Here is a 57,671-nt window from a genome sequence, read left to right on the forward strand (position 1 = left end):
CGGGATCGGCCCGGGCATGGATGACGAGCGCGACGGCGCGAGCCTTGAGTTCGTCGGTGTATTTCACTGGCACGAGAGAATCTCCTTCTTCCAATCTCCCTGCCTCTATTATTCCCGGGGCGATTCAGTTGGCTGCTGTGGTGGGTCCGCCTGCTGTGGGGTTTTCGTGGTTGAAGGGTTCGATGTGGTCGAGGTCGCAGGTTTGGGCTGGTCGGGTGCAGCCGGGGGCTGTGCACCAGGCCCATTTGTTTTGCAGGGTGGTGCGCAGGGCTGTGGGGATGTGGTAGCTGCGGGCTTGTTCGTCGAGCACGGCCCCGGTTGCCGGGTCGGTGAGGAGGCGGCGTAGTGAGGGTGCTTGTGAGGCGAGGTGGCAGGCGATGTCGGCGGGGATGGGGGCTTTGCCTGCGAGTTGTCCGGGGAGTGGTTCGTCGCCGGAGAGGGTGAGGAAGGGGACTGTGGTGGAGACCTGGGCTTGGGAGGCGAGCCAGGAGTCGTTGGTGGGGATGGTCACGGTGATCTGCTGGGTGCTGGTGGGTTCGGCTGTGTCGTGGGCATCTTCGTCATTGCCGTTGTCTGCAAGGGTCTGACTGGTTGTGGGGTGTTCGGTGACGGTGATGTCGAGGCTTGCGGGTGTGTTGGCGAGGATGTCGAACATGAGTTGGCCGAGGTTCCGGTCGTCGGTGATGGTGTGGTTGCCGGCGTTTTTGAGGAGGATGGGGTCGGCGGCGCGGATGGCTTTGGCGAAGGCTTTGAGTCTGGCGTCGAGGGCGGTGAGGGTGTGGATGGGTCCGGTGAGTTCGAGGATGCCGAGTCCGTTGCCCAGGTCGGTCAGGTGGGTGCTGCGTTCTTCGAAGGCGTGTTCCGCCGAGTGTTCGGGGGTTTTGAGCAGTGTGATGGCGGCTGTGAGGGTGGCGCGGTAGTGGGTGGCGTCCGTGGTGGGTGCGAGCAGGGTGAGTGCTTGGTCGAGGTAGTCGTAGGAGCCGGCTTCGATGTCTTGGGCGCGGGAGGTTGTGTGGTCGTAGAGGTCGAAGGATAGATTCCCGGATTGCATGGCTGTGGTGAGGCGGGGGAGGAGGAACCGGCCTTTGAGGATGCGGGTGGCCAGCGCGCGGGTCTGTCCGCGAGTTTTCCCAAGGGTGGTGGCCAGTTCCATCCAGGTGGTGGCGGGTACGGCGGTGAGTAGGTCTTTGAGGGCTTCGATGATGGCCTGTGGGTTGCGGGCGTTCGGGGCATCATCGGAGTTACCGGCGTGTTCGATTTCCTCCATGGTGGTGCCGGTGGCGGTGAGGAGGTAGTCGATGATGGTGGTCCAGCGGGTGGACTGGGTGTGTTGGTAGTCGTCTTGGACCGCGCGGAGACTGGGGAGAGTAGACATTCCGAGTCTCCTTTCGCGCATGGGGTGAAGGTGGTGCTCATGGTTGTTTGGGTCCCACTAGATCGACGCTGACTGTGTGGTTCCTTTTGTGCCTATATTCTATTATTCAATTCCTCCTTTGACTAGTGTTTTTCGAAGAAAAGTACTGATATTTCTTTTATCCACAGGCTGGTGACGCACGGTCGCATTCGCGGTAGTTCCTGTGGATTAAGTCTGTGTAAATGTGGATAACGTGCAGTCCTGCTGCTTGCACAGGGTGCTTACCGTGGGGCTTTGTCCGACATATCGGACAATCGGCATCGCGGGCGAGCCTCCGTGTCAGTGCCGTAAGACACACTTGAAACATGAGAACCTTGGTGACCGATATCGGCGAGCTCGTGACCAACGACCCCGCCCGCCCCGGGCTGCTGGGCACGGTGGCCGATGCGGCATTCCTGATAGACGACGGCCGGGTAGCTTGGGTGGGCTCCTCGGCCGACCGGAACCTCGGCGATCAATCCAACCCGGACCTCGGCCCCGCGGACCAGATCGTGTCAGCCCGCGGGGCGGCTGTCATCCCCGGCTTCGTCGACAGCCACAACCATCTGCTGTTCGCCGGCGAACGCTCCGCTGAGTTCGCCGCCAGGATGGCCGGCGAGTCCTACTCCGCGGGCGGAATCGCCACCACTGTTGCCGCGACCCGGGCGGCGAGCGACGCCGAACTGGAGGCGAACCTGCGGGCCCTGCTAGCCCAGGCCCTGCATTCGGGCACGACGACGGTGGAGATCAAGTCCGGCTACGGGCTCACCGTCGCAGACGAACTGCGGGCACTGCGGATCGCCGCGCGCCACACCTCGGAGACGACTCTGATGGCGGCCCATGTCCTGCCGCCGGAATACCGGGACAATCCCGACGCCTATGTCGACCTGGTGATCGAGGAGATGATCCCCGCCGTGGCCGCGCAGAGTCTGGCCCGCTGGGTCGACGTGTTCTGCGAAGAGGGTGCTTTCACAGAAGCGCAGACGGAACGGATTGTGACGGCCGCCGGAGCGGCGGGCCTGCTCACGCGGATCCACGCCAATCAGCTCACTGCCGGCGGGGCGCTGCGCCTGGCCGCGCGGCTGGGATGTGCCAGTGCCGACCATGCGACCTTCGCCTCGGCCGAGGACCTGCGCGCTCTGGCCGCTGCCGGCACCGTGGCGACCCTGCTGCCGGCCATCGAGTTCTCCACTCGGCAGCCATACCCGGACGCGCGCCGGTATTACGCGGCCGGGGTGGACGTGGCGATCGCCAGCGACACCAATCCTGGTTCGGGGTTCTCCAACTCGATCCCGTTCTCCATTGCCCTGGCGGTGCGGGATATGCGCTTCACCGTCGAGCAGGCCATCCACGCCGCCACGGCCGGTGGTGCCAAGGCACTGCGGCGAACCGATGTGGGCGGTATCTTCCCCGGTCAGCGGGCAGATTTCAGTATTCTGGACGCGCCAGGCTACCGTTATCTGGCCTACCGGCCGGGGGTCGCTCAGATCGCCAGGGTCTATCGCGGCGGTGAGCAGGTGGCAGAGAACCCGGCGCCGTATTACTTCGACCGCACTGCCGACCGGCGCGACCGCACAGACCACGCACCGCAGAACCATGAGGAGACCCGATGACCGTTGAACTCGACCCACAGACCCTGACTTTCGCCCAGGTCATCGCCGTCGCCAGACACGATGAACCCGTGACGCTGCCCGCGCATGTGCGCGAACAGGTCATCGCCGCGCGTCGGAGCGTTGAACGGCTGGCCACCTCCGAAAAGCCGGTCTACGGCGTGTCCACGGGATTCGGCGCGCTGGCCCAGCGGCACATTCCGGCGGAGTCCCGGGCACAGCTGCAGAAGTCGCTCATCCGTTCCCACGCCGCGGGGGTGGGTGAACCCGTGGAGCGCGAGGTCGTGCGCGCCCTCATGCTGCTGCGTGCGCGGACCCTGGCAACCGGCCGGACCGGGGTGAAGCCGGAGACCCTGGACGCCTATATCGCCCTGCTCAATGCCGGCATCACCCCGTGGGTCCACGAATTCGGCTCCCTGGGCTGCTCGGGCGATCTGGCGCCACTGTCCGCCTGCGCCCTGGTGGTGATGGGGGAGGGACTGGTCCACGACCCTGCAGTCGCCGCAGGCGCTGCACCCCGCGCGGTGGACGCCGCCGAGGTCCTGACAGCCGCCGGCATCACGCCGGTCGCGCTGGAGGAGAAAGAGGGACTGGCGCTGGTCAACGGCACCGACGGAATGCTGGGCCAGCTCATCATGGCTCTGTTCGACCTCGAGAAACTGCTGAGCACGGCCGATCTGTCCGCAGCCATGAGCGTGGAGTCCCAGTTGGGTACGGATACGGTGTTCCAGCCCGAACTGCACTATCCGCTGCGCCCCTTCGACGGGCAGGCACTGTCGGCTGCGAATATGGCGACGGCACTGCGGGGCTCGGCGATCGTGGCCGGGCACAAGGACTCGACCCATCTGGTGCAGGATGCCTACTCCCTGCGCTGCACCCCGCAGGTCACCGGTGCGGCCCGCGACGCCCTGGCCTATGCGGCGAACGTGGCTGCCCGTGAACTGCGGGCGGCTATCGACAATCCGGTGGTGTTGGACAGCGGAATGGTGTCGAGCAACGGCAACTTCCACGGCGCCCCGCTGGCGCACGCCATGGACTTCCTGGCGATCGTCGTGGCGGATGCGGCCTCGATCGCGGAACGTCGCACTGACCGGGCGATGGATCCCGCCCGCAATCAGGGGCTGCACGCCTTCCTGGCCGATGATCCCGGAGTGGACTCCGGTCTGATGATCGCGCACTACACGCAGGCGGCACTGGTATCGGAGACCAAGCGCCTGGCGGCACCTGCCAGCGTGGACTCGATTCCCTCGTCGGCGATGCAGGAGGACCACGTGTCCATGGGCTGGCACGCCGCCCGGAAGCTGCGCAAGGCCGTCGATAATCTGACCTCCGTGTTGGGGATCGAGCTCTACGCCGCAGCGCGGGCGACCGAGTTGCGCGATGCCGCGCCCGCGCCGGTGACCGGGGCGGTTATTGCGGGGCTGCGCGAACTGGTCCCCGGCTGCGGGCCGGACCGGTTCATGAGCCCGGAGTTGGCAGCGACGATCGAGTATGTGCGTTCCGGGAGTGCGCTGACCGCGGCTGAGGCGGCTACCGGCCCGGCGCGGGCCGGCGTGTCTGCAGACGGTGCGGGGGAGCAGTCCGGCGTGGTCGGCGGAAGTAAGGCCGGCGGGCTGGGGCACACCCTGACCGATACAGACGGAACGGTGCTCAGCGGCGTGGGGGCGCACACGGTATGAAGCTGTGGTTCGAACGGGCCTACCTCGCCGGCGCGGCGGGAGCGACCGTCGGTCGGGAGGACGGCGTTCGTTCCGGCGTCGAGGTGACGGTCGGCGCAGACGGCCGTGTCGCCTCGGTCTCGGTGGATGTCGCCGAACCGCGTGATCCTGCGGTGCGGTGTTATGCCGGCCTGGCCCTGCCGGGAGCGCAGAATGCGCATTCGCATGCCTTCCACCGCCTGCTGCGCGGGCGCACGCACGGTGACGGCGGCTCGTTCTGGACCTGGCGGGACGTGATGTACCGGGCGGCCGCACAGCTGACCCCGGAGAACTACTTCGACCTGGCGTGCGCTGTGTTCGCCGAGATGGTGGCGGCGGGCTACACCGCGGTGGGCGAATTCCACTATGTGCACCACCGGCCCGATGGAACCCCCTACCCGGATCACGATATGGAGCTGGCCCTGGCGCAGGCTGCAGCCGCAGTCGGGATCCGGCTGACCCTGTTGGATACCTGCTATCTGGCAGGCGGGATCGCCCCGGACGGAACGTATCTACCGCTGGGTGGTGAGCAGGCCAGGTTCTCCGACGGCTCGATCGAGGGATTCCTGGACCGACACTCCCGACTGGCGCTCGCCCTGGACTCCCTGGCCAGGTCCCAGCCGGCGGTTGGCCAACTGGTCACTCTGGGCACCGCCATCCATTCGGTGCGGGCCGTTCCACGTGAAACGCTGCCCGCATTCAGGGAGCTGCCCGGTCCGCTGCACGTGCACCTGTCCGAACAGCCTGCGGAGAACGAGGCTTGTCTGGCCGCCCACGGCATGAGCCCCACCGAACTGCTGGCCGAGGCCGGTCTGCTGTCCCCGCGTCTGTCCGCCGTGCACGCGACACATCTGAGCGCCCACGACATTGAACTGCTGTCCGGCGCCGGTGTGCACATCGTCATGTGCCCCACCACGGAGGCGGACCTGGCCGATGGCATCGGACCCGCCCGTGCCCTGGCCCATGCCGGAGCTGTAGTGGCTCTGGGCTCGGACCAGCATGTGGTGCTGGATCCGCTGTTGGAGGCCCGCGGCTTGGAGGCCGGGGAGCGCCTGGCCTCGGGGCTGGGCGCTGTGGGTTTCGACGCGGCAGGTTCTGGCTTGGCCGGGCAGCGCGGTCGCTTCTCACCCGAAGAACTCGTGGCCGCGCTGAGCGAGGGCGGGGCAGGGTCCCTGCGGCCGGGCGCCGTTACCGATAGCGCGCTGGTGGACGCAGCCCCCGGCCTTGTACTCGGTGGGTCGGGGTTCGCGCCCGGTGCGCTTGCGGACTATTTAGTGCTCGATACTGGGTCGGTGCGGACCATCGGCTCGCTGGGCGTGCAGGCAGTGCTGGCTGCGACCTCGGCCGATGTGAGGCATGTGCTGGTGGGTGGCCGGGAAGTGGCCAGGGGCGGCGTGCACGCTCGACTGGGCTCGGTTGCCGAGCTGTATCGCGAGGCGCTCGCGCACTTTGAGCTGTAAGCGGCAGCACATCATTGGGTCGTTTGTCTCAGATGTGGCTGTTTGAACGGTCCAATCTGAAACAGATGGCCCAATGATGTGGGCGCGCCAGGGTGCCGGCGCGTAACAGGCGTGAAAAGCCGGGTGCATAAGGTGATGCCATGACCTCGGACTCGCCGGCGCTGCGCCGTGCCATTGCGATCCTGCGCCACCTGGCCTCCGGCAACCGGCCGATCAGCGCAGGCGCGCTGAGTCGCAGCCTCGACATCCCGCGCTCCTCGACCTATGAACTGTTGGCCGTGCTGGACGAACAGGGGCTCGTCGCCAAGGCCGAAACGGGCTACATGCTGGGCGCGGGCGTCGCGGAATTGGGCAGTGCGTACTCGCGGGCGAACCCCCTGCAACGACTGGCCCAGCCGATGCTGGTGAAACTGGCGGAGGCGACCTCCGGGACCGCGCAGCTGGCCGTGTTGCGCGGCTGGGAGACGATCTACATCGCCAAGGAACAGGCGGTCAGTTCCGTCGCGATCATCACCGCGACCGGGGTGCGGATGCCGGCCTACCTGACGGCCACGGGCCGGGCCATGATGGCCGGGCTGTCCAGGCGCGAGGTCCTGGCCCTGTTGTCGGGCGAATCCTCCTTCGTCAACCGCACGGGTGTGGGCCCGCGCAATGTCCGCGAGCTCAATGCAGAGCTGGCGGCATCGCGGACCCGCGGGTTCGCCCTGGAACGCGGGGAGATCACGCCGGGGGTGGTGACGGTGGCGGCCGCGGTGCTCGACGCCGTGGACCGTCCGGTGGCCGCAGTGGGCCTGAGTGTGCAGGAACGGGACGTGCGGGACCTCGGCGCCGGGCAGGGGCGAGATGTGCGGAAACCGGGCGGCGGCCTCGGCCCGGGAGCGGCGGAGGAGGCTCTGGAATCCCTGGGCACGCGGGTACAGGATGTGGCCCGCCGGCTCAGCCGCCGGCTGCGCTAGGGGATGGGCTCACATCTGTAGGCCTACATGTGTGGGTAGGCTTCCGGAAAGAACCCCACGCCCCGGGAATCGTCCGCACACCCCGCTCCTGTCCGAAATACCGGACGCAATATGGTCCAGGGCACCTGCCTGCCATCAACCGAGCGGGCACGATGGAGGGCAGGAGAAGAAGCCGCCGCCACCTCGGCGCACAGCGGCCCCAACGCGAAGGAGCCCGCCATGGCCCAGCCCGACCCGAAGACCTATACCCGCCACGATCCCAGCCGCACCGTGCGTGCGCCGCGCGGCACGCAGATCACCGCCAAGTCCTGGCAGACCGAAGCGCCCAAGCGCATGCTGATGAACAACCTCGACCCCGAGGTCGCCGAACGTCCCGAGGACCTGGTCGTCTACGGCGGCACCGGGCGGGCGGCCCGATCCTGGGAGGCCTTCGACGCGATCGTGCGCACCCTCGACGATCTGGAGGATGACGAGACCCTGCTCGTGCAGTCCGGCAAACCCGTGGGTGTGCTCAGGACGCACGAGTGGGCGCCGCGCGTGCTCATCGCCAACTCGAACCTGGTGGGCGACTGGGCGAACTGGGAACACTTCCGCGAGCTGGAGGCAGAGGGCCTCATGATGTACGGCCAGATGACCGCCGGGTCCTGGATCTACATCGCCACGCAGGGCATCCTGCAGGGCACCTTCGAAACCTTCGCCGAGGTCGCCCGCAAGCGCTTCGACGGCACCCTGGCCGGCACCCTGACCGTGACCGCCGGCTGTGGCGGAATGGGCGGGGCACAGCCGCTGGCCGTGACCCTCAACGGCGGTGCGGTGCTCATCGTCGACGTCGACAAGACGCGCCTGGACCGGCGTGCCGACAAGCGCTACCTGGACGAGGTCTGCACGGACCTCGACGATGCGCTGGCACGCGTGCTGACGGCCAAGGCCGAGAAGCGCGCACTGTCCGTCGGCCTGGTCGGCAACGCCGCCGAGGTCCTGCCCGAACTGCTGGAACGCGGCGTGGCCGTCGACATCGTGACCGACCAGACCAGCGCCCACGACCCACTGTCCTACCTGCCGCTGGGTGTGTCGCTGGAGGACTGGGCGGCCGAAGCCGAAGAGGACGCGGAGAAATTCACCCTGCGCTCGCAGGAGTCCATGGCCAAGCACGTGGCCGCGATGGTGGGCTTCATGGACCGTGGAGCCGAGGTCTTCGACTACGGCAATTCGATCCGCGACGAAGCGCGCAAGGCCGGCTTCGACCGCGCTTTCGCCTTCCCCGGCTTCGTTCCCGCCTATATCCGCCCGCTGTTCTGCGAGGGCAACGGGCCGTTCCGCTGGGTCGCGCTGTCCGGTGATCCGGCGGATATCAAGGTCACCGACGATGCCCTGCGCGAGCTGTTCCCCGAACACGAACACCTGCACCGCTGGTTGGACGCGGCCGAGGAGTACGTCGAGTTTGAGGGCCTGCCCGCCCGCATCTGCTGGCTGGGCTACCGCGAGCGTGCCAAGGCCGCGGTGAAGTTCAACGAGTTGGTGGCTGAGGGCAAAGTGAGTGCCCCCATCGTGATCGGCCGCGACCACCTGGACTCCGGTTCGGTGGCCAGCCCCTACCGGGAGACCGAGGGGATGGCCGATGGCACCGATGCGGTGGCCGACTGGCCGCTGCTCAACGCGCTGGTGAACACGTCCTCGGGAGCGACCTGGGTGTCGATCCACCACGGTGGCGGCGTGGGCATGGGCCGGTCGGTCCACGCCGGCCAGGTGTCCGTGGCCGACGGTACCGAGCTGGCGGCCAAGAAGTTGGAGCGCCTGCTGACGAACGATCCGGGCATGGGCGTGCTGCGCCATGTGGACGCGGGCTACGAACGAGCCGAGGAAGTCGCGGCCGAACGCCAGATCCGCGTACCGATGGACCCGGACCTGGACAAGCGCTCGACCCTGGATTGAGAGGGTCTCCTGGGGCCAGGACCCCTATGGCACCCTGGTCACAGGACGAATGAGGAGCTGGGATTATGCGCATCGCGGTGATCGGCGCCGGCATCGGCGGTTTGGTGGCGGCGGCCGGCTTGCAGCGTCAGGGCCACGAGGTCCACGTCTTCGAACGCCGGGCCGAACCCGGCGCTGTGGGTGCGGGCATCACGTTGGGTGGCAATGCCTTCGCAGCCCTCGACGACATCGGGTTGGGCGATGTGGTCAGAGGAGTTAGCGGATCGGCACTGGGCAGTATGCGCTCGGGCCAGCGACAACCGTCGGGCCGCTGGCTGGTCTCCCTGCCCCCGTCCGAGACCTCACCCATGCGCAGTATGCACCGGGTCGAACTGCACCACGCGCTGCTGGCCGAACTGGCCGCCGGCAGCGTCCACGCGGACAGCCGCGCGCACGTGGCGCCGGACGGCGAACCCGAAATCGAAGTGACCGTTGGCGCGGAGAGTCCGGAATGCCCGGGCAACCCGTCAGCTGGCACTACGCGCCGGGAGCGCTTCGACCTGGTGATCGCCGCCGACGGACTGCGCAGTGCGGCCCGCAGCGCCTGGGGACTGGATCCCGGAGTGCGCTTCGCCGGATACACGGCCTGGCGCGGGGTCACGGAATCCGCCGGCCACCTGGCCGACGAGGTCGGGGAGACCTGGGGCCGCGGCGCCCGATTCGGGATCGTCCGGCTGCCCGACGACCGGGTCTACTGGTTCGCCGCACTATCGACTCCCGCCGGTGCGGTGTTCGCCGATGACCGCGCGGCCGCCCGCGACATCTTCGGGGGCTGGCACGAGCCGATCGCCGAGCTGATCGAGGCGACCCCGCGCGCCGCGATCTTGCGCCACGACATCTACGACCTGGCGCGGTTCCCGCATTCCTTCGTCGTGCGCCGCGGTGTGCTGCTGGGCGATGCCGCGCACGCCATGACCCCGGATCTGGGGCAGGGTGCCGGGCAGGCGATCGAGGACGCCGCGACCTTGGTGCTCCTGCTGGGCGGGGCCTCGGCCGAGGCTGTGGTGGGTGCGGGCCTGGACGCCGTGGTGCAGCGGTACTCGCGGCTGCGCCGGGCCCGGACCCGGCCACTGTGGCGCGGTTCGCACGCCATGGGCCGGATCGCCCAAGCCCGCGGGTCAATCGTCTCCCGGGTGCGCGACGCCGCGCTGCGCAGCATCCCCGGTCCGCTCGTGGCCCGTGCTGCCGCGACCGCCGGAACCCCCGGCTGGCCTCGGCCCTGAGGGGCAGACCGTTTGTGTGGGCCACGATCTAAGCTCCCTTGCTTGTGAAAGTGTTTCGTCGCTTTGACAAGCCAGGATCGCTTTAGTGGCGGGGCAATGAGTGTCATCAGGCTGATGAAATCTCCCATTGACAATGTGTGAGATCGGTATCACACTTGAGTGAACTGATAACGATCTCACACAAGAGCAATGGAACACTCCGGGGGGACTCATGGCAAAGACAGTTCAAGGTCGAGGCGTAGTCGGCATGCAAGAGACGGTCATCGATGACGTGGCAGAGGTGGCCAGTGGTGAGACCCTGGCGGCGGTCAAGGCTTTCGTGGCGCAGGCGGTGCGCCCCACCACGAAGGTCATCTATCTGCTGGGCTGCGGTGGTTCGCACTACATGTTCGGCGTCTTGAAGTATCTGTTGGCGGCATCTCCCATCCCCGCGGTCGATCTGAATTCCGCGGAGTTCACCGCAACTCCGCCTGCGGCGCTGGGAGCGGATTCCATCGTCATCGCCTCGTCCACCCACGGGACGACTATGGAGACGGCAGAGGCGATCACGGTAGCCAGGAAGGCAGGTGCTCCTGTCCTATTGGTATCGCAGACCAGTGACAATCCCTGCGGTGAAGCCGCGGAGTACATCGTCAACCACAATGGTGTCGAGGCCAAGCAGGTACTGCTGGCAGCATTGGCTCACGAACTCCTGATGGCGCAGGATGCGGTGCCGGCCGGCCTTCCATCCGCGCAGGACCTGGTGGGGATCGGCGAAGTGTTCCCCGAATCGAACCGCGTGTGGGATGAAAAGCTCAACGATATCGCAGCAGCGGTCGCACAGGCACCGGTCACATTCATCGCGGGCTCCGGCCCTAACGACGGTGCCGCCGACACCCTAGCCGCCTGTTACCTGATGGAGATGCAGAACCTGATCGCCGTTGCCTCGGGCGCCAACGACTTCCTCCACGGAACTCATGAGATGGTGACGGAATCGACCAACCTCGTCGTATTCCTCGGGGAGGACGGTTCCCGGAGCGTCGCCCAGCGGACGGTGGACTTCGGGAACCGGTTCAGCGATAACTGCCACGTGCTCGACACCGAAGAGCTGCCGATGACCGGAGTAGCCCCGGAACACCGTGGCGCGGTGTCGGCGATCCTCTTTGCCAGCTCGATCATTGCCTTGCTGGCCAAGCACGTGGAGGCGAAGACCAACGAGCCATTGATCAGCCGAAAATACATGTGGAAGGTCGAGTACTGATGCCCATCGCGGTCGTCGGGGACAACATTGTGGATGTGCTCTCCGGTGCTGGTGCGGATACCCTCGCATCGGTGGGCGGAAATTGCCTGAACGTGGCGGTCAACCTGCATCGGCTGGGTGCCCGGGTCCAGTACATCGGCAGTGTCGGTGACGATGCGGCGGGCGTCGCGGTGATTGCGCAGCTGGACGCCGAGGGCCTGGCGGCTGACAGAATCGTCAGGATATCGGGGGCGGCCACCGGCTTCGCTACTATCTACCACGTGGAGGGGGACCGGCGTTTCGGGGCCTTCGACCGAGGGGCGAGCGAGGCTCCGCTGGCCCCCGAGCAATGGTCCGCTCTGTCCGGAGCACAGCTCATTCATACGAGCTATTCGTCCGCGTTGGAAGCTCAGGTCGAACAACTGGCGTCCATCGCTCCGGTGTCATTCGACTTCGATGAACACTTCGACGACGCTTATGTCGATTCGCTGATCCCCTTCGTCAGCCACGCCTTCTTTTCGGCCGCGGCCAGGGACGATGACGAGATCCGTGCCTATGCGCGGCGTCTGTTGCAGATTGGGGTACAGACGGTCACGGTAACCCGCGCCGAACGCAGTGCCATGCACTTTCGCGTCGAGGGCGAGTGGCACCAGCCCAGTCTGCCCATCGAAGCCGTTGACACTCTGGGAGCCGGAGATGCATTCATCGCGGGAATGATCGCAGGCATAGTCGGCGGCGCCGACCCCCAGAGTACTTTGATCCGAGCGGCCGAGATCGCGGCCCGGACCTGTTCGGAACAGGGGTCGGTCGGCCTCTTCATCGACCCCGACTTGGTCGGGGGATACAGAACATCGCACAAGGGACCACGAATCTCACATCGATAGGGAAGTGATTGCTATGAAACGTCTGATCGCATTCGCCGCCATTGCCTGCGTCGGCCTGCTGACGGCCTGTGGTGGAGGAGACACCGGGAGTTCGGAACAAGCGGGCTCCGGCAGTGCGCCTGCAACCGTCGCCAAAGACGACGCGGTTGCCGACAAAGTCCCCGACAAGTTCAATGACGGAGTCAATGTCGCGGTGTACAGCGACTGGGCTCCGGAGGAATATGTGGAGAACGGGGAATTCAAAGGCTGGTCGGTGGAACTGGCCAAAATCTGGTCCCAGAAGATGGGAACGGATTTCAAGCTCAACGCCAGTGGCTTCGACTCCATCGTCCCCGGTATGGAGAACGGACGCTACGATATGGCGGTCGCCAGTCTGGGAGTGACGGATGAACGCATCAAGACGCTCGACTTCGTCCCCATGCAGAAGGAGGGCACCTCGTTCGCCTGGGCGAAGACCAAGCCGGACAACAAGGTGACCAAGGTCGAAGAGGCCTGCGGGAAATCGGTCGCAGTGCTGACTGGCGCCTGGGAGTACGACTATCTCACGAAGAACATGAAGAAGCTGTGCGCGACGTCTCCGATGGACATCCAGCAGTTCAAAGATCAACCATCTGCCGAGCTGGCGGTCACTTCCGGGCGTGTCGATCTGGTTGCTGCAGGCTCGGGCAAGTTAGGTTACGCCGCCCAGCAGTCCGGCAGCCTGGACGTGGGTGACTTCATCGTCAATGCCGTGTACAACGGTGTGGGGGTGCCCAAGGGCAGTGAACTGGGTCCGGTGCTACGCGACGCCATGCAATCTGCGATCGACGACGGCAGCTATGAGAAGTTGCGCCGGTCCTACGGAGCCTCGGAAGCAGGCGACTTGAAGAAGGCCGTCCTGCTGACGGAAGACCAGCCGAACGGGTGAGGTGCCATGTCTTCTTCAACATCGTCTCGCGACCGCAAACCGCAGGCCCCGGGCCACCATCGTCTGGCCGATAACCAGACCCACGTCCACCACCTGAAACATCCCTGGTGGTGGGTCGGCGGGGTCGTGGTCATCGCCCTGATCGCCGCGTTCATCCACCTGTTGATGACGAACCGGAACCTGAAGTGGAACGTCGTCGGCGAATACCTCTTCAACGGGGAGATCCTGCACGGTCTGTGGGTGACCATCGAACTCACGGTACTGGCGATGATCATCGGCCTGGCGTTGGGAATCGTCCTGGCCATTATGCGACTGAGCCGCAACCCGCTGTTCTCCTCGGTCGCCTGGATCTGGATCTGGTTCTTCCGGGGCGTTCCACCCCTGGTTCAGATGATCTTCTGGTTCAACCTGGCGACATTGATCCCCGTACTCAAACTGGGTATTCCATATACCGGGATCGCCTGGGCCCAATGGGATATGAACCAGGTGATGACGTCGTTCGCCGCGGCTATTCTGGGCCTGGCTTTCACTGAAAGTGCCTATGCCGCCGAGATGATCCGCGCCGGCATAATGGCGGTGCCGCACGGCCAGGTGGAAGCCGCCTCAGCTCTGGGCATCAGGTCGTCGAAGATCATGCGGACGATCATCCTTCCGCAGGCCCTACGTATCGTTATCCCGCCGATCGGCAACGATCTGATCTCCATGCTCAAGTTCACCTCTTTGGTCAGTGTCCTAGCGACGCCCGACCTGCTCTACAGTGCTCAGATGATCTACTCTCGCACGTATCAGACCATTCCCCTCCTCCTTGTAGCCACAGTCTGGTATCTGGTGCTTACGACGATCTTCACCATCGCGCAACAGCTGATAGAACGTCGCATACATGATCAGCCGATGCTCAATGTTCGGAGACTGCGGTTCAACCCGTTTGCCTCGAAGGGCCCGAAGAAGGTGATGGCGTAATGAATGAACAAATTTCTACGGCCGGGGTCTCCGGCTTGGCGGATGTGGAATGGCCACTGCTCAAGGCCGATGGGATCCATAAGAGATTCGGGAGCAATCATGTTTTGCGTGGGGTATCGCTCGATGTGCACAAAGGCGAAGTGCAATGTGTGATCGGACCGTCCGGGTCGGGCAAGAGCACCCTGTTACGGTGCCTCAATCTGTTGGAAAGACCTGATGCCGGCTATGTCTACCTAGACGGCGAACCGGTGGGCTACTCATGGCGCGGTGATGATCTGAGCGAGATGAGATCGGCTCAGCTGGCGCGGCAACGGGAACGCATGGGAATGGTGTTCCAGAGTTTCAACCTCTTCGGACACTTGAGCGTGCTGGAGAACGTGACTCTGGCACCCCGTCTGGTCAATGGCTCCAGAGGAACCGCGATCAACACAGAAGCCATGGAACTGCTGACCTCAGTCGGTCTAGCCGATAAAGCAGGGTTCAAACCCGCACAGCTCTCCGGCGGTCAGCAACAGCGCGTCGCCATTGCCAGAGCTTTGGCGATGCATCCGGAAGTCATGCTTTTCGACGAGCCGACCTCGGCGCTCGATCCGGAACTGGTCGGCGATGTTCTGGAGGTCATGAAGAATCTGGCCGACCAGGGGATGACGATGGTCATCGTCACCCACGAGATGGGCTTCGCGGCCGACGTTGCAGACAAGGTCGTTTTCATGGACGGGGGAATCATCGTGGAAGCCGGCACTCCCAGGGAGATCTTCAAGGACAGCGCACATCCGCGCACTACTGAATTCTTGGCTAGGGTGCTATGAGTACGTCGAGCCCGTTCCGCCTGTATTCCGCTGCGGAGTGTATGAAAGCGGTTCCCGATTCCACCGGAGTCGAGCTGATGGGGCTGGCGGGGTGCATTGCGAAACATGTGGGTGTCCTGCAATCGCAGTTCGGCGGTCGAGTGGAGCGGGCAGTAGATCAGCCAGAGGCCCTCCTCTTCGGACACATGGGCTTCGTCCCCGGCCTGGGAACCTGTGTGAAATCGGGTATGCAGGTAAACGACAATGCACGCCTGGGGCTCGATCGGGTGCAGGCGTCCGTAACGCTCTTCTCCGCACAGACGGGAGAACCTCGGGCGGTTCTCGACGGCGGTGTGGTAACGGTACTGCGAACAGCTGGAGCATTAATCGCCGGGGTGCGAAGCGTGCTGACGATTGAAGCCCCCGTGGTGGCCGTGATCGGCTACGGTGCACAGGGCAGGCAAGTGGCGCGGCTAGCCAGTAGCGTGCTGGGGGCTTCTGAAGTTCGGATCTGGGCACCGTCAAGGCCGTCTGTCGACGACGGGGAAGTCTTGGCCGAAAGCAAGGCTGCGGCGCTGCAGGGAGCGGATGTCGTCGCCTGCTGCACCTCGAGTCGCAGCCCGGTAATCGAATTGTGGGAGCTTGAAGCCTCAGCAGCAGGGGAAAGCACGATAGTCGCCTCAATAAACTCCTTCGCCCCCGATCACAGCGAGATCGCTTCGGATATTGTGGCGGCATCCCGGCTGGTGATTACCGACATCGACGATGTGGATTCCTTCGGCCCCGTCCACGGTGCCGGGGGACTAGCAGGAAATCCACAGTACCTCCGTCTGGGCGCGGACGTGCTTGGTGCGTACACGGAGGATTTCGGGCGAATGCCTGGCCTGAAGACAGTGTTGATCGGCGGTGAAGGAACCCAGGACGCCCTGATGGCCTGGGCTATCGTAGATGGTGAGGCCGCAGTCATTGAGGCGGTGTCCGGCCTTGCCGGCGATCGGGCCGGAGCCGACTGAAAGTAGTCGTAGCCGTTTTCAAACAGCGGGGTGGATGGAGGCCGTCGGATGAAGAATGTGACGCTCAAGGATGTTGCCGCCGCCGCCGGAGTTTCGCGTGCCAGTGCCGCACGTGTACTGGGCGACTATGGATATGCCAGCGACACGGTGAGAAATGCTGTGCTACGGGCTGCGGAAGAACTTGACTATGCGCCTTCGAAGCTGGCCAGGGCGATGCGCAACGGACGTACCCAGCTCTTGGGCTTCATTTGCGCAGATATTTCCGATGGGCTCTTCTCCCAGGCCCTTGCCGGAATCTGCCGTGTTGCCGAGCCCGCAGGTTACCAGGTGGTGGTCTTCACCAGTTCGGATCAGCTCGGAGTGGAACGTGATGGGGTATCGGCACTGCTGTCCCATGGTGTGGAAGGCCTGATCGTGTCACCGGTGATCGTTGAAGAGCGATCGCATCTGGCCGATGCCACTGTGCCGGTTGTCTATCTCGACCGTGCCCCTGAGGACGTGTCTGGGGTGGTATCCGACAATGTCGGAGCAGGAAGTCTGGCTGCGCAGCTACTGGTGGATGCTGGACACCGCCGAATCGGCATGACGGCTGCTGTCCAGACGGAAGAACCGATCGTCGTCACTCCAGGTGAGGTCCAGCGGGACGGAGGCGCGGAGCTGAGCGTTCACGGAGCTGATAGACCATCCGTCCTCCGTGTCAGGGGTTTCGTCAAGACACTGCAGGAAAACGGCCTGCAGGTCGAGGAGGACGACTTACTGCTGAGTCCGCATCGAAGTCCGGACGCGCAAGACCGGCTGACCACTTGGCTGCGAGGGCACCGGGACCTAACTGCCATTGCGGCCGTGGACTCGTACCAGGCGCGCAGTCTTTATCGTGCGGTTGGCGAGCTCGGTATGCATGTGCCGGAAGACCTGTCGATCGTCGTGTTCAGCGATGACGATTGGGTCGAATTCACCAGGGTCCCCCTGACGACGATTCAACTGGACGGAGTCGAAATGGGTGCCCGGGCCGCGGAAAAGCTCCTTGCAGCACTTTCCGAGGAGAAGACGAGGGATGCGATCGTCGACGTGATACCGGTTATCAGGCGAGCCGGGGCCAGTATTGCGCAAGCGCCGGCCACAAGTCGGTAGCGTCCATGCGGACATTCACCTATTCCAGGTGGAACTCCACCGCGGTTTTCCCGGTTTGAATCGGAATCCCGATTCAAACCGGGAAAACCGCGGTGCTGACCTGTTGTACCGGAGTTCGCCCAGCCGGAGCCGGTCACGGCCGCCCGGGTGCGGCCTCGGCGGCGGTGTTGGCCCGGAGGACTTCGAGGCGCTCGCGGTATTCGACCTCGTCGATATCGCCGCGGGCGAAGCGCTCGGCCAGGGTGCGCTGGGCCTGGAACAGCGGGCCGGCCTGCTGCGAGCGCAGCCCGCGCAGCGCCGAGGTGCGCCTGACCAGCAGCACCACGAGCACGACGATGGCGGCGATGAACAGGGCGGTGAAGAACATGCCGATGAACGGGACGAACGGCGGAACGTGCGGGCCGAATCCTCCGGGCCCGTAGCCGGTCGGTCCGCCGGCGCCCGGTCCGAAGGGGCCGTGGCCGCCGCGGATGTAGCCGCCGACCCCACCGGAGTCGTCTCCGCCGGCCGGTGCGGTGGTGACCGCCGAGCTTGCCGCTGCCACTGTGGTTGCCGCGGAGGCGGCGAGTGCGCTGAACATGATGATCTCCTCTGCGCTGGAGGCCCCGGCAATGAGCGCGGGGCCGATTCGTACCTCCATCCAAGCCCGAACCGGGCCGCCGCACATCCGGCCCGGGGAGTGTTCCGCCGTGCTCCCGGGGGAGTACCGGGGCCGAGGCTACTGCCAGCCGGGCGCCACCAGGCCGGCCTCATAGGCCGTGACCACCAGCTGGGCGCGGTCGCGGGCCCGCAGTTTCTGCATGATGCGGGAGACATGAGTCTTCGCGGTCAGTGGGGAGAGGACGAGCCGCTCGGCGATCTCGTCGTTCGTCAAGCCCTGTCCCACCAGCCGCAGCACCTCGTGTTCGCGTTCGGTCAGCCCCGCCAGCAGCGCGGTATCGGGCGTGGCGCGCAGTCCGGTGGCCGCTCGGTCCAGCAGCCGGCGTGTCACCCCTGGTGAGAGCACTGCGTCCCCGGCGCAGGCGGCGCGGACGGCCCGGATGAGATTGGCCGGTTCCGTGTCCTTGACCAGGAAGCCCGCGGCACCGGCCCTGATCGCGCGGACCACGTACTCGTCGAGTTCGAAGGTCGTCACGATCACCACGCGCAGTCCGTCCAAGGCGGGATCCGCTGCGATCTGCTCGGTGGCCCACAGGCCGTCGCCCTCGGGCATCCGGATGTCGACGAGGACCACGTCCACGGGGGCGCCCCGGTCCGCGGCGTCCCGCACGGCGGCCAGGAGCTCATGCCCGCCGGCGGCCTCGGCGACCACCTCGATGTCCTCTTCGGCGTCGAGCAGGGCGCGGAAGCCCGCGCGCACCAGCTGGTGATCATCGGCCAGGGCCACGCGGATCATGTCGGCTCCTCTTCATCCACCGGGTCAGTGGCCGGATGCGCGGCCCGGTCTGGAACCCGGTCTGCAGCCGGGTCCTGCGCCCAGGGCAGGCGCGCGGTGATGCGGGTGCCGCGGCCCGCAGCTCCCGCGGTTATCTCCAGGGTGCCGCCTGCCAGTTCGGCGCGCTCGCGCATACTGCGCAGCCCGCCACCGGAGGGGGCGTGTCGCGAGCCGGCCTGCCCGCCCGGGTCCGTAGGCCCGTTCCGGCCCACAGACCCGCTGGGCTCCGTCGGCTCGTCCGGCCCGACCCCGTCGTCCTCGACGAGCACCACGAGCCGGTCCCCGTCCCGCTCCAAGCGGACCAGCGCACGGTCCGCCGCGGAATGCCGCAGGACGTTCGTCAGGGCCTCGCGCACGATCCGCAGGGCGGTCGCCTGAATGGGACCGGCGGGCCGGGTCCGACCGGCGTCCGCAATCCGGTCGTCGAAGACGATGTCCAGGCCCAGGGAGCGGTGCGCGGAAATGAGTTCGGGCAGCTCGGCGAGCTGGGGCGCGGGGCTCAGCGGGGCATCCTCGCCGCGCAGTGCCGCCAACACACCACGGGCCTCGGCCAGGCCAGAGCCGGCGAGTCGTCGGATATTGCTCAGGGCCTCGCGCGCCTGTGCAGGGTCGCGGTCGAACAGGTGCAGCCCCATGCCCGACTGCACGGAGATCTGGCTGAGCGAATGGGACAGCACGTCGTGGAGTTCGCGGGCGATGGCCGCGCGTTCGGCCTGTTCCGCGGCCCTGGCGCGCTCGGCGAGTTCCTGTGCGCGGCGGGTGGCGCGGGCCGTCCTGGTCCGGATCGTCACACCGATGCCGGTGCACACGGCCAGGGCCACGGTGCCCGCGATGATGCGCGGGCCCGCGTGCTGCGGCGAGAGGAATTCGACCAGCGTGACACCGGCCAGCCAGGCCGCCCCGGCCGAGGCCACAGCCCAGACGGGCGCGGCCCACACCAGGGCGGCGATCAGGGCGAAACCGAGCGCGAGCGGGGGCGGACCGAGCTGGGGCGGGACGAACAGCATGGCCAGGGACAGTCCGGCGATCACCGCGACGGTGGGACCCGGCCGGCGGGCCGCGGCGAGCAGGGTCAGGGCGGAAGCCGCGGCGAGCACGACCTTGAGGACGATCCAGGCCGTGGACTGGCTGTGCAGCACGCCCAGGGCGATGGTGGGCGGGGTCTGCACGAGCAGGGCGATGGCGGCTGCGGCCACGAGGAGCGCGGGCGGCCGGGCGGTGGTGCCCGCCGGCCGGCCGGTGTGTCGATCCCCGTCTCGATCCCCGTGCATGGGCCGAGTCTACGCGGCGGAATCAGTGCCCGGCGTCGTCCGGGAGGAGGCCGTCCGGGTACTCCCGGGGGATGAGGAATGGGGAGACCCCACCGCTGTCTCATCCCCACAGGCCGTGGGCCGAGTACCCGGACGAGCGCTCAAAGGGAGACCGCTCGCCCCTCCTCGTGTTCCGGGAAGATCGTCGCGGGCGGTGCGACATTGATCCTGCGGGCCCAAGGAATGTAGATGAGGGCCGTGACGACCAGCCCGAGGATCCAGGAAACGTCTGCGCCGCCGATCAGCTCGACCATCGGACCCGTGTACAGCGTTTGATCCAGGAACGGAATCTGGACGACGACGCCGATGACGTAGCTGGTCAGCGCCGCCGCGTTCCAGCTGCCGTAGCGTCCCTTCCGTGTATAGAGCGCGGGGATGTCGAAACGGTCCTTGGACACCAGGTAGTAGTCCGCGAGGTTGATGATCGACCACGGGGTGAACACCATGAGCAGGAGCAGGACGAAGTTCTTGAAGAAGCCCAGGAACTCTGCGGATGCGGCCAGGGCCACGATCACGGTGAGTGCGACGATGGTGCAGACGAAAACCGCTCGGGTCGCCTTGGTGACCGCGGCGCGGTGGTTCCACGAGGTGGCGATTGTCAGAGTGCACATGAAGGCGCCGTAGGCGTTGAGGGTGTTGACCGTCAGCTTGCTCATCAGGATGACGATGAACATGAGCAGGGCGAGCACTCCGCCGCCGGCCAGCTCGCCGATGAACCCGACCTGGTTGGACAGGAACAGTTCGCCCGCGGCGGTGGCGATGATGACGCCCAGGATCATCGACCACTGCGAGCCGACGACCGATCCGAGGAACGTCCAGCCGAATGTTGTGGACTGCTTGGTGGAACTGGGGAGGTAGCGCGAATAGTCGGCGACATAGGGTCCGTAGGTCATCTGCCACCCGGCCGCCAGTCCCACCACCGAAAGGAAGGTCGGGAATGAGAAGGTGGTGTCACCGAAGACGGCGCCCAGGTCCACCTGGGTGATCACACAGATGGACAGGTAGACGAACCCGATGAAGCCGGTAATCGTGCTGATCCGGCCCAGCACATGGATGTACCGGTACCCCAGGAGCGCGACCGCCGCGGTGAGGACGCCGAATATCACGATGCCGACCCACGGCGTCTCCACTCGCAGGATCCCGTTGACCGCCTGTCCGGAGAGCACTGCGCCGGTGGAGGCGAACCCGATATACATGAGGACGACGAGGACCAAGGGGACGACCGCGCCGATCACACCGAACTGTGCGCGGGAGGAGATCATCTGCGGCAAGCCGAGTTTGGGGCCCTGAGCGGAGTGCAGTGCCATGATCACCCCGCCGATGATATTGCCGATGAGCAGGGCGATGATCGCCCAGAGGGCGCCGGACTTGAAGGCGGTGACGGCGAGCGCCCCGTCGACGATGGCGGTGATCTGCGTGTTCGATCCGAACCACAGGGTGAATTGGGAGAACGGCCTGCCATGTCGTTCGCGTTCCGGGACCCAGTCGATGGTGCGGGCCTCCACCAGGCTCTGAGCGCCTTCTTCGACGGCATAGTGCAGATCCCGGGGATCCGGGTCCAGTCTCTTGTGCGGGTGTTCGGGTTCGGTCGCCATAGAGGTTCTCCTGGTCTTGTCCGAGTGGGGCGCTAGCCATGTTCTCAAACGTGACCGGTGACACAAGCGTGTCGGGAGGTGAAAGCGTCCGACATCCCGGACTGCGGGGCCTGGTCCGATGGCCTGGCCCGATTCGCACCGTCGGCCCGCCGACTATCCGCTATCCGAAGGTCTCCTGCAGTGCCTCGAGGAGGACCTCGGCCGCCGGACCGTCCGCTGTCGTGCCTGCCGTCGTGTCAGTTGAGGTGCCCGCTGTCGTGCCCGCCGCCCCGTCCTCGACCTCGGCGCGGACCATCGCCACGATCGTGCGCGCACCGCATTCGGTGCCGGGCACCACGGTGGCCACGCCCGGCGCCAGGGCCAGCATCGTGGGGGTGGCCAGGGTCAGCCCCACCCCGGCGCCGGCCATGGCCAGGGATACCGCGGTGTCCGTGACGATGTGCCGCTCCACCGGGGCGAAACCCAGGTCCGCGCAGGCGAAGCGCAGGGCTCGGCCGAAGGACGAGTCGTTCGGCGGCAGGATCCACGGGGCCGTGTGCAGATCGGCGGGCAGCCCGCCGCGCATGCCGTAGACCATGAAGGTCTCGTGGCGCAGGGGCACCATCCGCGCTCCGCGCAGAGGTGCCAGGGGCGCGGCGGGGTAGTCGATGCCGATGCCCACGTCGATGCGCCCCTCGATCACGGCCTGCTGCATGTGTTCGACGTCGACCTCGTGCGCGCGCACCTGCACCCCGGTGTCGGCCAGGCGTTCGAGCACCGGGCCGATCGCCACGAGCGAGGCGGAGCCGAACACGCCCAGCGTCAGTGTCTGGACGAACTCGGCCTGGGCCCCGCGCAGCGCTTCGGCGGCCTGGGCCTCGGCGGCCAGGATCCGCCTGGCCCGCGGCAGCAGGGCGCGGCCAGCCGGGGTCAGTTCGACCGTGCGGCCGGCCGGGCGCAGCAGGGTGGCGCGGGTGGCCCGTTGGAGGGCGGAGATGTGCTGGCTGACCGCCCCGGTGGTATAGCCCAGTTCGCGGGCGGCACGGGTCATAGTGCCGTGGTCGGCGATTGCGACGAAGGCGCGCAGCTGTGTCAGGGTCCAGTTCATATGGGGCTCATTATCCAGTAGACCTAAACGGAACATTCAAATCCTATCGATAGACCTAATGGTTTCTACCGGTGAGACTGTTGGAAAGTGATACGCAACACAGATCCAAAACACTGAGTCACGCCACAGAAAGGTGGTGTCATGTCCACTCCCACAGCACCCGCCCGACCCACTCCGGCTGCCCGCCCTGCACCGGCGAATGCGACCGTCGTCATCGTCGGCGGCGGCATCATGGGCGTGGCCAGCGCCTATGAGCTGGCCCGCGCAGGGGTCACCGACATCGTCGTGATCGAGCGCAACGAACTGGGCTCGGGCTCCACTTGCCGCGCCGCCGGCGGTCTGCGCAGCCAGTTCTCCGACGCCGTCAACATCGCCCTGGGCGCCCGCAGTCTGGAGACCTTCCGCCGGTTCAAGGACCTGTTCGACCAGGACATCGACTTCGTGGGCAGCGGCTACCTGTTCCTGCTCGACGGCGCCGAGGACGCGGCGGCCTTCGAGGACAATGTCGCCGTGCAGCGGGGCATGGGACAGAACTCACGGATGCTGACCGTCGCCCAGGCCGCCGAACTGTGCCCCGTCATCTCCACCACCGGCCTGGTCGGGGCGGCCTTCAACCCCGATGACGCCCACTGCACCCCCGAGTCCGCAGTGGCCGGCTATGCCCGCGCCGCCCGCCGACTGGGCGTGACGATCCTGACGGGGACCTCGGTCACGGGGATCACGGTGGAATCCGGGGCCGTCACCGGAGTGGACACGTCCGCCGGGCCGATCGCCACCGGCACCGTGGTGTGCGCCGCCGGCGCCTGGTCGCAGCAGGTGGGCGCGCTGGCCGGAGTGGACCTGCCGGTCACCCCGCTGCGCCGCCAGATCGTGGTGAGCGAGCCGATCAGCGCCTTCGATGCGCGCAGGCTGCCCTTCACCATCGACTTCTCCACCTCGTTCTACTTCCACTCGGAGGGCTCGGGCCTGCTGTTCGGTGCGCCAGAGGCCGGGGACGTCAATGCCTTCGACACCCGCCGCGACCCCGCTTGGCTGGACCACCTGGGCGAACTCATGGAACGGCGCGCGCCGGCCCTGACCGATGTTGGACTGGGGCGCGGCTGGGCCGGCCTCTACGAGTGCACGCCCGACCACAATGCGCTCATCGGCGTGGCCGAGGAGGTCGCCGGTTTCATCTACGCCTGCGGCTTCTCCGGCCACGGCTTCCTGCAGGGCCCGGCGGTGGGCGAGGTGGTGCGCGACCTGTACCTGGGCGCCACCCCCTTCGTCGATGTCTCCGGCATGTCCGTGCAGCGCTTCGCAACCCAATCCACCCGAACCGAACTGAACTTCGTCTAACCCATCGTCAACCTCGTCCACTACTTACCGAAATGTCGACTTTCGGGCGAAAATCCCGATATATCAACATTTCGTCAAGTAGTGGACGGGGCGGAGAGAAAGGAAACACCATGACGTCATCCCTTCCCACACGCGAGGACGTGCTCGCCCTGGCACAGGCCGGCCTGACCGGCTGCGGGCTCGACTTCGAGGCCCTGCTGGGTGCGGATTCCGGCGCCGCCGGCGCTTCCGCTTCTGCGGATTCCGGCACGGCCCCCACCATTCCCGCGCGCTCGCCGCTGACCGGCGATGTGCTCGGCCAACTGGCCGCCGACACCCCGGACACGGCCTCGGCGAAACTGGACCGGGCCCGCGCCGCCTTCGAGACCTGGCGCGATGTGCCGGCCCCCGTGCGCGGCAAGGTGGTGCAGCGCTGGGGCGAGCTGCTGCGCGAGCATAAGGCGGATCTGGGCAAGTTGGTCACCGTGGAGGCCGGCAAGACCCCTTCGGAGGCCGAGGGCGAGGTCCAGGAGATGATCGATATCTGCGAGTTGGCCCTGGGCCAGTCGCGCCAGCTCTTCGGCAAGACCCTGGCCAGCGAGCGCCCCGGCCACCGGCTGATGGAGACCTGGCATCCGCTGGGCGTGGTTGGCATCATCTCGGCGTTCAACTTCCCGGTGGCACCCTATGCATGGAACACGGCCCTGGCCATCGTGTGCGGCGATCCCGTCGTCTGGAAGCCCTCGGAGGTTGCGACGCTGTCCGCGGTGGCCGCCACGGCTCTGCTGACGCGCGCCGCTGCGGAACTCGGGGCGCCCGCGGACCTGGCACAGGTGCTCGTGGGCGACCGCACTGTCGGCCAGGTGCTGGTCGACGACGCCAGGGTGGACCTGGTGTCGGCCACCGGTTCGGTCCGGATGGGCAGGGAGATCGGTCCGGCCGTGGCGCGCCGGTTCGGCCAGTCCCTGCTGGAACTCGGCGGCAACAACGCCGCGATCGTGGCTCCCAGTGCGGATCAGGACCTGGCGATCCGCGGTTCGGTGTTCGCCGCCGCCGGCACCGCCGGCCAGCGCTGCACCACACTGCGTCGGCTGATCGTGCACTCGTCGATCGCCGAGGACTTCACGGCTGCGCTGGTCGCGGCCTATGACACCCTGGCGATCGGATCGCCCACGACTCCCGGTGTGCTGGTGGGCCCGCTGATCTCGAAGCCTGCCTATGAGGCGATGCAGGCGGCCCTGGCCGCCGCCGTCGAGCAGGGCGGCCAGGTGCTCACCGGGGGTGAGCGGGTGCTGGTCGAGCAGGCCCCCGACGCCTACTACGTGAAGCCCGCCGTGGTGAAGATGCCGGCTCAGACGCAGATCGTCACGGAGGAGACCTTCGCCCCGATCCTCTACGTGATGGAGTACGAGGACTTCGATGCCGCGATCGCGATGAACAACGCGGTGCCGCAGGGCCTGTCCTCGGCGGTGTTCACCACCGAGCTCAAGGAGGCCGAGCGCTTCATCGCGCGCAGTGACGCCGGGATCGCCAACGTCAACATCGGGACCTCGGGCGCGGAGATCGGCGGGGCCTTCGGCGGGAACAAGGAGACCGGTTGGGGTCGCGAATCCGGCACGGACTCCTGGCACGCATACATGCGGCAGGCGACGAACACCGTCAACTACTCCGATGAGCTGCCGCTGGCCCAGGGAGTCGAGTTCCTGTGACGCACGGTGAGGCCTGGGTGAGCGAGGCCCCGACCGGGGCGGGTGCGCCCACGGCGGCCGAGGCCTCGGCCGTCGACGCTGCGGTCGCACCCGACCCGGCTGCACCCGGTTCGGCTTCCCCCACCGCTGCCGAGCGCTCGGCCGGGCACGCGATCGTCGAGCAGCTGCTGGCCTTCGGCATCGAGCGCGTGTTCGCCGTGCCCGGCGAGAGCTATCTGGACGTGCTCGACGGGCTGTACGAGCACCGCGAGTCCATCGACCTGGTGATCACCCGCCAGGAAGGGGGCGCTGCGATGATGGCGGCGGCCCACGGGCAGCTCACGGGAAGCCCGGGGATCTGCATGGTCACGCGCGGGCCCGGCGCCACGAACGCCTCGATCGGGGTGCATGTGGCGGGTCAGGACGCCAGCCCCATGGTGCTGTTCATCGGCCAGGTGCCCACGGCCGTCAACGGCCGGCGGGCCTTCCAGGAGGTTGACTACCGGCTCATGTTCGCAGGGCTGGCCAAGGAGGTCGTGGTCATCGACCGCCCGGAGCGGGCCCCGGAGCTCACCGCCTACGCCCTGACCCTGGCGGTTTCGGGGGAGCCGGGCCCGGTGGTGGTCGTGCTGCCAGAGGACACCCTGGTCGAACCGACCAGCGCGCCCGTGGTGCCCCGCCTGCCGCGCCCCGATCCGCAGCCGGCCATCCACGAGTTGGAGCGCGCAGCGGCCCTGTTGGCACAGGCCCACCGGCCCCTGGTGATCGCCGGTTCGGACCATTGGGATGTCGGGACGGCGCGCCTGCTGGCCGAGTTCGGCGAGTCCTCCGGCATCCCGGTGGCCACCGTGGTGCGCCGTCAGCACGCGCTCGACAACGACTCGGAAGCCTATGTGGGCACCCTGGGCCTGAACACCACGGCGGGCCTGGACGCCCTGATCCAGCGGGCGGACGTGGTGTTGCTGCTGGGCGCCAGGCCCGATGGCCTGTCGGTGGCGAATGCTGATCTGCTGTTCGCCTCCGACCCGGGCAGGCGGTTCATCCACGTCTACCCGTCATCTGATGTGATCGGCCGGATCTACCCTGCACATGTCGGTGTCGTGGCGAAGCCGGGAGCCTTCCTCGAGGGGCTTGCGAACCTGGCCGGGCCCGAGGCCGCCGGCGGGCAGGCGCCCGGTGAGCAGACGCCGGGTGGCGCAGTGCCCGAGGCCGCGGCCTCGGCGGCGGAGCGGGCTGCATGGCTGGCCGAACTGCGCGCGAACTACCTGGCGGTCTCCCGCCCGGACCCGGCGGCCCCGGAGACGCCGGCCGCAGCGGTCTACATGGACGTGTTCAATCGGCACTTCGACGCCGACACCGTGATGACCGTGGGTGCCGGTGACTACGCCGCCTTCCCCCAGCGCTACCACCGGTACCGCGCCTATCCCAGCCAGGTGGCAAGTCAGTCGGGGTCCATGGGGTTCGGCGTGCCGGCCGCCACCGCGGCGGCACTGGCCCTGCCAGGGCGGCAGGTGGTGTGCTTCGCCGGCGATGGCTGCCTGCTGATGAACGGGCAGGAATTGGCGACGATCGCGCGCTACGGGCTCAACGTGCTGGTGGTGCTGGTGAATAACTCGCGCTTCGGCACGATCCGCCGGCACCAGGACGGGCGGTATCCGGGCCGGGTGTCCGGCACGGATCTGGTCAACCCGGACTTCATCGCCTACGCCGGGTCCTTCGGCGCGCGCACCGCCAGGGTGGGCACGCCCGAGGAGTTCGACGCGGCGCTGGCCGAATTGGCCACCGTCCCCGGCCTGCGCTTCGTGGAGGTCGTCACCGCCTGAGGTGATGCGCAGGCCGGGGCGGGCCGGCTCAGTCCGGCAGGCCCTGCTCAGTCCGGCAGGCCCTGCTCCCGACGCACGTCCATCGCCGGACGGGTGTCGACTCCGCGCTTGGCCAGGGTGGACTTGACCGCAGGCCACAGTGCGAACAGTGCTGCGGTCAGGATCAGGCTGGTCCACACCTGGATCCGGGTGCCGCCGTCATTCGGATCGATGATCATGATGACGACGATAACCAGCACCAGCGCGATCACCAGGATGTTCAGGTACGGGGTGAGCCAGGAGCGGATCTTCAGGCCCTTGCGCTGTTCGGGTGTGAGCTTCAGGCGCATCCGCCACTGCGCCAGGGCGATGAACACGTAGATGAACAGGGCGACCAGACCGCCGGAGTTCATGATGAAGTCGAAGATCACGGTGCCCTTGTCGCCGGCGTAGTTCGCGATGATCGCGATGAGCGCCGCCACACAGGAGGCGAACAGGGCCACCACCGGGGTGCCGTAGCGCGAGCGCTTGGCCACGAACCTCGGGGCGAAGCCCTTGTCGGCCAGAGCGGCCATCATCCGCGGGGCCGAATACAGACCCGAGTTCAACACGGAGATGACGGCCGTGAACAGGACGATCTCCATAATCGTCGAGGCCCCCGGCAGGCCGAACATGCCGAAGATGTAGGCGAACGGCGCGGTGATGGAGGGATCGGGCAGTTCGTCCCACGGCACGGCCATGACGATGATGAGCACGCCGCCGACGAAGAACAGCAGGATGCGCCAGATGACGGTCTTCGTCGCCTGGTTGATACCGCGGGCGGGGTCGACGGATTCGGCCGAGGCCATCACGGCGATCTCGGTGCCGAAGTAGCTGAAGATGACGGTGGCGATCGCGATGAAGATCGCGGGCACGCCCATCGGGGCGAAACCGTCATGGGCCCACAGATTGGAGATGCCGGGATCGTGGTCTGCGGCGGTGGGCCACAGGTGCAGGACGAACAGGGCGCCGACGACCAAGAACACGATGATCGTGACGACCTTGATGCTGGCCAGCCAGAACTCGATCTCGCCGAAGATCCGCACCGAGAACAGATTGGTCATGATGAACACGGCCACCAGCAGGATCGACCACGCCCAGGTGGGGACCGCGGGGAACCAGCCGTTGAGCAGCCCGCCGCCGATCACCGCCTCGTAGGCGATGATGCCGGCCCAGTAATACCAGTACAGCCAACCGGTCAGGTACGAGGCGTAGCCGCCCATGGACTCATTCGCGTACTCCATGAAGGAGCCGACGGCGGGCTTGCGGGCGGCCATCTCGCCGAGCATCCGCATGGCCAGGAAGACCAGGAGGCCGCCGATCAGATAGGCGATGATGGCCGCCGGGCCCACTGCGCGCACCACATTGCCAGAACCTACGAACAGGCTGGCGCCGATGATGCCGCCCAGGGTGATCATGGTGATGTGGCGGTTGGCCAGTTTTCCCTTGTCGCGTACGACGATATCGTCGATGCGCTCGCCGAGTTCGGCACCGCCGTCCTTACCGGTGCCCTGGTTGCGGGCATCGCCGTGCTGGGGTCTGTTTTCAGATTTCATCAAGAGTTTCCTGTATCGGTCTTTCTGTCGGGGATACTGCGTCGCGCGGTTGCGCGCACACGTGGGCCGTGCGGCAGAAGTGGCTCCAGGCATATGGAGTGTTCCAAAGCACAGGTCAGTCTACTGAATGTTTGTTTCAGAAAGAGCCGCCGGACACGGAAGTGGCCGAGGACACACCCGGGTGGGTGTGGCCTCGGCCAGGGTTGCGGCGGCCGGTTCGCCCCGGCCCGCGCGCGGCGGTCAGCGAGCGCTCGGCTCCTTTCCGGCCGCCTCGGTTTCGGCGCGGATGTCCATGGCGGGGCGGGTGTCGATCCCGCGCCGGTGCAGGGTCCGTGACACCAGCGGCCACAGCACGACCAGTACGGCGGTGGCCAGCAGGCTGGTGAACACCTGGGCGCGGCCGCCCGGGGTGAGCAGCATGATGATGATGACGGCGATGACGGCGGCGAAGACCACGAGGTTGAGCCAGGGGACGAACGCGACCTTCAGTGGCAGCTCGGCGCGTTCGGCGGGGGAGAGCTTCATGCGCATGCGCAGCTGGGCCCAGGCGATGCAGACGTAGACGAACAGGGCGACCAGACCGCCGGAGTTCATGATGAACGTGTAGATGTTCTCCGCCCCCGCGAAGTTCGCCACGATCGCGGCCAGCGCGCCCACGCACGACAGCAGCAGGGCTCCGATCGGGGCGCCGGACTTGGTGCGGCGGCCGATCCACGTGAAGGCGAAGCCCTTGTCCGACAGGCTGGCCAGCATGCGCGGGGCCGAATACAGCCCGGAGTTGAGCACGGAGATCGCCGCGGTGAACAGCACCAGGTTCATGATGAGTTTGGCCTGGGGCAGGCCCAGCATCTCGAAGACGTAGGCGAAGGGTGCGGCGACATCGGTGGGCGGCAGTTCGTTCCACGGCACGGCCATGACGATGATGAGCACGCCGCCGACGAAGAACAGCAGGATGCGCCAGACGACGGTGCGGGTGGCCAGTTTGATGCCGCGGGCGGGGTCGACGGACTCCGCTGCCGCCATGACGGCGATTTCGGTGCCGAAGTAGCTGAAGATGACGGTGGCGACCGCGACGATTGCGGTGCCGGCCCCCTCGGGCATGAAGCCGCCGTGGCTCCACAGATTGGAGATGGCCGGATCGTGGGCGCCCGAGGTGGGCCACAGGTGCAGGACGAACAGGGCGCCGGCGACGAGGAAGACGATGATGGTGATGACCTTGATGCTGGCCAGCCAGAATTCGATCTCGCCGAAGATGCGGACCGAGAACAGGTTGGTCAGCAGGAAGATGACGACCAGCAGCGAGGTCCAGGCCCAGCTGGGCACTGCGGGGAACCAGCCGAAGAGGGTGTTGCCGCCGACCACGGACTCATAGGCGATGATGCCGACCCAGAAGTACCAGTACAGCCAGCCGGACAGATAGGCGGCCCAGCCGCCCAGTGATTCGTCGGCGTACTCCATGAAGGAGCCGACGGCGGGCCGGCGGGCGGCCATTTCGCCGAGCATCTGCATGGTCAGCCAGACCAGCAGGCCGCCGATCAGATAGGAGATGATGGCGGCGGGGCCCACCGAGCGGATGACGTCGCCGGAGCCCACGAACAGGCTGGCGCCGATGATGCCGCCCAGCGTGATCATGGTGACGTGGCGATTGGCCAGTTTGCCGCGGTCGCGTACGACGACCTCGTCAGTGGCGGGGGAATCGGGGGTGGCGCCCGCTGGGGCACCGGAATCCGAGGATTTCATAGCTTCCTTCACGACGGCTCGATGACGGCTCTTCGGGGCCGGAGTCCGCCATTGTGCAGTGTAAGCACGTAAAAGTTGGTGTGCATAGTTTTGAGGGCTGGGTCACTTGGCGGATAGGATCGCGGCGAGACGGATTGGCGGCGGCGAGGCGGGGCAAAGGAGCCCCGGCACAGCGCGGGAACGGCGCAGCGCGGGAACGCACAGCACAGAAGCGGAAGAGGAGTGGAGCATGGGTAGGGACCGAGGGACGATCGCGGTGATCGGCGGGCACGGCAAGACGGGTCGTGCGGTGATCGGCGGCCTGAAACGGCTGGATCAGGAGTCCGTGGCCGTGGGCAGGGCCCAGCTGGCGGACCCGGGCACAGCGCTGTCAGAGGCCGCGGCCATCTACCTCATCGCCCCGAATATGTGCGCCGACGAATCGGGATTCGTCGACACCTGGCTATCCGCCGCGGCCGAGGCCGGGGTCGAGCGGGTGGTCTACCATTCCGTGGCAGCCCCCTACGCCCCACAGATGCCGCACCACCTGCACAAGGCGATGAGCGAGGACCTGGTGCGCCGCAGCGGCCTGGACTGGACGATCCTGCAGCCGTGCGCCTATGCGGAGAACCTGCTGCCGGGCCTGCGCGAACCCCAGCCGCAGATCCGGATCGCCTACAGTCCGGACACACCCTTCGGGCTGATCGGCCTGGACGATGTGGGCGCGATCGCGGCCCGGGTGCTCCTGGAGTCCGGGCACACCGGCGCGAGCTACGAACTGGGCGGCCCGGAGCTGGTGACGGTGCGCCAGGTGGCGCGGATCGCCGAGGCGGCACTGGGCAGACCGGTCGATCTGCGGGTGGAGTCGGTCGACGACTGGGCAGCCGGCCCCGGCGCCGGACTCGAGGCCAGGGAGCGGGACTGGCTGGCGGCCATGTTCGCCTATTACGACGCCCACGGCCTACCCGTCGGAGGCAGGGTCGCGCAGATGCTCCTGGGACGTCGCCCCGAGTCCATGGAGCGGCTGCTGCGCCGTGCCCTGGTGCCCGAGGCCGAGGCGGCGGACCAGGGAGGCCGGCGGGAACGGGATTCCTAGGTGGACCGGGATTCCAGGGCGCGCCAGGCGCGCATCCCGCCGGTCACGTCGATGGGTTGCAGGCCGGGTGTCCCTCCCAGGAGGCGCACGGCGTGGGCCGACCTGGTGCCCGACTCGCAGTAGACATAGCACCGGCGCGGTGCGCCCGCGCCGGGTTCCCCGCCGAGTTCCATCAGGCGGGCCACGGCCCCGACGGGGTCCGCGGCGATGTCCTCGACCGGCAGGTTGATCGATCCCGGGATGGCGTCGGCGGCGTGTTCGGCCGGGGTGCGGACGTCGACCACCGGCACTGCCGTCCCCGTGGTGCCGGTCCCGGTAGCAGCCTCGGGCGCAGCGTGCCCCGTCCCTGCCAGGAGCCGGTGCAGTTCGCCCGCGCTCACCGCGGGGGCCAGGCCCTGGCCGATCTGGTCGGGGCCGGCCGGTCGGAGCGTCGATTCCCGGGCCGCGAGGTCGATGAACTCCCACTGCGCGGTGCGCATATCGTAGACGCCCACCCGGCCGCGCAGCACAGTGCCGATCCCGGTGATCAGCTTGATCGCCTCGGCGGCCAGGGCGGTGCCCATGATGCCGGGGAGTACGCCGAGGACCCCGGCCTGCACGCAGCTGGGCACCGACCCTGGCGCTGGAATCCGCGGGAAGAGATCACGGTAGGTGGGACCCGTGACCGGATCGAAGACGCTGAGCTGTCCGCCGTAGCCCAGGACCGCCGCCCACAGGTGGGGGATGCCCAGCAGGGTCGTGGCATCGGAGACGATATAGCGGGTGGCGAAGGAGTCGCTGCCGTCGATCACCAGGTCCCAGCCGTCCACGAGTTCCACCGCGTCGGCGGCGTCCAGTCTGCGGTCGATCGGCACGATCCGGACATCCGGGTTCAGGGCGCGCAGCGTGCGGGCGGCCGAATCGACCTTCTTCAGCCCCACATCCGCGGTGGTGTGCAGGGGCTGACGGTGCAGATTCGACAGTTCGACCCGATCGTCGTCGATCAACCCCAGCGTGCCGACGCCGGCGGTGGCCAGGTAGATCGCGGCGGGGGAGCCCAGGCCGCCGGCGCCGATGCACAGCACCCGGGCCCGCGCCAGAGCCTCCTGGCCGCGGGAGCCGAAGCCGGGCAGGCTGATCTGCCTGGCATAGCGGTCATCGGGCTCAGTGCCCATCGATGCCCACCCAGGTGTGCTCGCCGGTGGCATAGCTCTGGCGCTTCCAGATCGGCACCGTGGCCTTGACGGCATCGACGACCGCAGCGCAGCAGGCGAAGGCCTCGCCGCGGTGCGGGGCCGAAACCGCGACGACGATCGCGTCATCGCCGACGGCCAGCCGGCCGGTCCGGTGCGTGCAGTGGATCCGGGCCTCCGGGAAGTCCGCGGCGATCCGGGCCACGGTGCGCTGCATGATCGCGGCTGCATCCGGGTGGGACGAATACTCCAGCCCGGTGACATCGGAGCGCCCGGAATCCGTATTGCGCACGGTGCCGACGAAGTCGACGGTGGCCCCCGCTCCGGCACGAGACACCGCGCGGCGGGCCGAGGCCGGGTCCAGTGGGAGCTCGCTGAGCCCGGTGACAACGGCCGGGACCGCTTCGGCTGTGCCGGCTGCTTCGGCTGTGCCGGGTGCACCGGTCGCATCGGGTGTCGCCGCGCCCGCGGCGGACTCCGCCGGGTCTCCGGCCGAGGGCGCGGCCTCGGCCGGGGCCTCGGGAGTGTGGGTGCGGATGTCGCGGACCTGGGCCAGCAGGTGCCCGAGCAGCGGGGAGAGGACCGCGATCGCATCGCGCGCCGCGCCGAGGGAGCCGGGCAGGTTGATGAGCACGGTGCTCCCGGCGATCCCCGCACGCCCGCGGGACAGTGCCGCCAGCGGAGTGGATTCCCGCCCTCCGGCCAGCAGTGCGTGCACGATCCCCGGCAGCTCGCGGTCGATGTAGCGGGCCGTCTGTTCGGGTGTCAGATCGTCCGGGGTGGCGCCGGTGCCGCCGGAGGTCAGGATCAGATCGGGCCGCGCGCCCGCCGGTGCGGACAGTCGTTCGCCCAGCAGGTGGCCCACGGGGGCGCCGTCGGCGACCACCAGGGGGCCGGTGACGGCGAAGCCGGCCTGTGCGAGCCAGTCGACCAACACGGGGCCCGACCGGTCCTGGGCCCTGCCATGGGCCGCCGAGGTGGAGGCGACGATGACGGTGGCGCGGGGCTGTGGGTCGAGGGTGACGTCGGTCATGGGGCCAAGACTATCCAACCGGGCGCCCGGGCGGACAACGCCGTCCGCCCAAGCGGGCGCGGCCGATGAATGGACTCCGCCGACGCGGTTGGTAACATCGGTCACATGTCTGTGGCGTTGGGAATGCCGATGGTCCGCGGCGAGGATACGGTCACGGTGGCGCGCAGGCGACTCGTGGAGCGCACGGAGGACTTCCCCGGAGGGCCGGGGCTGGCCGACCGGTTCGGCCGGATCGGCGAGGACCTGCGGATATCGGTGATCGACAAGTGCAATCTGCGCTGTGGCTACTGCATGCCCGCGGAGGGGATGCAATGGCTCCCGCGCGAGGACCTGCTCAGTGCCGCCGAGATCGTGCGGATCGTGCGCATCGGGGTCCGGCTGGGCGTGCGGGAACTGCGCCTGACCGGGGGCGAACCACTGGTGCGCCCCGATCTGGAGGAGATCATCGCCGGGGTGCACAGCGCACACCCCGAGCTGCCGATCTCCCTGACGACCAACGGGATAGGCCTGGACAAGCGCGCCGCCGGCCTGGTGCGCGCCGGCCTGCGGCGGATCAACGTGTCCCTCGACACCGTCGACCCGCAGGTGTTCGCCCGGATGACCCGCCGCGACCGGCTGCCGCGGGTGCTCGCCGGGATCGCCGCGGCGCGGGCCGCCGGGCTCGACCCGATCAAGGTCAACGCCGTGGTGCTGCACGGACAGAACGACCACACCGTGCTCGAACTCCTGGACTACTGCCTGGCCCACGGCCTGCAACTGCGCTTCATCGAGCAGATGCCCCTGGACGCCGACCACGGGTGGACGCGCGAGCGGATGGTCGACGCCGCCTGGCTGCGCACCACCCTGGCCCGGAAATACGTGCTGGAACCGGTGGCCGAACCGCGCGGGGGCGCTCCGGCCGAACTCTACGAGGTCCGCGCGGCGGACCCTGTGGCGCCCGGGAGGGCCGCCGTGCTGGGCCGGGTCGGGATGATCGCCTCGGTCACGGAGCCGTTCTGCGCTGCCTGCACGCGGACCCGGATCACCGCAGACGGGCGGGTCCGCTCCTGCCTGTTCTCCCGGGAGGAGTTCGATCTGGCCGGGCTGCTGCGCTCCGGGGCGGGCGACGCCCTCATCGCCGACACCTGGCAGCGCGCCATGTGGCTCAAGCCCCGCGCCCATGGAATGGACCATGCGGGTCTGGGCGATGCGGACTACGTCCAGCCGGAGCGCAGTATGAGCGCGATCGGGGGATGATGGTCCGGTGAGACTGGATGAGATGACACGGGATGCCCCCGGCGGGGCCGAGGCCCCTGTCCGGGTGCGGTACTTCGCCGCGGCCAGGGCGGCCGCCGGCCTGGCCGAGGAGACGGTGGGGCTGCGGGCCGGGGCGCTGGACGCCGCCGGGCTGCGCCGGGAGCTGGGACGGCGGCATCCGCAGCCGCCCGTCGGCGAACCCGCCCTGCACGAGGTGCTGGAACTGTCGAGCCTGCTGTGCGAGGGCCTGGTGCTCGAACCCGGCGACGAGGTCCCCGCAGGCGCGGTGGTCGATGTGCTCCCGCCCTTCGCCGGGGGCTGAGCAGGCCGCCGGTGGAAACACCCCGGTAACCCTTTGTCAGGTTTTGCCGGTGACTGTGTTTTCGGTTGGCGGAATATGCCGATGGAGTGATGCCCGTCACTTGGAAAAATAGTCTCAGCAGACAAAGCAGCCTGAAGGGACTCAGATGTCGAATCACAGTTCGCGTATCCGTATCGGTATCGACACCGGCGGTACGTTCACCGATGTCGTCGCATTCAACGAGGCGACCGGGGAATTGACCACCACCAAGACTCCGTCGACCCCGTCGAACCCCGCCGACGGTTTCATCAACGGCATCGACAAGGTGCTGGGCATGTTGGGCGCGGACGGCGAGGACATCGTGGCGGTCAGCCACGGCACCACGGTGGCCACCAACCAGTTGCTCGAGGGCAAGGTCGGCGACCTGGGCTTCATCACCACCGAGGGCTACGAGTTCGTCCTCGAGATCGCCCGCCAGGCCGTGCCCGACGGCTACGGCAACTCCTACTTCTGGGTCAAGCCCGACCGCATCGTGCCGGCCGACCTGGTCAAGACCGTGGGCGGCCGGATGGACTTCGAGGGCAATGAGGTCCGCCCCTTCGACGAGGACGCCGCCCGCACGGTGGCGCGCTGGTTCAAGGACAAGGGCATCACCACCCTGGGCGTGAACTTCCTGCACGCCTACGCCAACCCCGCGCACGAACAGCGGATGCGGCAGATCCTGCACGAGGAGCACCCCGGGGCCATCGTCTCCCTGAGCTCCGAGGTGCTGCGCGAATACCGCGAATACGAACGCTCCATGACCACCCTGGTCGACGCGGCCGTCAAGCCCAAGGTGTCGAAGTACGTGGCGAACATCCACGACCGCCTCGACCAGTACACCGGCACCGCAGCCGGCAAGCGCGCCGCGATCCCCTTCTACATCATGAAGTCCAACGGCGGCGTGCTCTCCGCCGACGAGGTCGTCAACCAGCCCATCACCCCCGTGCTCTCGGGACCCGCCGCCGGCGCCCTGGGCGCCGGGCTGATCGCCCGCGAAGCCGGCTTCGACAAGGTCCTGACCTGCGACGGCGGCGGCACCTCGACCGATGTGACCGTGGTGCTCGACGGCGACCCGGCGCTGACCACCGAGGGCTCCGTTGGCGTCTACCCCTCGAAGATCCCGATGATCGACGTGGTCACGGTGGGCGCCGGCGGCGGCTCGATCGCCTGGACCACCCCGGAGGGCCAGCTCAAGGTCGGCCCGCAGTCGGCCGGCGCCGACCCCGGCCCCATCTGCTACGGCAACGGCGGGACCGAGCCCACCATCACCGACGCCCACGTGTACCTGGGCCGGATCCCCGCGCACCTGCTCGGCGGGGAGATCCCGCTGGACGCGGACGCCGCCCGCTCCGGCATCGCGCAGATCGCCGCGAAGCTGGGCCTGTCCACGGAGAAGGCCGCCACCGGCATCCTGGAGATCAGCGCCTGGAACCAGGCGAACGCCCTGAGCCAGATCTCCGTCAAGCGCGGCCTGGACGTGCGCGACTTCATGCTCGCGACCTTCGGCGGCTCCGGCTCGCTGCTGGCCTGCCGCCTGGTCGACATCCTCAACCTGGCCGGCGTGGTCGTGCCGCTGAACCCCGGCAACGTCTCCGCCTTCGGCCTGCTGACCGTGGACGTGAAGAACGACTACGTGCAGACCCACGTGGCCAAGGACATCGGCCTGGACATCGACACGATCGCCGGGATCTTCGACGAACTGCAGACCAAGGCCACCGCAGCGCTGGACAACGAGGGCTTCGCCGCCGCCGACCACCGCTTCGACCGCTCGGTCGACCTGCGCTACTTCGGCCAGGCCTTCGAGGTCAGGGTGCCGGCCCCCTCCGGCGCGATCACCCGCGACTGGGCGGACGAGGTGACCCACGCCTTCCACGCCGAACACCGCCGGCTCTACGGCTACGACTTCGAGGGCAATGCCGATCAGCAAGTCGAATGGGTCAACGTCCGGGTCTCCGGCATCGGCCCGATCACCCGCCCGCAGATCAAGCAGATCGCCTCGGCGACCGGGGCCGCGGCCCTCGACGAGCGGGCCCGCACCGGAGAACGCGGCGTGTGCTTCGACGCGGAGGCCGGCTTCGTGGAAGCGCCCATCTACTGGCGCCCCGAACTGCTGGCCGGCGATGTCATCACCGGCCCCGCCATCATCGAGGAATTCGGCTCGACCGTGCCCCTGCACCCGGGCTTCACCGCCCGGATCGACCAGGCGGCGAACATCATCATCACCCGCAGCGCAAACCAGGAGGCAGCCAAGTGACGCAGGCAGCGCAGAACACCGTGCAGACCCCCACCGACTCCGGATCCATGCTGGGCCTTGAACCACTGACCGGCCAGGCCCTGCAGGACTACATCGAGGCCCAACCGATCAACCCCGCCGGCCTGCCGACGCCGTACGAACACGGCGAACGGCTGACCCCGGAGGGGACCTCGGTCGACCCGATCGTCGTCGAAATCGTCGAGGGCACCCTGGCCAGCGTGGAGATGGAGGTGGAGACCGCCATCGCCAGGACCTCGCGCTCGCCGATGATCCGCGACGCCCACGACTTCCGCGCCGGCATCCACGACCGGCAGCTGCGCAAGCTGACCGGCCGATCGTACTCCGCCCTGGTCCACCCCGTGGTGCGTGACTACCCCATCGACCAGATGAAGGAAGGCGACGTCTTCTTCCACAACGACGTCTACGAATCCGAAGGCGGCATCGGCCACCTGCCGGACATGTGCGTGACCGTCCCCGTGTTCGCCGACGGCAAGGTCGTGTGCTTCGTGCAGGCCTTCGGCCACCACGACGACATCGGCGGCGCGACACCGGGCTCCATGCCCTCGGCCGCGACCAGCGTGTTCGAGGAGGGCCTGATGATCCCCCCGATCAAGCTGTGGGACCAGGGCGTGCCGAACAAGTCCGCCCAGCGCATCATGACGCGCAACTCCCGGATGCCCGACTCCATCGCGGCGGACCTGGACGCGGAGTGCTCCGCCTGCCTGATGGGCGCCCGCCGGCTGTCCGAGCTGTTCACCCGCTACGGCGTGGACACCGTGGAGGCCGCCTTCGACACGATCCTGGACAATACGACGGAGATCTACCGGCGCGAGATCCTCTCGAAGATCCCCGACGGACAGTACGTGTGGGAGGACTACGCAGAACACGACGGGGTCTCCGATCCGATGCTGCACACCCAGCGGATCACCCTGACGAAGACCTCGACGGGCGGCCCGGGCGATGGCCCGCGCCTCATCATCGACTTCACCGGCACTGCGGCCCAGGCTGTGGGCCCGATCAACCACTGCGGCGACTACGTGGGCGGGAACTTCCTGAAGAAGTGGCTGGCGCCGATCCTGCGCAACCTGGCAGACACCCCGGAGCGGATGGCCGAACTGGACGTCAACGAGGGCATCGTGCCGCTCATCGAGATGCGCTTCCCCGAGAAGGGCACGCTGCTCACCCCCGTGTTCCCCGGGCCCACGAACGCCCGCACCTTCGTCATCCTGCGCCTGCTGGGCGTGCTGGCCGGCGTGGTCGCCAAGGCCGTGGACGGACAGATGCCGGCGGACCAGGAGACGATCCGCTACACCGGCGTCTACGGCAAGGACCGCGACGGCAACGACTATCTGATGCGCGAAGTGCTCGGCGGCGGCTCCGGCGGGCGCTACTACTCCGACGGCGAGGACACCATCCACGTGGTGCCCGACTCCCGCAACCTGCCCACCGAGTTCACCGAGTCCCGCTTCCCCTTCCTAGTGGAGCGCCTGGGCCTGGCCCAGGATTCCGGCGGTGCCGGCCGCTACCGCGGCGGGCTGGGCTATGAGAAGCACATCCGGATGCTCAAGGACGGACACTTCATGTCGATCGCCGACAGGTCCATCCTGGCCTGCTGGGGTGTCAAGGGCGGTCTGGCGGGCAAGCCCTTCCAGGTCACCATCGACCCGGGCGGCCCGGAGGAGCGCGAAGTTGAGGCGCTGGCCGACGACGAGCCGATCAGGGCCGGCCAGGTGGTGCGCATCCGCACCACCGGCGGCGGCGGCTGGGGCGACCCGCTGGAGCGGCCCTATGACGAGGTGCTGCGCGATGTCCGCTGGGCCAAGGTGTCCGTGGCCGGGGCGCACGACTCCTACGGCGTCGTGATCACCGGCACCGGCGACGATGTCGCGGTGGACGTCGCGGCCTCGGACGCGCTGCGCGCCGAAATGCGAGCCGGACGCACCGGCGAGGAGCCGTTCTTCGACCGCGGGCCCGGCTTCGCGGCCCTGGCCGGCGACGGGTCCCAGGCGCCGTCCGTGGACTGGCTGTGACGCGATGAGGGTACTGGTGGCCCTGGGCGGCAACGCCATGACCGGGCCGGACGGGGACGCCTCACCGGACGCCCAGCGGCGCGCGATCGCCCGGGCCGCCGTGCACCTGGCCGATCTGGTGGCGGCCGGCCACGAGGTGGTCGTCACCCACGGCAACGGCCCGCAGGTCGGCAACATCATGCGCAAGAACGAGCTGGCATCGGTCGAGCTCCCACCGGTCAGCCTGGACTGGTGCGGGGCGCAGACCCAGGGCACCCTGGGCTTCACGATCGTCAACCGGATCGAGAAGGAACTGGGTGCCCGCGGGATCGACAAGCACGTCACCGCGCTCGTCACCCGCACCGTGGTGGACCCGGACGATCCGGCCTTCGACGATCCGGTCAAGCCGATCGGGTCCTACCAGGACGCGGCCCACGCCGCGCGGATGAGCGCGCTGGGCCAGGTCTGGAAGGACTTCGGGGCCAAGGGCTGGCGGCGCGTCGTGCCCTCGCCGGATCCGCAGGAGATCCTGGAGACGCCCACCGTGACCCATCTGGTGGACGCCGGCTGGATCGTGGTGGCCGCCGGTGGCGGCGGCATCCCCGTGGTGCCCGACGGTACCGGCTACAACGGGGCCTCGGCCGTGATCGACAAGGACCTCAGCGCGGCCAGGCTGGCGCTGTCGGTGGGCGCGGACCGGCTGGTCATCGCCACCGATGTGCCCTATGCGGTCGCGGGCTTCGGCACGCCGGAGGCACGCGATATCGAACAGGTGGACGTGGCCGGACTGCGCGCGATCGCAGCCCAGGGCACCTTCGCTTCCGGGTCCATGGGCCCCAAGGTCGAGGCGGTCCTGCGCTTCGTCGAGGGCGGCGGGCCGATGGGCGTGATCGCCTCCTTGGACGCCCTGCCCGAGGCCGTGGCCGGCACCGCGGGCACGGTGGTGACGGCGTAGCGGCGGACGCCGGGCCCGGTCGGTGGCGCTCGACCCCCTCCACCAGCTGCGCCGCTTAGGATGGAGGCGATGGTCACACCGAAGAATCCACAGATCCCCGTGGTCCTGTTGGCCGCGGGCCGGGGCCGCCGCATGGGTGGGCCCAAGGGCCTGTTGCGCGACGACAGGGGCCGGTCCCTGGTGGCCTGCCAGGTGGAGTCGATCCGCCGGGCCGCCGCCCTGGAACCGCACCTGGATCCAGATCCGATCGTGGTGCTCGGCGCCGCCGCGCAGCGGGTGGAGCACCTGGTGCCCGCCGGTGCGCGGATCGTCCACAACCCCGACTGGGCCTCCGGGATGGGCGGCTCGCTGGCCGCCGGCCTGCGCGCCGTGCCGGCGGATGCGCCAGGGGCCCTGGTGATGTTGCTCGACCTGCCCCACGTCCCGGCCGAGGCCCTGGCCCGCCTGGCCGCACAGACGGACCCCGGGCAGCTGGCCCGGGCGCTGTGGAACGGCGTGCCCGGACACCCCGTGGCCATCGGCGCAGCGCACATCCCGGCGGCCATCACCGCCTGCCACGGCGATGCCGGCGCGCGCGGATTGTTCGCCGCCGCGGAACCCGCCGCCGTGAACCTGGTCGAATGCGCCGATCTGCTGGCGCCCGGCGTGCACGGGGACGCCGATATCGACACACCGGAACAGGCGGCTGCCGCAGGGTTGCGGCTGCCCGCAGCGCTGCCCGCCCAGGGACATGGGGCCGACACGCGCGAGGATGCCGGACGGGCCAGAGGAGAGCGCGCATGACGGAACGATCAGAACACATCCCGCTCGACGGTCCCGAATCCTGCCGCCGGGCGCTGGCGGCCGCCGGCTACATCGCCGACGACGCGGTGGCCACCGCCTGCTTCCTGGCGCTGGAACTGGACCGGCCCCTGCTGTGCGAGGGCGTGCCGGGGGTGGGCAAGACCAGCCTGGCCCGGGCCCTGGCCCAGGTTCTGGGCGGACCGCTGATCCGCCTGCAGTGCTACGAGGGCCTCGACTCCACCCACGCCCTCTACGATTGGGACTTCGCCGCGCAGATCCTGCACGTGCGCACCCTGGAGGCCCAGGCCACGAGCACGGGGACCGCACTGGCGGCCGCCGGCATCGAAGACGAACTGCACCGCGAGCGCTTCCTGGTCGCCCGGCCCATCCTCAAGGCCCTGCAGGCCGGCGCGCCCGTGGCTGCCGGCGCCGCGGGCGGGCGGGCGGTGCTGCTGATCGACGAACTGGACCGGGCGGACGACGAATTCGACGCCCTGCTGCTCGAAGTGCTCTCCGACTGGTCCCTGACGATCCCGGAACTGGGCACCGTGCGCGCCGCGGTGCCGCCGGTGGTGATCCTGACCTCGAACCGGACCAGGGACGTCCACGATGCGCTCAAGCGCCGCTGCCTCTACCACTGGTTCGACCAGCCGGGCCCCGAGCGGGAACGCGAGGTGCTGGCCCTGCACGTCCCACATGCCGCGAGCGGGCTGCGCGGTGCCGTGGTCGCCGCCGCCGGGCGCCTGCGGGCGGCCGATCTGCTCAAACCGCCGGGGACCTCGGAGACGATCGACTGGTTGCGCGCCCTGCACGCCCTGCGGGTGGACGAACTGGACGAGCCGGCGCTGCGGGCGAGTCTGTCCGCGGTGGTCAAGGACGCCGCAGACATCCCCGTGGCGCGCGAGGTCCTGGGCGTGACCGGCGGTGCCTGAACTGGCCCGGGTGCTCACGGACTTCGCCGCAGCGCTGCGCGCCCAGGGGCTCGCCGCCGACCCCACCAGAGTGGGCCTGTTGCTGCGCGCTGTGGCATTGGTGGACCCGCTGGACGTGGCGCAGGTGCGCGCCGCGTCCCGGACGATCATGTGCTCACAGCGGGAGCACCCGGCCGTACACGACCGCGTCTTCGACCGCTACTTCGGCCTGGCCGGCCGCCGGCTGCCGCGTTCGACCCCGGACGAGGTCCGGGTCCCCACGGCACAGGAGGGCGCCGGCGGGCAGGACGGGGAGGAGGGCGCGGGGCCCATCGTGCCGCAGGCCAGGGCGGCGCGCACCGAACTGCTGCGCCACGTCGACCTGGGCGCCTCCGAACTGGCCGGCGAGGCGCTGGCCCTGATGGAGCGGCTGGAGCTGCGCAGTCCCCGGCGGCGCTCGCACCGCGTCCGCCCTGCGCCGCGGGGCACGCCGGATGAGCGGCGGACCCTGCGGCTGCTGGCCCGCGGACGCGAACTGGACCGACTGCCCACCGCCCGGCCCCGGGTCCGGCGCCGCCCGGTGATCGTGGTCGCCGATGTCTCCGCTTCGATGGACGAATGGCTGCCGGCGCTGTTGCGCTTCATGCAGCGGGCCGTGGTGGAGATCGACGCGCGCGCCTTCGCCCTTGGCACCCGGCTGACGCACCTGAGCCCGCGGCTGACCGGGCCGGGCGGGGTGGCGGCGGCTCAGCGCGCCATCCCGGATCTGGCCTCGGGCACCCGGCTGGGCGACGGGCTGCACGAGCTGGTGGACTCCCGGTGGCGCGAGGCCGTGCGCGGCAGCGTGTTCGTCCTCATCAGCGACGGCTGGGAGCGCGGGGACTGCGCCGGGCTGGAGGCGGCGGCGGGCCGGATCGGCCGGCTGGCGCGGCACTTCGTGTGGATCAACCCGCGGGCCGGGCGCACCGGCTTCGCCCCCGAGATCCGCGGGATGCGGATCGCCCAGCGCTACAGCGATGCGCTGATACCCGCGACCACGGTGGCCGATTGGCAGCGGGCCTGCACCCATATCGCGATGGAGAGGGAGATGCGATGAGCACTGCGAACCCACCGGGGACTGCTCCGGGGGCTGCCCCGGGCGGCGAAGCGGGTCCGAGCACGGATCCGAGCACAGCCGAACTCGCCGGCACCCTGCTCGACTGGCTGCACACGGACCGGCCCTTCGCCCTGGCCCTGGTCGTGCAGACCTGGTCCTCGGCACCGCGGCCGGCCGGGGCGCTGATGGCCGTGGCCGCCGACGGGCAGGTGGTCGGCAGCCTGTCGGGCGGCTGCGTGGAGGGCGCGGTGCACGAGCTGGCGCTCGACGTCCAGCGCACAGGAGGCGCTGCCCTGGCCCATTACGGGGTCAGCGACGACGATGCCTTCGCGGTGGGCCTGGCCTGCGGCGGCAAGCTCGACGTGCTCGTCACCGCGCTGGGCCCCGGCGACCGGGAGGCCCTGGCAGCCCATCTGGCGGCCGGCCGGGCGGGCGGCCCGAGCGCCCTGGCGGTGCGGCTGCCGGCCGGGCCCGGTGAGCCCGATCCGGCGGGGCCGCACCTCATGCGGATCGGGCCCGGTGGTGCGCCCGGGGCCGCGGACAGTTCCGCGAGTCCAGGCGCCGCCGCAGGGACCCTGGGGGACTCGGGGCTCGACGCCCGGATCGGGACTCTGGCCACTGACCTGATCGGCACCGGCGCCACCCGGGTCCTGCAGCCCGCGGACGGACCGCGGGTGCTGGTCACGGCCTCGGCGGCACAGCCGCGGCTCATCGTCTTCGGCGCGATCGACTACGCCGCCGCCCTGGCCGAACTGGGCCGGTTCCTGGGCTACCGGGTGACCGTCTGCGACGCCCGCGCGGTGTTCGCCACCGCCGCGCGCTTCCCCGCCGCCCACGAGGTCGTCGTGGCCTGGCCGCACCGCTATCTGGCAGCCGAGGTGGACGCCGGGCGGGTCGCGGCCTCGACCGTGGTGGCGGTGCTCACCCACGACCTGAAGTTCGATGTGCCCGTGCTGGCCCAGGCCCTGGCATCGCCCGCGGCGTACATCGGCGCGCTGGGCAGCCGGCGCACGCACGCCCTGCGCGTTCAGGCCCTGGCCGAGGCCGGGGTGGCCGCCGAGGACATCGCCCGGATCCACGCGCCGATCGGCCTGGACCTGGGTGCGCGCACCCCGCAGGCCACGGCCGTGTCGATCTTCGCCGAGGTGATCGGCGCGGCAGCCGGCCACACCGGTGGGAGCCTGAAGGATTCCGTCGGCCCGATCCACTGACCGGGCCGGCGACCCCGGGGCCGGGCCGGAAACCCGACCCCGGGCGCTGGCTCAGGCCCGCTGGGCCAGGGTCTCGATGCCGGTGGTGAAGCACTCGCGCGGGGGATTGACCAGCCCGGCGCCCACCTGGCCCACACCTGCGACCCGGCCGGCCATGCCCGTGTTGATCTGCGGCAGCACGTTCGTGCGCAGCACCTTGACGATGTCGATGCCGGAGGGCACGCCGCGGAACTCCAGGATCGGGATCTGGTGGACCGGGTGCTCGCCCAGGGTGATCTCGTACATCCGCTGCGTGGTCTCCACGGCGAAGGGCACGTCCCCGCCCACCAGGCGCACTACGGCCGGTGCCGCGGCCATGGCCAGGCCGCCGATCCCGGCGGTCTCCGTGATGGCGGAGTCGCCGATGTCCGGGTTCGCGTCCTCGGGTCCGTAGGAGCCCAGGAACAGGCCCTCGGCGATCTGCGCGGGACCGGTGTACCAGGTGTCACCGGTGCCGGCCAGCTGCACGCCGAACTCCGTGCCGTTGCGCGCCATGGTCACGACCATGGACGAACCGGCCACGCCCTTGGCCGCGTGCATCGCGAGCTTGCAGGTGGGCATCACCAGGTTGAGCGCGAAGTAGTCATTGGCGCCCAGGAAGCGGCAGACCTCGGCCAGATCGGAGGACTCCCAGCCGTCCAGGTTCAGCAGATCGGGCATCAGATCGCGCAGGAACAGCAGGGTCGCCGTGCGGTTGCGGTTGTGCCCCTCATCGCCGGACTGCAGCATCTGGGAGACATAGTATTTCGTGTCGATCGGACCGTGCGCGGCCACCGCCGCGCCCAACACAGGGCCCAGCACATCGCGCATCCAGCGCAGCCGGGTGAGCACCTCGTCGTTGTTCGCGCCGTAGCGCAGCACTTTGCCCAGGCCCTCGTTGAGCGAACAGTAGGCGCGGCCGCCGTAGACCGGGTCGCGCAGCTCGAACATCCACATCGAGGGGCTGACCACGCCGGCCATCGGGCCCACCGCATCGCGCGAATGGCACGGGGCCATGGTGAAGCGGCCGTCGGCCAGGCCGGCCTCGGCCTCCTCGAGGGTATCGGCCAGGCCCTCGAAGACCACTGCGCCGGCCAGCGCGCCGCGCATCGGGCCCGAGGCGTTCTCCCACTGCAGCGGCGGGCCCGAGTGCAGGAACTCGTTGTCCGCCAGGCCCAGGCATTCGCGGGCGGGCCGTAGACCCACCAGTTCCGCTCCGGCATTCAGGATCCGCTCGAGCGCCTCCTGGTTCGCCGCCAGTCTCCGGGGATCGGACATCACCCGGTAGATCGCGGCGGCATCGCCCAGCGGCGGCTGCCAGGGGACCTCGGTGACGTCGACGGCCTGGGCGCGCAGGGCATCGGCGAACAGCGCCACGCCCACGGTGGCGACCGTGGGCTCCCCGTCGAGCAGGCCGTGCAGCGCCGGGCCGGCGGCCTCGGCCGCGGCGGTCAGGGCGGACTCCGCACCGGCGGCAGCCGGCGCAGACCCGGCCGGCGCGGCTGCGGCCGGCTGCGCGGACGCGACGCCCAGCAGTTCCAGCGCCCGACGCACGGCCTGTGCATTGGAGGCGTAGACCTCGGCCCCGGCGGCCACCAGCGTCTGCGCCGTGGCGGCGAGGTCCTGCGGATCGGCGGGCGTGCCCAACAGGCTCACGACCACCGGCAGGTTCCGGCCGGAGTCCGCCGCGGCGGCCCTGGCGTCCGAGATCGCCGCGGCCAGATCAGCCGCCGGGTCCTGATGGGCGCCATGGCCCAGCACCAGATCCAGCACCAGGACGCCGGCGTGTTCGGCCTGGGCGCGGATCGCCTCGAGGCGCAGGCCCGGATCGATCATCGGGTGGGCGCGCCCCTGGGTCATGGCGTCGTCGCCGAAGTCCACCACGGCATGACCGGTGGCCGGAATCCGCGCGCCGTCGATGCGCGGGGCGCCGGCCAGCGGGATGTTCGAGGGAATGGGGCCCAGCCCGGCCGCGGCGATCAGCATGGCCTCATCGGCCAGGGTGCCGCCGCAGAACAGACCGCGCAGCGGGCCGGCGACGTCTCCGGCCGCAGTGGTGCTCTCCGGCAGCCAGCGCGGCCACCGGGGTGCGGGGTGTCCGGCCGCGGCCAGGGCGTGCTCGACGCCGGCCGTCAGATCGGGGGAGTCCGGGCCCAAGACGGCCCAGCTGACCGCCAGGCCCAGCTCGGCGGCCAGGGATTCGACCTTGGCCACGACCTGCGGATCGGCCGGTTTGGACACGACGACGACGTGCTCGGTGGCGGGATCGGCGGCCAGGGCGCGCAGCGCCTGCTTGGTCGTCAGACCGCCGACCTGCGCGCTCAGATCGCGTCCGCCTGTGCCGATCAGATGACTCACACCCACACCGGCCGCGTCGAGCAGCGTCGAGACCTGCTGGGACCCGGTGCCAGAGGCCCCGACGATGCCGAAGGAGCCGGCGGCGACCCGGTTGGCGAAGCCCAGACCCGCGCCGCCGATGATCGCGGTGCCGCAATCGGGGCCCATCAGCAGCAGATCGCGCTCGCCGGCGTAGCGCTTGAGTTCGACCTCGGTGGCGACGTCGACATTGTCGCTGAACAGCAGGACGGAACTGCCGGCGTCCAGGGCGGCCCTGGCCTCGATCCCGGCGTAGGCGCCGGGCACGGATACCACGGTGAGGTTGGCGCCGGCCCGGTCCACCGCGGACTCGACCGTCAGCGGGGGCTGGACGCCCGCGCCGAGGCCGCCGGCGGACTTCGCCGCGGCGGTCAGTTCCGCGAAGGCCGAGTCGACGGCGGTGCGCCCGGCGGCCAGGGTGTCCTCGTCGGTGGCGCGCAGGGCGATGACCAGGTCGTTCGGGGTGACGTCGGCGGGTACCGGGAAGCCCACCCCGCGCATCAGTTCCAGGTTGAGTTCGGTGCCCATGCCGATCAGGGCATCGGTGATTCCCTCCGTGGTCTGCTTGACCCGGGTCGAGACTTGCATGAGGGCGACGGAGTCGAAGTAGAGGCCGGCTTTGACGTCGAGGAGTTCGGGCACGGGCTTGTCCCTTTCGATCGGGGTGGATGGACGTGGACGTTTGGTAGTGCAGGATGCGCTGGTGCGGTTCACGGGGCGGCGCGCGCGGTCGCGGTGGCCGGGTCCGCCGGAGCCTCCGGTGCGCCGCGGGCCCGGTGGGCCAGGGCCGCTCCCAGCAGCAGGTCGTATCCGGAACTGTGGCCGATCCCGGAGACCAGTTGCAGGGCCGGTTCCGGGTCGGTGAGATCCGCGAGCGAGGCGATCGCGCGGGCCGTCTGCGGCAGGCAGTAGCCGGCCAGGGCGGCTTCGATCAGCGAGGCCGACAGCGCCGGGGTGCGCGCGTAGAGCAGGGGGCCGGGCAGGTGTTCGCGCAGGAGCGCCAGCGCGCTGTCCTGCCCGCCGGCGCGCAGGGCCAGGGCGACACCGCAGAGCAGATCGTCGCCCGAGGGCGTGCTGCCGGGGCCGAAGCCCAGCAGGTGGTGCACGGCGGAGGTCAGGGCAGGGGACCGCTCGGTCAGGGCGGCCAGCAGTTCCCGGCCCCGGCGGGCCAGGTCGGAGTGCCCGGTGTGTGCGGCGATCGTCGCGAGCACTTCGGCGGCCCCGCCGGCTGCGGCCCGTGGCGCCGCGGCGGGCGAAGGGCGGGCGGCCACCGGCTGTACCCGCCGACGGGCGATCCTGGTGGGCCGCCAGGTGCGGGCCGCGCGCAGCTGCAGGCCGTCGGTCTCCAACGCCCGCACGAGCCCTGTCCGGTCGGTGTGGACCAGGACCGGATCGCCGGTGGAGATTCCGGCCAGGTGCCGGTGGTCCAGTCCGGGGCAGCGCAGTCCGGTTGGCAGCTCGAGGGCGCCGGGGCCCAGGACGGGCAGCACGCGCGGGCACGGTCCGGTGGTGCAGACGTAGAAGCCGGTGCCGAAGATCTGCAGAACGGCACCCGGCAGCACGGCTTCCGACCGGACCGTGCGGGGCCGGCCGGCAACTGGGGCCCCGGCCACCGGACTCGGGGTCGGCGGGGTCGAAAAGGGCAGGGGGGAGGCCGCCGCCGGGATGATAAGTGATCTGGACCTCACTTTCCCAGGTTATCGCGGGCTGCTAGGGTCCAAGCATGTCAAACGATGCCAAGAAGAGGCCCGATTTGCAGCAAGAAATGCTACTCGAGCTCGAGGGTGTCGAAACGGTGGCGCTGACGGTCCGCGAAGTGCTTCAGCTGCCCAGCATGCGGGGCTGCACCGTGGTCGCCGGTCGCGCGGGGCTGGACCGGCTGGTCGAGAAGACCAATGTCATGGAGGTCCCCGACATCCTCCCCTGGGTCAAACCGCGCGAACTCCTGTTGACCACCGGATATCCGCTGCGGGAGGCCCCCGACGCCCTGGTGGAGTTGCTGGGCCGCGTCGAAGCGGCGGGGGTCTCTGCCCTGTGCATCAAACCGGGTCGCTATATCGACCGGATCCCACCGCAGGCGCTGGCCGAGGCCGAACGCCTGTCCCTGCCCATTCTGGAGCTGGGCGAGGGCGTGGGATTCGACGAGATCATGCACGAGGTGCTCTCCTCGAGCCTGAGCCGGGGCGTAGCCATGATCCGGCTGGCCGAACACACCATGCGGGAACTGGTCAACGTGGTCGTCGGCGGTGGCGACCTGACGGACGTGTGCCGGATGCTCATCGAGCGCATCGGCTTCGCCGCGGCCGTCACCACCCTGGACGGCCGCCTCAAGGCGATGGTGGCCGAATCAGATGCCGAACGCGAACGCCTGCTGGGCCTGAGCTGCTTCGACGAATCCGGCAGGTTCATCGTCGAGGACGAGCCGGCCAGGGCGGCCAGGTCCCAGGGGCAGGTGTTCTGGGGCAACTGTCAGATCCTCGATGACGAGCGGACGCTGGGCCGGATCGTGGCGTTCTCCGACCGGACCCCGGGGGACGTCGAATTCCGGGTGCTGGAGCAGGCGGCCGCGGCCGCCGCCCTGGTGCTGGCCCGCGAGCAGTCGGTGGCGGCGGTGGAGAGCAAGTACCGCAGCGACTTCGTGCTCGAAGTGCTGCGCGGGCACATTGCATCCCCGGAGCGCACGGTGTCACATGCGAAGTCCCTGGGATGGGACCTGGACCGTGAACTCAACGTGGTCGTCGCCGAGGCCGATCCCAGCGATGACAGCGTGGCCGCCGACGATCTGTCCCAGTTGCAGACGCTGTTCGCCCGCGCCTGGTCCTCTGTGGTCTCCGCCGACGATCCCCATGCGGCGGTCGTCGGGTCGGGCGATCAGGTGATCCTGCTGCTGGCGGCGGCCGACCGCGACGAGATCGTCGAGCGGGTGCGCGCCTACGCCACCGCGGTGCGGGGGCGCGGCGGCGGTGGCCGGAGGGAGTTCTCCGTGGGGATCTCGCGGCCCACCGCGGACGTCGTCGACCTGGCCGATGCCTATCAGCAGGCGACCAGGGCCCTGGACGTGGGGCGTCAGCTGGGGGCCGGCCACAACTTCAGCCACTTCGACGGACTGGGCGTCTACCGGTTGCTGCTGCACGTGGGGCAGAAGGAGGAACTGCGCGCCTTCGCCCAGGAGACCTTGGGCGTGCTGGCCGGCGATGACAAACCGGAATACGCGGACCTGCGGGAGACCCTGCAGGCCCTGCTCGACCACAATCTCAACGTCGCGGAGACGGCACGGGCGCTGTTCTTCCACTACAACACGCTGCGCTATCGGATCACCAAACTCGAACGCATGATCGGTCCATTCACCCGTGATCCGCACCTGCGGCTCGCCGTCGAACTCGCCCTGCAGATCGTCAAACTTCCATAGGGCCGACCGGGCCGTCTTTGGCAGAATCTGTGGGTTCGGCAGTGGTTCACACCACATAGCCTGGGGTATGAGACCTTCGTTCGATCAATGGTGATGAAGAACCCGGGAGCATTCGTGGCGATATTCGGTTGGACCGTCCATGGCGATGGCAAGCATGTGAAACAGGGTGAGGTCGTCAAGACCTATGAGCGCCTCACCTGGCCGCGGACCATCGGCTTCGGAGCGCAGCACGTGGTGGCGATGTTCGGCTCCACGTTCATCTTCCCCATCGTCATGGGGCTCAACCCGCAGCTGGCGGTGATGATGAGCGGGGTCGCCACCATCATCTTCCTGCTCATCGTCAAGGGCCGGATCCCCAGCTATCTGGGAACGTCCGCGGCCTTCGTCGGAGGCGTCGCGGCGGTCCACGCCCAGGGCGGGACGCCGCAGGAGGTGACCGGTGCGATCATGGTCGCCGGCATCGTCCTGGCCCTTGCCGGCGTCTTCATCCACCTGGTCGGCGCGCAGTTCCTGACCAAGGTCCTGCCACCTGTGGTGGTGGGCGGGGTCGTCATGCTCATCGGTTTCAACCTGGCGCCCGTGGTGGCCAGGACCTACTGGCCCCAGGACCAGTGGATCGCCCTCATCGTCATGCTCTTCACCATCGTCATCGCCGTCGTGGCCAAGGGATTCCTGGGCCGGATGGCGGTCCTCCTGGGCCTGGTCTTCGGATACCTGCTGTCGTGGGTGTTCGACCGTGCGTTCGGCCAGATCACCTCCTTCAGCTCCTCCGCAGGAGAGGCGACGACGCACTGGCGGGTCGATTGGTCCTCCGTGTACGCGGCCGACTGGTTGGGGCTGCCCCCGATGACGGATGCCGCGGCCGGGGTCGTGGGCTTCCACCTGCCGGTCTTCAACGCGGCGGCGATCATCGTCATGCTGCCGGGGGTGATCGCCCTGGTGGCGGAGAACGTCGGACACGTCAAAGCGGTCGAGGAGATGATGGGGGAGCCGCTGGACAAGTACGTCGGGCGGGCGGTCGTCGGCGACGGGGTGGCGACCGCCGTCGTCACCATGGTCGGCGGTTCCCCGACGACGACCCATGCGGAGAACATCGGTGTGATGGCCGCGACCAGGGTCTACTCCACCGCCGCCTACTGGGCGGCGGCCGGTATCGCGATCCTCTTCGGGTTCTCCCCGAAGTTCGGCGCGCTCATCTCATCGGTGCCCGGCGGCGTGCTGGGCGGGATCATGGTCGTCCTGTACGGCATGATCGGGCTGCTGGGGGCCAAGATCTGGATCGAGAACAAGGTCGACTTCGCGCGGCCGGTCAATATGGTGCCGCTCGCCGCGGGCGTCATCATCGCCATCGGCGATGTCAGCCTGAAGTTCTCGGAGACATTCACCCTGTCCGGGATCACCCTGGGCACCATCGTCGTGCTGGTGATGTACCACCTGGGCCGCTGGCTGACGGACCGGTCGGCCGGCAGGGCCGGTGCGGCCGCCGACCCCGGCGTTCGCAATGTTAAGCGCGAGTAAATGACCGCGCTCGTATGAGCAAACCTTGCCTGCGGACACCATTCGTCTTTGGCATATCTATCTGTGACCTGCGCCTCACGGCTGTCCTAGAGTGTGGGATACGGCGCGGCCTGTCAATCACGGAACCCCCACCTCGGCGCCACCGGCTAAGGAGCACAGCATGGCGATATTCGGTTGGAAACTACACGGCGACGGCAAGACGATCGCCCCCGGCGACGCGGTCGCCCCCAGTGAGCGGCTGACGTGGCCGCGCACGATCGGACTGGGCTTCCAGCACGTGTTCGCGATGTTCGGCGCGACCTTCGTGTTCCCGGTCATCATGGGGCTGAACCCGCAGCTGGCCGTGATGATGTCCGGCTTCGGCACGATCATCTTCCTGCTCATCGTCTCCGGGAAGGTCCCCAGCTACGTCGGCACCTCGGCTGCCTTCGTGGGCGGCACCGCCACTGTCACCGCTCAGGGTGGCAGCCCGGCACAGGTGACCGGCGCGATCCTGGTCTCCGGCGCCGTCCTGACCCTGGTGGGCGCCTTCATCCACTGGATCGGCGCCAGCGCCCTGACCCGGGTCCTGCCTGCGGTCGTCACCGGCGGCGTGGTCATGCTCATCGGCTTCAACCTCGCGCCCGTGGTGGCCAACACCTACTGGCCCCAGGACCAGTGGGTCGCCCTGCTGGTGATGGCGTTCATCATCCTGTTCTCCGTGTGCATCAAGGGATTCATCGGCAGGGTCGCGGTGTTCCTCGGCCTGATCTTCGGCTACCTGCTCTCCTGGCTGTTCGACACGGTGTTCGGCAAGATCACCTCCTTCGACGCGGGCGCCGGCGAGGTCACCGAGCACTTCCGCATCGACTGGTCCGGCGTGCAGTCCGCGCCCTGGATCGGCCTGCCCCCGGTATCGGATGAGGCGGCCGGCGTGGTGGGCCTCCACCTCCCCGAATTCAACGCCGCCGCCATCGTCGTCATGCTGCCGGCGATCATCGCCCTGGTCGCGGAGAACGTCGGCCACGTCAAGGCGGTCGAGGAGATGACCGGCGAGAAGCTGGACAAGTACACAGGCCGAGCGGTGATGGGCGACGGCGTGGCCACCATGGTGGCCACCGGCGTCGGCGGTTCGCCCACCACCACCTACGCGGAGAACATCGGCGTGATGGCCGCGACCAAGGTCTACTCCACCGCCGCCTACTGGGTGGCCGCGATCGTGGCGATCGTCTTCGGGCTCTCCCCGAAGTTCGGCGCGCTCATCGCGTCCGTGCCCGGCGGTGTGCTGGGCGGGATCACCGTCGTGCTCTACGGCATGATCGGCATGCTGGGCGCGAAGATCTGGATCGAGAACAAGGTCGACTTCTCCAGCCCGCTCAACATGGTCCCAGTGGCCGCCGGCATCATCATCGCAATCGGCGACGTCAGCCTGAAGTTCAGCGAATCGTTCACGCTCTCGGGCATCGCCCTTGGCACCCTTGTGATGCTGGTCATGTACCATGTGGCGCGCTGGCTGGCGCCCAAGGACATCAGGGAGGCGGCCGAGTCCGATGTCGGTGGAACCGCTATCAGCGTCGGCTCGAAGGGCCTGGAGGAACGGGTTTCCGAGGAACTCCGGCAGGATCGGAAACACTGAAGGAAGAAGTCGACGAGGCAAGTGATATAAGGAATGAAGCCGTCCCCATTTACCATCCATCGGCCCACGAGCGTGGAACAGACCCTGGAACTGCTGAGCGAGTTCGGCGCCCACGGCAAGATCATCGCCGGCGGCCAGAGCCTGGTCCCCGTGCTCAATATGCGGCTCGCAGCACCCGAACACCTCATCGACATCACCGCGGTCAGCGGACTGTCCGACATCGTCGTGCACGATGGCGACGTCGAGGTGGGAGCCCTGGTCAGCCATGCCCGGCTGGAACACGATGAGCGCGCCCACGCCGCACAGCCCGTGCTGCGGGCGGCCCTGAAGTGCGTGGCCCACCCCGCGATTCGCAACCGGGGGACCACGGTGGGCTCCCTGGCCCACGCCGACCCCAACGGGGAGATGCCGATGATCCTGGCGCTGACCGGCGGGCACGTCGACGTGGTGAGCAGCAGGGGGACGCGCAGCCTGGAGGCCGCCGAACTCAATGTGGGCCCGTTGGAGACCTGTTTGGAATCCGATGAGCTCATCGTCAAGGCGGTGTTCGGCGGTCTGGCCCCCGGCCAGTCGGCGGACTTCGCCGAACTCACCAGGCGCACCGGCGACTACGCCCTGGCCGGGGTCGGCATGGTCCTGAGCGCCGATCCGGACACCGGCGAGTTGACCGGGCTGCGGGCGGGCTTCGTGTCCGTGACCGACCTGCCCGACATCCTGGACCTGGGCGGTGTCGTGGCCGGGACCCAGCGGGCCGAGGCCGCCGCCCTGGTGCCCACGATCGCACAGGCGGTCGAGGAGTTCGTCGATCCGGTGGGCGACATCCATGCCACTGCGGACTATCGGCGCCACCTGGCCGGGGTGATGGCCGGTCGGGTTTTCACAGGACTGATCTCCGGGGCCGTCCCCGGAAGGGAAACGGAGGAGGCGGCATGAGCGCCGAAACGCTGAACAGGATCCGACTGACCGTCAACGGCGTCGATCACGATCTGGACGTCCCCGACCGCAAACTGCTCTCCGATGTGCTGCGCCAGGACCTGGAGCTGACCGGCACCCATGTGGGGTGCGAACACGGGGTGTGCGGGGCCTGCACGGTCCAATTCGACGGGGTTCCCGTGCGCTCGTGCCTGGTCTTCGCGGCCAGCGCACAGGGCCACGAGGTGACCACGGTCGAGGGCATCGGCAACGATCCTGAGCACCCCTCGCCCGTGCAGCAGGCCTTCATCGACTGCCACGGCCTGCAGTGCGGATTCTGCACGCCGGGCTTCATCACCACCATCGACGCCTTCATCAAGGACAACCCCCACCCAACGGAGGAGGAGTCCCGCGAGGTCGTCTCCGGCAATCTGTGCCGGTGCACCGGCTACCAGAACATCGTCAAGGCGGTGCAGCGCGCCGCCGAACTGCAGGAACAGGACAAGGCCCTGGCCGCGGGTTCCAGCGCGCCGTCCGGGAGCGGCGGCTGTTGCGGCGGGGGCTGCTGCGGGGAGGGAAGCGCCGAATGACCACCAGGATGTTCGGGCAGAAGATCAAGCGCCGCGAGGACCCGCGCCTGGTCACCGGGAACGGCCGCTACGTCGACGATTTGGGCGCCGGCGCCCTGGTCGCGGCCTTCGTCCGCAGCCCCCACGCGCACGCGAGTATCGTCGACATCGATGTCACCGACGCCATCGACGTCGACGGGGTCGTGGCGATCTGGACCCACGAGGACCTGCCGGGCGATGCCGCGGAACGCCTGCCCATGCTGCTGCCCCACCCCTCCATCGTCAATCCCATGACCGGATACGCCCTGGCCCGCGATCACGTGAACTTCGTGGGCGAGCCGGTGGCCATGGTCGTGGCGGAGAACCGCTATATCGCCGAGGACGCGGCCGGGCGGATCTCGGTCGACTACGAATTCCTGCCCCCGGTGGTGGGAGTCGACCAGGCCCGTGCGGCGCAGACCGCGGTGCACGAGGGCATCGAGGACAATGTCGCGGCCCACTACCAGCAGACCGTCGGCGATGCACCCGGTGCCATCGCCTCGGCCCCGCACAGCCTGGAGCTGGAACTGGAGGTGTCCCGTTCGGCCTGCATGCCGATGGAGGGCAAGGGTGTGGTCGCCAAATGGAACACCGAGGACGGCACCCTGCTGCTGCACTCCTCGACCCAGACGGCATCGGGCCTGCGCGCGGCGATCGCCGCGAAGCTGGGCCTGCCGCTGACCAAGGTCGAGGTCGTCGCCCCCGACATCGGCGGCGGCTTCGGCGTGAAGATCAACCACCCGTGGCCGGAGGAGCTGGCCTGTGCCTGCGCCGCGCGCGCCCTGGGCACGACCGTGAAATGGACCGAGGATCGGCGCGAGCACTTCGTGTCATCGGCCCATGAGCGCGGCCAGATCCAGGAAGTCCACGTGGGCTTCGACGACGAGGGCCGGATCCTGGGCCTGGACGTGAAGTTCTGGCACGACAACGGCGCCTATCTGCCCTATGGCGTGATCGTCCCGCTCAACACCTCCACCCACATCATGGGTCCCTACGACATCGCGAACTTCAACGTCGAATGGTGGTCGCTCTACACCAACTGCGTGATCGTCACCCCCTATCGCGGGGCCGGGCGCGTACACGCGACCTTCATGATGGAGCGCACGATGGACGCGATCGCCGATGAGCTGGGCCTGGACCGGGCACAGGTGCGGTTGAACAACTTCGTGCGCGAATTCCCGCACCCCATGGGCGTGGTGATGCAGGACGGCGCCGAGGGCTGCCTGGACTCCGGGGACTTCCTGACCTCGCTGGACAAGCTCAAGGCACTGGTCGGCTGGGACGAATTCGAGGACTACCGGAACCGGGCCAGGGCCGAGGGCCGCCACGTGGGCATCGGAATGGGCGCCTATGTGGAGAGCACGGGCGCCGGGCCCTATGAGGGCGGCCATATCGAGATCGAATCCTCCGGCCGGGTCAATGTGTGGACCGGCCTGACCACCCAGGGACAGGCACACGCCACCGTGTTCGCCCAGATCGTCGCCGATGAACTGGGCGTGCCGATCGACACCGTCCACGTCACCACGGGCGACACCAGGAAGATGCCCTACTCCGTGGGCACCTGGGGTTCGCGCGGCGGGGTGATGGCGGGCAACGCCCTGCACGTGACGGCGAAGAAGGTCAAGGCCAAGGCGCTGAAGATCGCCGGGGACCTGCTGGAAGTGTCCCCGGAGGACCTGGAGATCGTCGACGGCACGGTCCAGGTCAAGGGGGACCCGTCGGCCTCGATGCCGCTGGCCTCCGTGGCGGTGCTGTCCAATCCGCTGCGCTACGCCTTCGACGAGAGCGCCAAACAGGCGACCCAGTTCGCCAAGCCCGCCGATCCGAACACCCCGCCGATCAAGCCGGGGGAGGAGCCGGGCCTGGAGGAACAGGACTACTTCTCGCCCCTGCGCTCGACCGTGGCCAACGGCATGCACGCCGCGATCGTGGAGACGGACCCGGAGACGGCCGACATCACGATCCTCAAGTACTGCGTGGTCCACGACTGCGGCCCGATGATCAACCCGATGGTCGTCGAGGGCCAGGTGCACGGCGGAGTGGCCCAGGGAGTGGGCGGGGCGCTGTACGAGAAGATGGCCTACGACGCCGACGGCCAGCTGCTCAACGCATCGTTCATGGACTTCCTCATGCCCTTCGCATCGGAGGTCCCGAAGGTCGAGACGGACCATCTGGAGACCCCGAGCCCGCTCAACCCCCTGGGGATCAAGGGCGCGGGCGAAGCGGGGGCGATCCCCGTGGTCTCCGTCATCGCCTCGGCCATCGAGGACGCCGAGGGCTTCGAGATCCGCAGCATGCCCATCGACCCGTCGACCCTGTGGGAGCTGCGCCGGAAGCACGCCGCCGGCGCCGTTCC

The 57,671-nt window shown here is 68.6% G+C and carries 44 protein-coding genes (1 of these 44 running past the window's edge); 32 read left to right on the forward strand and 12 right to left on the reverse strand.

Annotation, left to right across the window (positions count from 1 at the left end; all coding sequences use genetic code 11):
* Positions 1 to 124: 124 nt before the first annotated feature.
* The gene (locus NQ034_RS11390) at positions 125 to 1,375 is read right to left on the reverse strand and encodes a DUF222 domain-containing protein (RefSeq protein WP_257048968.1); all 1,251 of its coding nucleotides are present in this window, start codon (positions 1,373 to 1,375) and stop codon (positions 125 to 127) included.
* Positions 1,376 to 1,719: 344 nt separating this feature from the next.
* On the opposite strand from NQ034_RS11390, the gene hutI reads away from it, so the two are divergent.
* The 13 genes from hutI to NQ034_RS11455 all read left to right on the forward strand — a co-directional run bounded on the left by hutI (position 1,720) and on the right by NQ034_RS11455 (position 17,212).
* Entirely contained in the window at positions 1,720 to 3,006 is a 1,287-nt protein-coding gene (hutI, locus tag NQ034_RS11395) for an imidazolonepropionase (protein ID WP_257048969.1), read from the forward strand.
* Positions 3,003 to 4,682 (forward strand): histidine ammonia-lyase, encoded by a 1,680-nt coding sequence (hutH, locus tag NQ034_RS11400; RefSeq protein WP_257048970.1) that lies wholly within the window; start codon positions 3,003 to 3,005, stop codon positions 4,680 to 4,682. The genes hutI and hutH overlap by 4 nt, the downstream gene beginning before the upstream one ends.
* Positions 4,679 to 6,160 carry a formimidoylglutamate deiminase gene (locus NQ034_RS11405; protein ID WP_257048971.1) on the forward strand — a complete coding sequence of 494 codons (1,482 nt, stop codon included), beginning with the start codon at positions 4,679 to 4,681 and terminating at the stop codon, positions 6,158 to 6,160. The genes hutH and NQ034_RS11405 overlap by 4 nt, the downstream gene beginning before the upstream one ends.
* Before the next feature lie 140 nt (positions 6,161 to 6,300).
* Positions 6,301 to 7,116 (forward strand): IclR family transcriptional regulator, encoded by an 816-nt coding sequence (locus tag NQ034_RS11410; protein ID WP_257048972.1) that lies wholly within the window; start codon positions 6,301 to 6,303, stop codon positions 7,114 to 7,116.
* A gap of 219 nt (positions 7,117 to 7,335) precedes the next feature.
* Positions 7,336 to 9,048: a urocanate hydratase gene (gene hutU / locus NQ034_RS11415; protein ID WP_257048973.1), complete on the forward strand. Its 1,713-nt coding sequence runs from the start codon at positions 7,336 to 7,338 to the stop codon at positions 9,046 to 9,048.
* A 65-nt stretch (positions 9,049 to 9,113) separates the two neighbouring features.
* Positions 9,114 to 10,310 carry an FAD-dependent monooxygenase gene (locus tag NQ034_RS11420; RefSeq protein WP_257048974.1) on the forward strand — a complete coding sequence of 399 codons (1,197 nt, stop codon included), beginning with the start codon at positions 9,114 to 9,116 and terminating at the stop codon, positions 10,308 to 10,310.
* A 247-nt stretch (positions 10,311 to 10,557) separates the two neighbouring features.
* Positions 10,558 to 11,550, forward strand: coding sequence for an SIS domain-containing protein (locus NQ034_RS11425; protein ID WP_257048975.1), 993 nt, complete (start codon positions 10,558 to 10,560; stop codon positions 11,548 to 11,550).
* Positions 11,551 to 11,579: 29 nt separating this feature from the next.
* Positions 11,580 to 12,413 carry a PfkB family carbohydrate kinase gene (locus NQ034_RS11430; RefSeq protein ID WP_257048976.1) on the forward strand — a complete coding sequence of 278 codons (834 nt, stop codon included), beginning with the start codon at positions 11,580 to 11,582 and terminating at the stop codon, positions 12,411 to 12,413.
* A gap of 13 nt (positions 12,414 to 12,426) precedes the next feature.
* Positions 12,427 to 13,320, forward strand: coding sequence for a transporter substrate-binding domain-containing protein (locus NQ034_RS11435; RefSeq protein ID WP_257048977.1), 894 nt, complete (start codon positions 12,427 to 12,429; stop codon positions 13,318 to 13,320).
* 126 nt (positions 13,321 to 13,446) lie between these two features.
* The gene (locus NQ034_RS11440) at positions 13,447 to 14,280 is read left to right on the forward strand and encodes an amino acid ABC transporter permease (RefSeq protein WP_257048978.1); all 834 of its coding nucleotides are present in this window, start codon (positions 13,447 to 13,449) and stop codon (positions 14,278 to 14,280) included.
* Positions 14,280 to 15,089 carry an amino acid ABC transporter ATP-binding protein gene (locus NQ034_RS11445; RefSeq protein WP_306428265.1) on the forward strand — a complete coding sequence of 270 codons (810 nt, stop codon included), beginning with the start codon at positions 14,280 to 14,282 and terminating at the stop codon, positions 15,087 to 15,089. Before NQ034_RS11440 ends, NQ034_RS11445 begins: the two co-directional genes overlap by 1 nt.
* Complete coding sequence (locus NQ034_RS11450; RefSeq protein ID WP_257048979.1) at positions 15,086 to 16,081, forward strand: hypothetical protein; 996 nt, start codon at positions 15,086 to 15,088, stop codon at positions 16,079 to 16,081. Before NQ034_RS11445 ends, NQ034_RS11450 begins: the two co-directional genes overlap by 4 nt.
* Positions 16,082 to 16,129: 48 nt before the next feature.
* Positions 16,130 to 17,212 (forward strand): LacI family DNA-binding transcriptional regulator, encoded by a 1,083-nt coding sequence (locus tag NQ034_RS11455; protein WP_257048980.1) that lies wholly within the window; start codon positions 16,130 to 16,132, stop codon positions 17,210 to 17,212.
* A 133-nt stretch (positions 17,213 to 17,345) separates the two neighbouring features.
* On the opposite strand, the gene NQ034_RS11460 is transcribed toward NQ034_RS11455, so the two are convergent.
* The 5 genes from NQ034_RS11460 to NQ034_RS11480 all read right to left on the reverse strand — a co-directional run bounded on the left by NQ034_RS11460 (position 17,346) and on the right by NQ034_RS11480 (position 22,639).
* A complete protein-coding gene (locus NQ034_RS11460; protein WP_257048981.1) occupies positions 17,346 to 17,792 on the reverse strand; it encodes an SHOCT domain-containing protein in 447 nt (148 codons plus the stop codon).
* Between the two features lie 138 nt (positions 17,793 to 17,930).
* Positions 17,931 to 18,608, reverse strand: coding sequence for a response regulator (locus tag NQ034_RS11465; RefSeq protein WP_257048982.1), 678 nt, complete (start codon positions 18,606 to 18,608; stop codon positions 17,931 to 17,933).
* The gene (locus NQ034_RS11470; protein WP_257048983.1) at positions 18,605 to 19,918 is read right to left on the reverse strand and encodes a sensor histidine kinase; all 1,314 of its coding nucleotides are present in this window, start codon (positions 19,916 to 19,918) and stop codon (positions 18,605 to 18,607) included. The genes NQ034_RS11465 and NQ034_RS11470 overlap by 4 nt, the downstream gene beginning before the upstream one ends.
* Positions 19,919 to 20,058: 140 nt before the next feature.
* Positions 20,059 to 21,552 carry a purine-cytosine permease family protein gene (locus tag NQ034_RS11475; RefSeq protein ID WP_257048984.1) on the reverse strand — a complete coding sequence of 498 codons (1,494 nt, stop codon included), beginning with the start codon at positions 21,550 to 21,552 and terminating at the stop codon, positions 20,059 to 20,061.
* 160 nt (positions 21,553 to 21,712) lie between these two features.
* A complete protein-coding gene (locus NQ034_RS11480; protein WP_257048985.1) occupies positions 21,713 to 22,639 on the reverse strand; it encodes a LysR family transcriptional regulator in 927 nt (308 codons plus the stop codon).
* A 141-nt stretch (positions 22,640 to 22,780) separates the two neighbouring features.
* On the opposite strand from NQ034_RS11480, the gene NQ034_RS11485 reads away from it, so the two are divergent.
* From NQ034_RS11485 to NQ034_RS11495, 3 genes are all read left to right on the forward strand, one after another.
* Positions 22,781 to 23,977 (forward strand): NAD(P)/FAD-dependent oxidoreductase, encoded by a 1,197-nt coding sequence (locus NQ034_RS11485; protein WP_257048986.1) that lies wholly within the window; start codon positions 22,781 to 22,783, stop codon positions 23,975 to 23,977.
* Positions 23,978 to 24,087: 110 nt separating this feature from the next.
* Positions 24,088 to 25,665, forward strand: coding sequence for an L-piperidine-6-carboxylate dehydrogenase (gene amaB / locus NQ034_RS11490; protein ID WP_257048987.1), 1,578 nt, complete (start codon positions 24,088 to 24,090; stop codon positions 25,663 to 25,665).
* A complete protein-coding gene (locus tag NQ034_RS11495; protein WP_257048988.1) occupies positions 25,662 to 27,467 on the forward strand; it encodes a thiamine pyrophosphate-dependent enzyme in 1,806 nt (601 codons plus the stop codon). Before amaB ends, NQ034_RS11495 begins: the two co-directional genes overlap by 4 nt.
* Positions 27,468 to 27,514: 47 nt before the next feature.
* On the opposite strand, the gene NQ034_RS11500 is transcribed toward NQ034_RS11495, so the two are convergent.
* Together NQ034_RS11500 and NQ034_RS11505 are read right to left on the reverse strand one after the other, a co-directional pair.
* Positions 27,515 to 29,041 (reverse strand): amino acid permease, encoded by a 1,527-nt coding sequence (locus NQ034_RS11500; protein ID WP_257048989.1) that lies wholly within the window; start codon positions 29,039 to 29,041, stop codon positions 27,515 to 27,517.
* A 240-nt stretch (positions 29,042 to 29,281) separates the two neighbouring features.
* Positions 29,282 to 30,781, reverse strand: coding sequence for an amino acid permease (locus NQ034_RS11505; RefSeq protein ID WP_257048990.1), 1,500 nt, complete (start codon positions 30,779 to 30,781; stop codon positions 29,282 to 29,284).
* A gap of 229 nt (positions 30,782 to 31,010) precedes the next feature.
* Here NQ034_RS11505 and NQ034_RS11510 point away from each other — a divergent pair, with 229 nt between their 5' ends.
* Positions 31,011 to 31,856: an NmrA family NAD(P)-binding protein gene (locus NQ034_RS11510; RefSeq protein ID WP_257048991.1), complete on the forward strand. Its 846-nt coding sequence runs from the start codon at positions 31,011 to 31,013 to the stop codon at positions 31,854 to 31,856.
* Here the strand turns inward: NQ034_RS11510 and NQ034_RS11515 are convergent.
* On the reverse strand, positions 31,853 to 33,010 hold the full coding sequence (locus NQ034_RS11515; RefSeq protein WP_257048992.1) for a ThiF family adenylyltransferase: 1,158 nt from the start codon (positions 33,008 to 33,010) through the stop codon (positions 31,853 to 31,855). The two genes, NQ034_RS11510 and NQ034_RS11515, sit on opposite strands and share 4 nt — an antisense overlap.
* The gene (locus NQ034_RS11520; RefSeq protein ID WP_257048993.1) at positions 33,000 to 34,061 is read right to left on the reverse strand and encodes a molybdenum cofactor biosynthesis protein MoaE; all 1,062 of its coding nucleotides are present in this window, start codon (positions 34,059 to 34,061) and stop codon (positions 33,000 to 33,002) included. Before NQ034_RS11520 ends, NQ034_RS11515 begins: the two co-directional genes overlap by 11 nt.
* Before the next feature lie 105 nt (positions 34,062 to 34,166).
* On the opposite strand from NQ034_RS11520, the gene moaA reads away from it, so the two are divergent.
* The 9 genes from moaA (at position 34,167) to NQ034_RS11565 (ending at position 44,859) form a co-directional block, all read left to right on the forward strand.
* Entirely contained in the window at positions 34,167 to 35,297 is a 1,131-nt protein-coding gene (gene moaA / locus NQ034_RS11525; RefSeq protein WP_257048994.1) for a GTP 3',8-cyclase MoaA, read from the forward strand.
* Between the two features lie 22 nt (positions 35,298 to 35,319).
* Positions 35,320 to 35,619: a MoaD/ThiS family protein gene (locus NQ034_RS11530; protein ID WP_257048995.1), complete on the forward strand. Its 300-nt coding sequence runs from the start codon at positions 35,320 to 35,322 to the stop codon at positions 35,617 to 35,619.
* Positions 35,620 to 35,764: 145 nt separating this feature from the next.
* Complete coding sequence (locus tag NQ034_RS11535; protein ID WP_257048996.1) at positions 35,765 to 37,894, forward strand: hydantoinase/oxoprolinase family protein; 2,130 nt, start codon at positions 35,765 to 35,767, stop codon at positions 37,892 to 37,894.
* Entirely contained in the window at positions 37,891 to 39,924 is a 2,034-nt protein-coding gene (locus NQ034_RS11540; protein ID WP_257048997.1) for a hydantoinase B/oxoprolinase family protein, read from the forward strand. Before NQ034_RS11535 ends, NQ034_RS11540 begins: the two co-directional genes overlap by 4 nt.
* A gap of 4 nt (positions 39,925 to 39,928) precedes the next feature.
* Positions 39,929 to 40,858, forward strand: a complete 930-nt coding sequence (locus tag NQ034_RS11545) for a carbamate kinase (protein ID WP_257048999.1) — start codon at positions 39,929 to 39,931, stop codon at positions 40,856 to 40,858.
* Positions 40,859 to 40,927: 69 nt separating this feature from the next.
* Positions 40,928 to 41,641, forward strand: coding sequence for a nucleotidyltransferase family protein (locus tag NQ034_RS11550; protein ID WP_257049000.1), 714 nt, complete (start codon positions 40,928 to 40,930; stop codon positions 41,639 to 41,641).
* Positions 41,638 to 42,573, forward strand: coding sequence for an AAA family ATPase (locus NQ034_RS11555; RefSeq protein WP_257049002.1), 936 nt, complete (start codon positions 41,638 to 41,640; stop codon positions 42,571 to 42,573). Before NQ034_RS11550 ends, NQ034_RS11555 begins: the two co-directional genes overlap by 4 nt.
* On the forward strand, positions 42,566 to 43,648 hold the full coding sequence (locus NQ034_RS11560) for a VWA domain-containing protein (RefSeq protein ID WP_257049003.1): 1,083 nt from the start codon (positions 42,566 to 42,568) through the stop codon (positions 43,646 to 43,648). The genes NQ034_RS11555 and NQ034_RS11560 overlap by 8 nt, the downstream gene beginning before the upstream one ends.
* Entirely contained in the window at positions 43,645 to 44,859 is a 1,215-nt protein-coding gene (locus NQ034_RS11565) for an XdhC family protein (protein WP_257049004.1), read from the forward strand. Before NQ034_RS11560 ends, NQ034_RS11565 begins: the two co-directional genes overlap by 4 nt.
* 51 nt (positions 44,860 to 44,910) lie before the next feature.
* Here NQ034_RS11565 and NQ034_RS11570 read toward each other — a convergent pair whose 3' ends face one another.
* Positions 44,911 to 47,895 carry a bifunctional FdrA/YlbE family protein gene (locus NQ034_RS11570; RefSeq protein WP_257049005.1) on the reverse strand — a complete coding sequence of 995 codons (2,985 nt, stop codon included), beginning with the start codon at positions 47,893 to 47,895 and terminating at the stop codon, positions 44,911 to 44,913.
* Positions 47,896 to 47,963: 68 nt separating this feature from the next.
* Complete coding sequence (locus tag NQ034_RS11575) at positions 47,964 to 48,941, reverse strand: oxamate carbamoyltransferase subunit AllH family protein (RefSeq protein ID WP_257049006.1); 978 nt, start codon at positions 48,939 to 48,941, stop codon at positions 47,964 to 47,966.
* A 35-nt stretch (positions 48,942 to 48,976) separates the two neighbouring features.
* Between NQ034_RS11575 and NQ034_RS11580 the strand changes: the two genes are divergently transcribed.
* The 6 genes from NQ034_RS11580 to cutA form a co-directional block, all read left to right on the forward strand.
* On the forward strand, positions 48,977 to 50,662 hold the full coding sequence (locus NQ034_RS11580; RefSeq protein ID WP_257049007.1) for a PucR family transcriptional regulator: 1,686 nt from the start codon (positions 48,977 to 48,979) through the stop codon (positions 50,660 to 50,662).
* A gap of 114 nt (positions 50,663 to 50,776) precedes the next feature.
* Positions 50,777 to 52,180, forward strand: a complete 1,404-nt coding sequence (locus NQ034_RS11585) for a uracil-xanthine permease family protein (RefSeq protein WP_257049008.1) — start codon at positions 50,777 to 50,779, stop codon at positions 52,178 to 52,180.
* 160 nt (positions 52,181 to 52,340) lie between these two features.
* Positions 52,341 to 53,795, forward strand: coding sequence for a uracil-xanthine permease family protein (locus NQ034_RS11590; RefSeq protein WP_257049009.1), 1,455 nt, complete (start codon positions 52,341 to 52,343; stop codon positions 53,793 to 53,795).
* Positions 53,796 to 53,828: 33 nt separating this feature from the next.
* On the forward strand, positions 53,829 to 54,728 hold the full coding sequence (locus tag NQ034_RS11595) for an FAD binding domain-containing protein (RefSeq protein WP_257049010.1): 900 nt from the start codon (positions 53,829 to 53,831) through the stop codon (positions 54,726 to 54,728).
* A complete protein-coding gene (locus NQ034_RS11600; protein WP_257049011.1) occupies positions 54,725 to 55,297 on the forward strand; it encodes a (2Fe-2S)-binding protein in 573 nt (190 codons plus the stop codon). The genes NQ034_RS11595 and NQ034_RS11600 overlap by 4 nt, the downstream gene beginning before the upstream one ends.
* Positions 55,294 to 57,671 carry the 5' portion of an aerobic carbon-monoxide dehydrogenase large subunit gene (gene cutA / locus NQ034_RS11605; protein ID WP_257049012.1) on the forward strand. 19 nt of this gene lie beyond the right edge of the window, so only the first 2,378 of its 2,397 coding nucleotides appear in the window; it begins with the start codon at positions 55,294 to 55,296; its stop codon lies off the right edge, out of view. Before NQ034_RS11600 ends, cutA begins: the two co-directional genes overlap by 4 nt.

It is taken from the genome of Brevibacterium moorei (genome assembly GCF_024580735.1).
Lineage (GTDB): Bacteria > Actinomycetota > Actinomycetes > Actinomycetales > Brevibacteriaceae > Brevibacterium > Brevibacterium moorei.

Coding starts and splice junctions, on each gene's coding strand:
- NQ034_RS11390 (WP_257048968.1), bottom strand. CDS start 1,375: ATGTCTACTCTCCCCAGTCTCCGCGCGGTCCAAGACGACTACCAACAC.
- hutI (WP_257048969.1), top strand. CDS start 1,720: ATGAGAACCTTGGTGACCGATATCGGCGAGCTCGTGACCAACGACCCC.
- hutH (WP_257048970.1), top strand. CDS start 3,003: ATGACCGTTGAACTCGACCCACAGACCCTGACTTTCGCCCAGGTCATC.
- NQ034_RS11405 (WP_257048971.1), top strand. CDS start 4,679: ATGAAGCTGTGGTTCGAACGGGCCTACCTCGCCGGCGCGGCGGGAGCG.
- NQ034_RS11410 (WP_257048972.1), top strand. CDS start 6,301: ATGACCTCGGACTCGCCGGCGCTGCGCCGTGCCATTGCGATCCTGCGC.
- hutU (WP_257048973.1), top strand. CDS start 7,336: ATGGCCCAGCCCGACCCGAAGACCTATACCCGCCACGATCCCAGCCGC.
- NQ034_RS11420 (WP_257048974.1), top strand. CDS start 9,114: ATGCGCATCGCGGTGATCGGCGCCGGCATCGGCGGTTTGGTGGCGGCG.
- NQ034_RS11425 (WP_257048975.1), top strand. CDS start 10,558: ATGCAAGAGACGGTCATCGATGACGTGGCAGAGGTGGCCAGTGGTGAG.
- NQ034_RS11435 (WP_257048977.1), top strand. CDS start 12,427: ATGAAACGTCTGATCGCATTCGCCGCCATTGCCTGCGTCGGCCTGCTG.
- NQ034_RS11445 (WP_306428265.1), top strand. CDS start 14,280: ATGAATGAACAAATTTCTACGGCCGGGGTCTCCGGCTTGGCGGATGTG.
- NQ034_RS11450 (WP_257048979.1), top strand. CDS start 15,086: ATGAGTACGTCGAGCCCGTTCCGCCTGTATTCCGCTGCGGAGTGTATG.
- NQ034_RS11455 (WP_257048980.1), top strand. CDS start 16,130: ATGAAGAATGTGACGCTCAAGGATGTTGCCGCCGCCGCCGGAGTTTCG.
- NQ034_RS11460 (WP_257048981.1), bottom strand. CDS start 17,792: ATGTTCAGCGCACTCGCCGCCTCCGCGGCAACCACAGTGGCAGCGGCA.
- NQ034_RS11465 (WP_257048982.1), bottom strand. CDS start 18,608: ATGATCCGCGTGGCCCTGGCCGATGATCACCAGCTGGTGCGCGCGGGC.
- NQ034_RS11470 (WP_257048983.1), bottom strand. CDS start 19,918: ATGCACGGGGATCGAGACGGGGATCGACACACCGGCCGGCCGGCGGGC.
- NQ034_RS11475 (WP_257048984.1), bottom strand. CDS start 21,552: ATGGCGACCGAACCCGAACACCCGCACAAGAGACTGGACCCGGATCCC.
- NQ034_RS11480 (WP_257048985.1), bottom strand. CDS start 22,639: ATGAACTGGACCCTGACACAGCTGCGCGCCTTCGTCGCAATCGCCGAC.
- NQ034_RS11485 (WP_257048986.1), top strand. CDS start 22,781: ATGTCCACTCCCACAGCACCCGCCCGACCCACTCCGGCTGCCCGCCCT.
- amaB (WP_257048987.1), top strand. CDS start 24,088: ATGACGTCATCCCTTCCCACACGCGAGGACGTGCTCGCCCTGGCACAG.
- NQ034_RS11500 (WP_257048989.1), bottom strand. CDS start 29,041: ATGAAATCTGAAAACAGACCCCAGCACGGCGATGCCCGCAACCAGGGC.
- NQ034_RS11505 (WP_257048990.1), bottom strand. CDS start 30,781: ATGAAATCCTCGGATTCCGGTGCCCCAGCGGGCGCCACCCCCGATTCC.
- NQ034_RS11510 (WP_257048991.1), top strand. CDS start 31,011: ATGGGTAGGGACCGAGGGACGATCGCGGTGATCGGCGGGCACGGCAAG.
- NQ034_RS11515 (WP_257048992.1), bottom strand. CDS start 33,010: ATGGGCACTGAGCCCGATGACCGCTATGCCAGGCAGATCAGCCTGCCC.
- NQ034_RS11520 (WP_257048993.1), bottom strand. CDS start 34,061: ATGACCGACGTCACCCTCGACCCACAGCCCCGCGCCACCGTCATCGTC.
- moaA (WP_257048994.1), top strand. CDS start 34,167: ATGTCTGTGGCGTTGGGAATGCCGATGGTCCGCGGCGAGGATACGGTC.
- NQ034_RS11530 (WP_257048995.1), top strand. CDS start 35,320: ATGACACGGGATGCCCCCGGCGGGGCCGAGGCCCCTGTCCGGGTGCGG.
- NQ034_RS11535 (WP_257048996.1), top strand. CDS start 35,765: ATGTCGAATCACAGTTCGCGTATCCGTATCGGTATCGACACCGGCGGT.
- NQ034_RS11545 (WP_257048999.1), top strand. CDS start 39,929: ATGAGGGTACTGGTGGCCCTGGGCGGCAACGCCATGACCGGGCCGGAC.
- NQ034_RS11550 (WP_257049000.1), top strand. CDS start 40,928: ATGGTCACACCGAAGAATCCACAGATCCCCGTGGTCCTGTTGGCCGCG.
- NQ034_RS11555 (WP_257049002.1), top strand. CDS start 41,638: ATGACGGAACGATCAGAACACATCCCGCTCGACGGTCCCGAATCCTGC.
- NQ034_RS11565 (WP_257049004.1), top strand. CDS start 43,645: ATGAGCACTGCGAACCCACCGGGGACTGCTCCGGGGGCTGCCCCGGGC.
- NQ034_RS11580 (WP_257049007.1), top strand. CDS start 48,977: ATGTCAAACGATGCCAAGAAGAGGCCCGATTTGCAGCAAGAAATGCTA.
- NQ034_RS11590 (WP_257049009.1), top strand. CDS start 52,341: ATGGCGATATTCGGTTGGAAACTACACGGCGACGGCAAGACGATCGCC.
- NQ034_RS11595 (WP_257049010.1), top strand. CDS start 53,829: ATGAAGCCGTCCCCATTTACCATCCATCGGCCCACGAGCGTGGAACAG.
- NQ034_RS11600 (WP_257049011.1), top strand. CDS start 54,725: ATGAGCGCCGAAACGCTGAACAGGATCCGACTGACCGTCAACGGCGTC.